This window comes from Pseudoxanthomonas mexicana (assembly GCF_010093385.1).
Lineage (GTDB): Bacteria > Pseudomonadota > Gammaproteobacteria > Xanthomonadales > Xanthomonadaceae > Pseudoxanthomonas_A > Pseudoxanthomonas_A mexicana.
Genome location: NZ_PDWV01000007.1, coordinates 1 through 56,547, shown reverse-complemented (window position 1 = coordinate 56,547; position 56,547 = coordinate 1). Strand labels below are relative to the sequence as shown.

Sequence of the window (56,547 nt, the reverse complement as noted above, 5' to 3'; positions counted from 1 at the left end):
AAGTGGTAGTCGAATGGTCATTGTATCCCCCGACACCATGACAAGACTTGTTGCGCGGCCACATAAGCAATGCTTGCAAACCTTGGCCGGATTTGTTTGCCCGCGCATGCACCACAGGATGCGCGCGCCTGCGGACACCATGCGGTGGCGCATGGCGGAAGCCGGTGTCGCCTTGATGCTTCGACGCGCGTGTGGCCCGCGCTGTACACGGAAATGGCGCGGAATCAAGGCTGTTAAATTTCTAAACTGGACGGTATAGTCCAATCCGCATGCGCCCTTCCTCCCCCCTCTCCGCGCTCGATCGACGTCGTAGCCGTGTCCACCAGGCCGTGCGCGAACTCATGGCCGAACAGGGCTTCCGCATCAGCATGGAGGCGGTCGCGGCGCGCGCCGGTTGCTCCAAGCAGACCCTGTATGCGCATTTCGGCAGCAAGCAGGAACTGTTGCGCAGCGTGATCGCCGAGCACCAGGAGCTGGCCACCGCACGGTTGTCCCCCACGCCCGAGGCGCCGCGCGAAGCCTTGCTGGCTTTCGCGGAAGAGCACCTGCGCCACCTGTCCGATCCTTCCGTGGTCGCCGCCAGTCAGCTGCTGGCCGCCGAAGCGCACCAATTTCCGCAGGAAGCGCGCGACCTGTACCGCGACGCCTGCGATACTCTCCTGCGGCGCCTGGCCACCTGGCTGCAGCACGCGATGGACCAGGGCCGGCTCAGGCATGACGATCCTCACTACGCCGCGGAGCTGCTGCTCAGCATGATCGTGGGAACGGATTTCGAGCGACAGCGCTTCGGCGTGCCCCATCGCGCCGGCCGCCTGGCGCGTCAACGGTGGTCCACGTTCGCGGTGGACACCTTCCTGCGTGCGTTCGCGCCGCGCGACGACGAGCACGCCAGCTCGCCAAGACCGGTGCCGGGTCGCCGGATCCACCCGCTGCACCCCCTCCCCATGTCTCCAAGAAAAAGAAACGGAGCTTCCCCATGACGTCCCCCATCCGTTCCCTCGCCCTGGCCAGCGCCCTGCTGGCGGTCCTGGCTGCCTGCAGCAAGCCCGAACAGCCGCAGATGCCGCCGCCGGAGGTCGTGGTGATGACCGCCACGCCAAAGGACGTGCCGCTGCAGCGTGACCTGGTAGGCCGCCTGTCGCCCTACCGCAGCTCCGACGTGCGCGCCCGGGTGGCCGGCGTGGTGCAGAAGCGCGTGTACCAGGAAGGCAGCGACGTGAAGGAAGGCCAGGTGCTGTTCCTGATCGACCCCGCGCCACTGCAGGCGTCGCTCAGCGCGGCGCAGGCGAACCTCGCCTCGGCGCAGGCCACCTATGCCAACGCTAAGGTCGCCGCGGACCGCGCACGGCAGCTGGCGCCGCAGAAGTTCGTTTCCCGGTCCGACCTCGACAACGCCGAGGCCGCCGAACGCAGCGCCGCCGCCGCCGTGCAGCAGGCGCGCGCCAACGTGGAGACCGCCCGCATCAACCTGGGCTATGCCAGCGTCACCGCGCCGATCGCCGGCCGCGCGGGCAAGCAGCAGGTCACCGAAGGCGCGCTGGTCGGCCAGGGCGACGCCACGCTGCTGACCACGATCGACCAGATCGATCCGCTGTACGCCAACTTCTCGATGAGCTCCAGCGAGCTGCAGGCGATCCAGCAAGCCCAGGGCGAAGGCAAGGTCGAACTGGCCAGCGCGGGCCAGCGCACGGTGCAGATCGTGCTGCCGAACGGGCGGGCGCTGGACCGGACCGGCACACTGGACTTCTCCGACACCGTCGTCGACCCCGCGACCGGCAGCGTCTCGCTGCGTGCCACCGTACCGAATGCCGACCGTACCCTGCTGCCGGGCACGTTCGTCACCCTGCGCGCCACGCTGGGCGAGCAGAAGGGCGCGTTCCTGATCCCGCAGGGTGCGATCCAGCGCGATACCGTCAGCGCCTACGCGATGGTGGTCGGCAAGGACGGCAACGTGGTGCGCAAGAACGTCATCACGCAGCAGGCAGTCGGCGCCGACTGGCTGGTCACCGAAGGCCTTGCCGCTGGCGACCAGGTCATCGTCGAGGGCCTGCAGAAGGTCAAGGAAGGCGCGCCGGCCAAGGGCGTGACCGCCGAGCAGGCCGCCGCCGCGAAGGCGGCCCAGGCCAAACCTGCGCCCACGCAAGGCAAGGCCGAGTAAGAAGGACCCTCCCCCATGCCCAAGTTCTTCATCAACCATCCGATCTTCGCCTGGGTCGTGTCGATCCTGATCTCGCTGGCCGGCGTGATCTCGATCCTCAACCTGGGCGTCGAATCCTATCCCTCGATCGCGCCGCCACAGGTCACGGTCAGCGCGACCTATCCCGGCGCCAGCGCCGAAACCACCGAGCGATCGGTCACCCAGGTCATCGAGCAGCAGCTCACCGGCATCGACAACCTGCTGTACTTCAGTTCCAGCTCCAGTTCGTCGGGCCAGGCCTCGATCACGCTGACCTTCCAGACCGGCACCGACGCGGATATCGCCCAGGTGCAGGTGCAGAACAAGGTGTCGCTGGCGACCCCGCGCCTTCCCAGCGAAGTCACCGCCCAGGGCGTGGTGGTGGCCAAGGCCAACGCCGGCTTCCTGATGGTGGTGGGCCTGCAGTCCGAGAACGCCAGCATCGACCGCAACCGCCTGAACGACATCGTCGCCTCGCGCGGGCTGGACCAGATCGCGCGCGTGCCGGGCGTCGGCAGCACCCAGCACTTCGGGTCCGAGTACGCCATGAACCTGTGGCTGGACCCGGGCAAGCTGCAGGGCTTCAACCTGTCGGCCACGGACGTGCTGACCGCCGTGCGCGCGCAGAACGTGCAGTTCGCCGCCGGTTCGATCGGTTCCGATCCCGCACCCGAAGGCCAGGCGTTCACGGCGACGGTGTCGGCCGAAGGCCGCTTCACCTCGCCGGAGCAGTTCGAGCAGATCATCCTGCGCGCCAACAACGACGGCTCCACGGTCCGCCTGAAGGATGTCGCCCGAGTCGAGTTCGGCGCGCAGAACTTCGGCTTCGACACCCAGTTCAACGGCAAGCCGGTCGGCGCGTTCGCCATCCAGCTGCTGCCGGGCGCCAACGCGCTGAACGTGGCCGAGGCCGTGCGCGCCAAGATGGACGAGCTGCAGCCCAGCTTCCCGCCGGGCGTCACCTGGTTCTCGCCGTACGACACCACCACCTTCGTCAAGATCTCGATCGAGGAAGTGGTCAAGACCCTGATCGAGGCGGTGATCCTGGTGTTCCTGGTGATGCTGGTGTTCCTGCAGAACTTCCGCGCCACCATCATCCCCACCCTCGTCATTCCGGTCGCCCTGCTGGGCACGTTCTGGGGCTTGAGTGTCATCGGTTTCACCATCAACCAGCTGACGATGTTCGCGCTGGTGCTGGCGATCGGCATCGTCGTCGACGACGCCATCGTGGTGATCGAGAACGTCGAACGCATCATGGCCGAGGAAAAGCTGCCGCCGCGCGAAGCGACCATCAAGGCGATGGGCCAGATCACCGGCGCCGTGATCGCGATCACCGTGGTGCTGGCGGCGGTGTTCATTCCGTCCGCCCTCCAGGGCGGTGCCTCGGGCGAGATCTACAAACAGTTCGCGCTGACCATCGCCATTTCGATGGCGTTCTCCGCGTTCCTGGCGCTGGGCTTCACCCCGGCGCTGTGCGCGACCTTTCTCAAGCAGCACGAGCATGACAGCCACGAGAAGAAGAACGTCATCTTCCGCACGTTCGAGAAGTACTACGGCAAGCTCGAGAAGACCTACGTGGGTCACATCGGCGCGGCGATCAAGCATGCTCCGCGCTGGATGATCGTCTTCGCACTGCTGACGGTGCTGGCGGGCTTCCTGTTCACCCGGTTGCCCAGCAGCTTCGTGCCCGAAGAGGACCAGGGCTACGCACTGGCCATCGTCCAGCTGCCACCCGGCAATTCGCTGCAGAAGACCAAGCAGGTGTTCAACCAGGTCCGCGGCACGCTGCAGCAGATGGACGGGTTCGACGGCGTCATGGAAGTGGCCGGCTTCAGCTTCCTCGGTCGCGGCGAGAACGTCGGCATGGCGTTCATCCGGCTCAAGCCCTGGGACGAGCGCGATATCACCGTGCCGGAGTTCATCCAGCAGGCCAACCAGCGCTTCTACGGCATCAAGGGCGCGCAGATCTTCGTGGTGAACCTGCCGACGATCCAGGGCCTGGGCCAGTTCGGCGGCTTCGACATGTGGCTGCAGGACCGTGCCGGACTGGGCGAGCAGGCCCTGATGGCGGCGCGCAACCAGTTGCTGGGCGCGGCCGCGCAGGACCCGAGCCTGATGGCGGTGCGCCCGAACACGCTGGAGAATGCCCCGCAGCTGCAACTGCACGTGGACCGCGTGCAGGCGCAGGCGATGGGCATGTCGTTGAGCGACATCTACAACGGCATCCAGCTGATGCTGGCGCCGGTATACGTCAACGACTTCTTCTACGAAGGCCGCATCAAGCGCGTGAACATGCGCGCCGACGCGCCGTACCGCACCGGTGCCGAATCGCTGGCGAGGATCTACTCGCCCAGCAGCCAGCAGACCGATGCCAGCGGTGGCCGCGCCATGATCCCGTTGTCCAACGTGGTGCAGTCGTCGTGGGCGTCGGTGCCGCCCTCGCTGTCCCGCTACAACGGCTACTCCGCGGTGAACATCAATGGTTCGGCGGCGCCGGGCAGTTCGTCCGGCCAGGCGATGACGACAATGGAGAACATCGTGACCGACCAGCTGCCGCAGGGCTTCGGCTACGACTGGAGCGGCATGTCGTACCAGGAGATCCTGGCCGGCAACAGCGCCACGCTGCTGATGGTGCTGTCGATCGTGGTTGTGTTCCTGTGCCTGGCGGCGCTGTACGAGAGCTGGTCCATCCCGGTGGCCGTATTGCTGGTGGTGCCGCTGGGCGCGTTGGGCGCGGTGCTGTTCACCATGCTGCGTGGCCTGTCGAACGACCTGTTCTTCAAGATCGGCCTGATCACCATCATCGGCCTGGCGGCCAAGAACGCCATCCTGATCGTGGAGTTCGCGGTCATGGAGCGCAAGCAGGGCAAGACGCTGCGCGAGGCGGTGATCTCGGCGTCGCACCTGCGCTTCCGTCCCATCCTGATGACCTCGTTCGCCTTCATCATGGGCGTGCTGCCGATGGCCATCTCGACCGGTGCGGGCGCCAACGCCCGCCATGCCATCGGCACCGGCGTCATCGGCGGCATGTTCTTCGCCACGTTCCTCGGCCTGCTGCTGATCCCGGTCTTCTTCGTATCGGTCCGGCGGATGCTGGGCGACCGGATGGACGAGCCGTCGAAGGAATACCTGGAGGAACAGGGCAAGCCGGCTTCCCGCTGATGCCGGCCTTGGCCCACGAGAGAGCCCCGGCGCTGCCGGGGCTTTTTTTGCATCCAGGACAGCCTAGCCTGACGTTTGACCGCGATGACCCGTTGTCCGCGTGTCGTACGGGGCGCCCTCGCCTTACATGAACTGCAGGCGGCGCGGGCCGGGTAAACCATCCGCACTTCTAGCCGGCGTCTCAAATCGTGATAATCCGGCGCTTCATGCTGTCGAACCGGCCCCCGCCCGTTCGTCGCCCCGACGACCTCCCCTGACTGCCGAAGACCTCCCCGATGACACGGAAAGACCCCAACGCACGGAAAACGCCCTCCACGACCAAGCGCATGATCCTGATGCTCGTGGGCGTGGTGGTGATCTTTGGCGGCGTATTCGCCGTAAAGGCCATCATGGGCAAGGGCATGAACGACTTCTTCGACAACATGCCCCAACCCGCCTCCACGGTGACCGACTGGACCGCGAAGGAAGAGGAATGGGTCGACGCGCAGCAGGCCGTGGGCACGTTCGTGGCCGTCAACGGCACCGACGTCACCACCGAAGCCGGGGGCGTGGTGCGCAGCCTGTCCATCGACGTGGGCAAGCCGGTCAAGGCCGGGACAGTGCTGGCCCAGCTCAACACCGCCAATGAACTGGCCGTGCTGAAGTCGCTGGAAGCCTCGGCCAGGCTGGCCGCGGTCCAGCGCGACCGCTGGCAGGCGCTCGCGCGCGACAAGCTGGTCTCGCAGGCCGAAGCCGAGGAGCGCGCCACGGTGGCGGCGACTTCGCTGGCCCAGGTGGAGGCGCAGCGTGCGCTGATCGCGCAGAAGACCATCCGCGCGCCGTTCGACGGCGTGCTCGGCATCCGCCAGGTCAACCTGGGCCAGTTCATCAACCCGGGCGATCCCATCGTGAGCCTGCAGGCGCTGGACCCGATCTACCTGGACTTCACCCTGCCCGAGCGCCAGGTCGGCCAGGTGTTGCCGGGTACCGTCATCCGCGCCACGGTCGATGCGCTGCCGGGCCAGGTCTTCGAAGGCAAGGTCACCGCGGTGGAGCCGCAGGTCGATGCCGCCACCCGCAACTTCAAGGTCCAGGCCACGCTCGACAACCCCGAGTACAACCTGCGCCCCGGCGCGTTCGCGCACGTCGGTTTCGACACCGGCGACAGCCGCAAGGTGGTGGTGGTGCCGCAGACCGCCATCAGCTTCAACCCCTACGGCAATGCGGTGTACGTGATCCAGGAAGTGCAGCGTGCCGAAGGCGAGAAGGACATGCAGGGCAAGCCCCTGACCGGCAAGAAGCTGGTGGTGCGCCAGCGCTTCGTGAAGACCGGCGCCACCCGTGGTGACCTGATCGCCGTCACCGAAGGCCTCAAGCCGGGCGAACGCGTCGCCACCAGCGGCCTGCTGAAGCTGCGCAACGATGCCGAGGTGGTGGTCAACAACAAGGTGCAGCCGGTCAGCGAGGCACAGCCGAAGCCCGAGAACCGCTGACGGAGCGCCGGCATGAAATTCACCGACATCTTCATCAACAAACCGGTACTGGCGATCGTCGTCAGCCTGTTCATCCTGCTGTTCGGCCTGCGCTCGTTCACCGAATTGAACGTGCGCCAGTACCCCGAACTGCGCAACGCCGTGGTCAACATCAGCACCGTGTACTACGGCGCCGACGCGGACCTGATCCAGGGCTTCATCACCACGCCGCTGGAACGGGAAGTCGCCAGCGCGGAAGGCATCGAGTACCTCAGTTCGACCAGCTCGGCCGGCGTCAGCCAGATCCAGGCCTACATCCGCCTGGACCAGGACCCGAACGAGGCGCTCACCCAGATCGCCGCGAAGGTCAACAAGATGCGCGGCCAGCTGCCGCCGGAGTCGGAAGACCCGGTGATCGACCTGCAGCAGGGCCAGCAGATCGCAGCCATGTACGTGTCCTTCGCCAGCGAGACGCTTGACAACAACCAGATCACCGACTACCTGACCCGCGTGGTCCAGCCCAAGCTGGTCACCGTGTCGGGCGTGCAGCGTGCCGACATCCTGGGCGCGGGCACGTTCGCCATGCGCATCTGGCTGAAGCCCGACCGCATGACCGCCCTGCAGGTGACGGCCAGCGATGTGTCCAACGCCCTGTCGTCGAACAACGTGCTGGCAGCGGTGGGTTCCACGAAAGGCCAGATGGTCGCCATCGACATGACGGCCCGTACCGACCTGCGCAACGCCGACGAGTTCCGCCAACTGATCATCCGAGAACAGAACGGGGCCATCGTGCGGCTCGGCGACGTGGCGGACGTGCAGCTGGGTTCCGAAAGCTACGGCACGTCGGTGCGCATCAACGGCGAGGCCGCGACCTTCATGGGCATCTTCGTGTCCCCGGACGCGAACTCGCTGGACGTCATCAAGAACGTGCGCACGCTGTGGGACAACGAGATCGTCCCGCAGCTGCCGGAAGGCATCAAGGCGACGATCCCCTACGACAGCACCGAGCAGATCCAGGACGCCATCGACGAAGTGGTCAGCACCATCGTGGAAGCGGTGGTCATCGTCATCGTGGTGATCTTCCTGTTCCTGGGATCGCTGCGCAGCGTGCTGATCCCGGCGGTGACCGTGCCGCTGTCGCTGGTCGGCTCGTTGTTCCTGATGCTGCTGATGGGCTTCACCATCAACCTGCTTACCCTGCTGGCGATGGTGCTGGCGATCGGCATCGTCGTGGACGACGCCATCATCGTGCTGGAGAACATCCACCGCCACATCGAGGAAGGCATGTCGCCCTACGATGCGGCGATCAAGGGCGCACGGGAACTGGCCTGGCCGGTCGTGGCGATGACCACCACGCTGGTCGCGGTGTACCTGCCGATCGGCTTCCAGGGCGGCCTGACCGGCGTGCTGTTCACCGAGTTCGCCTTCACCCTCGCCGGCTCGGTGCGGCTGTCCGGCGGGATCGCACTGACGCTCAGCCCGATGATGTGCGCCAAGATGCTCAAGCCCCACAGCGAGGGCGGCAAGGGCAAGCTGGAGAAGTGGCTGGACACGCGTTTCGACAAGCTCAACGCCAGCTACCAGCGGCGCCTGCACGGCACCCTGGAAACGAAGTCGGTGGTCGGCGTGTTCGGTCTGCTGGTACTGGTCTCGTGCGTGTTCCTGTACATCACCGCGCCGAAGGAGCCGGCACCGCTGGAAGACGAGGGCTTCATCTTCTCGGTCGCCAGCGCCGACCCCTACTCCACCCTGGACTACGTCGAGCGCTACACCGAGGAAGTCACCTCGATCGCCAAGGGCGTGCCGGAAGTGCAGGACTACTTCCTGTTCAACGGTGGCTTCGGCGGCAGCGGTGGTGGCGCCAGCCCGATGGCGATGGCCGGTTTCGTGCTGAAGCCGTGGAGCGAGCGCGATCGCTCGACCAATGCGGTGCTGCAGCAGGAACTGCAGCCGAAGATGAGCCAGGTCAGCGGTCTGAACATCTTCGCGCTGGTGCCCCCCTCGCTGCCGAGCGCAGGCGGCGACGGCGGTGGCGGTGAGTTCGTCATCGGCGGCGTCGGCGAATTGAGCCAGTTGGCCGAGCTGGCCGACCAGATCCTGATGAAGGCGATGGAGAGCAAGCGCTTCATCTTCCTCGACAAGGACCTGAAGATCGACAAGCCGCGCATCGAGGTCAACATCGACCGCGATAAGGCGGCCAGCCTGGGCATCGACATGCGTACGCTGGCGGCCGACATGGCGGCGATGCTGTCGGGCGGCTACACCAACCGCTTCGCGATGCAGAACCGCTCGTACCTGGTGATCCCGCAGGTGCAACGCAGCGACCGCCTCAATGCCAGCGACCTGGAGAACTACTACACCCGCACCCGCGACGGCGAGCTGATCCCGCTGTCGACCATCGTGACCCTGAAGGAAAGCGCGCAGCCGCAATCGCTCAAGCGCTTCCAGCAGCTGAACGCGGTGTCGATTACCTTCGCCCCGCGCCCCGGCGTGAGCAAGGGCGAGGCGCTGGCCATCCTCGACCAGGCGGCAAAGGAGGTATTGCCGCAGGGTTACTCGGTGGATTACGCCGGCGAGTCGCGCCAGTTCAAGCAGGAAGGCGCGGCGATGCTGGTGACGCTGGCATTGGCGCTGATCGTCATCTTCCTGGTGCTTTCAGCGCAGTTCGAGAGCTTCCGCGATGCGCTGATCATGCTGCTGACAGTGCCGATGGCCATCTGCGGCGCACTGCTGACGCTCAACGTGCTGGCGCTGCTCAGCGGCATCCTGGGATTCATGCAGATCGAAGCGTTCCCGGGCATGAGCATCAACATCTATACCCAGGTAGGCCTGGTGACGCTGGTCGGCGTGATCTCCAAGCACGGCATCCTGATCGTGGAGTTCGCCAACAAGCTGCAGGTCGAGCGTGGCCTGTCCAAGCGCGAGGCCATCGAGGAGGCGGCGGCCATCCGCCTGCGCCCGGTGCTGATGACCACCGCGGCGCTGGTGTTCGCGATGATCCCGCTGCTGATCGCCAGCGGCCCGGGTGCCGCCTCGCGCTTCTCGATGGGCGTGGTGATCGCCTCGGGCATGACCATCGGCACGATGTTCACCCTGTTCGTGCTGCCGGCGTTCTACCTGTACCTGGCGCGCGATCATGCGCACGACCGCCAGGATGCCGACGAGACGGCGCCGTCCGTGGAGGGCGAAACCGCGCCCGGACACTGACCCGTCGTGCGGTCGATGCAATGAGAAAGCCCCGGCATGCCGGGGCTTTTTTTGCGCCTACTTCGGCGCGTTCGCCACCGGCGCCACGTAGGCCTTGCGTGCGGCGCGGACCTCGTCGTGGTGATCGGCTGCCCACTGGGCCAGCATCTTCACGCGCTCGAAGAAGGACTCGCCCAGCGGTGTCAGCGCGTAGTCCACGCGTGGCGGTACCGTCGGGAACACTTCACGGCGGACCAGTCCGTCCTGCTCGAGGTGACGCAACGTCTGCGCGAGCATGCGTGGCGATATGTCCGCCACCCGCTTGCGGATCTCGGAGAAGCGCAGTGTTCCGGTCGCGAGTTCATGCAGCACCAGCACGGTCCAGCGGTCGCCGAGGCGGTCCAGCACGTCCCGGATCGGGCAGTTTTCGACGAAGATCAGCGATTGACGGTGCAGGGTCATGAAGGACTCCGGGGTCGGTTACCGCGCAGTAACCGGGTTACTTCGAACGCCCTGCTTGTGGGCGCACATGGCTTTACTACCATAGGATAACCAATGTCCTTTCCATTACCAAGCCAAGGAGTTTCCATGTCCGCCCCCACCCTGCTCGTCACCGGCGCCTCCGGCCAACTTGGCCGCGCCGTCGTGCGCCACCTGTTGGACACCCTGAATATCGACCCGGCCCGCGTCATCGCCACCAGCCGCAAGCCCGAGGCGCTGGCCGACCTCGCCGCCCAGGGCGTGACCGTGCGCGCCGCCGACTTCGACCGGCCCGACACGCTGGCCGAGGCGTTCCGCGGCGCCGACCGCCTGCTGCTGGTCAGCACCGACGCCCTGCTGGAGCCGGGCAAGCGCCTGATGCAGCATCGCGCCGCCGTGCAGGCGGCGGTGGAAGCCCGGGTGAAGCATGTCGTCTACACCTCGCTGCCCTCGCCGGACACCTCGCACGTGTCGTTTGCGCCCGATCATCTGGGCACCGAACAGGCACTGGCGGCGTCGGGCCTGGGGTGGACGCTCCTGCGCAACGCCTGGTATGCCGAGAACCTGGCCTACGCACTCCCGTCGGCGCTCGCGTCGGGCGAATGGGTCACCGCCGCCGGTGCGGGGGGCGTCGCCTACATCGCCCGCGAAGACCTGGCCCTTGCTGCCGCCGCCGCGCTTGCCTCCGACAGCAACGGGAACCGCACCTTCACGCTGACCGGCACCCAGGCGCTGAACGCACGCGAGATTGCCGCGAAAGTCAGTGCCGCCACGGACAGGCCGCTGACCGTCGTCGACGTCACCGCGGAGCAACTCGCAGAGGGACTGCGCGCGCATGGCTTCCCGCCCGTGTTGGCGGACGTCTTCACCTCGTTCGATGTGGCCACGGCCGCGGGCGATCTGGCCGAGGTGACGGATGATTTCGCCACGCTGACCGGCCGCGCGCCGTCGACTTTCGATGCATGGCTTCCTGCGAACCTCGCCCTCCTCACCAAGGCGCACTGACCGCTGAAACAGGAACCCCGGCCGAAGCCGGGGTTCGTGTCTCGCTGCACGGAAAACGGATCAGGCCTGCTTGGCCTTCTCCTTCGCGATCCACTGGTCCACGCGCCGCTCCAGCAGCGTCAGCGGCAGCGCGCCGCCGCTCAGCACGGTGTCGTGGAAGCCCTTGATGTCGAACTTCCCGCCCAGCTCGGCTTCCGCCTTCCGGCGCAGTTCCTGGATTTTGATCATGCCCACCTTGTAGCCGGTGGCCTGGCCAGGATTCGTCAGGTAACGCATCACCTCCGACTCGATCGCGGCACGCGGCACCGCGCTGTTGGCGTCGAAGTACTCCACCGCCTGCTGCTCGGTCCAGCCCTTGGCATGCAGGCCCGTATCCACTACCAGGCGGATGGCACGCCACATCTCCGAACTCAGGCGGCCGAATTCCGAATACGGATCCTGGTAGGTACTCGGCATTTCCTTGGCCAGCCATTCCGCGTACAGGCCCCAGCCCTCGGCGTAGGCCGTGGTGTTGTACTGGGTGCGGAACTTCGGCACGCCCGTCAGCTCCTGCGCGATGGAGATCTGCATGTGGTGGCCCGGCAGACCCTCGTGATAGGCGATGACTTCCAGCTCGGGCTTCGGCATCGCGTTCATGTCGGACAGGTGGGCGTAGTAGATGCCCGGGCGCGAACCGTCCGGCGTGCCGGGGTAATAGTGCTGCGCGGCGCCGTCCTGTTCGCGGAACGCCTCCACGCGCTTCACCACCAGGTCCGCCTTCGGCAGCAGCCCGAAGTACTCCGGCAGCACCTTCTTGATGTTGTCGATGGCGCGCGTGGCGTCGTCGATATAGGCCTGGCGGCCCGCATCGGTGTTGGGGTACTTGAACTGCTTGTCGCTGTCGATGAAGGCGAAGAAGGCATCCAGGTCGCCCTTGAAGCCCACCTTGTCCTTCAGTGCCGTCATCTCGCCCTTGATGCGCTCCACTTCCTTCAGGCCCAGCGCATGGATCTCCTCGGCCGTCATGCCGGTGGTGGTCATCTGGCGCAGCTGGTACTCGTAGTAGGCCTTGCCGTTCGGATGCGTGCTGCCCACGCCGCTTGCGTTGACCGCGGCCTTCGGCAGCTCCTCCTCGCTCCATGCGATCACGCGATCGTAGGCAGGCTTGAACTGCTCGAGCAGCGCCTTGCGCGCCTCATCCTTAAGCGCGGTGGCGCGGGCGGCGTCGATCTTGCCCGCCTTCACCAGCGCGTCCGCCTTGGCCTGGGCGTCGGCCCAGATCGCCGCGTCCTTGCCCGCAGAGAAGGGGGCGCCGGTGATGACCTTCTTCGCCTGATCGATGACGCCCTCGTAGGCGAACTTGGGCGGACGGATCCCCTGCGCGGCCGAGGCGCGCGCACGTTCCAGCAACTGGTCGAATGCGCGACTGGTGGCGTTCAGGCGTGCGATGTAGGCGGTGTAGTCGGATTCCTCCTCCACCTTGTGGAAGCTGATCAGGAACGTGGGCCAGAAGCCCTGCGCGCCGTTCATCTGGTCGAAGGCGTAGCCGTCCACCATGAACGGCAGGCCGTCGCGCGCGTTCTCGTACTGCAGCTTCCACAGGTCGTAGGACAGCTTGGCCTCGTCGTCGAGCTTGGCGTAATCGAAGGTCTTCTCCATCTCTTCGACGCTGGCCTTCTGCCAGGCGACCTGGTCGCGCTGGGCCTGTTCGGACATGTCGTCGACCTGGTCGTACAGGTCCTTGCGGCCCTGGAAGGTCAGCTGGATCGGGCTGAACTTCAACTGTTCCTCGTACTTCTTGTCGAACCACTCGTTCAGCCGCTTGCTCTCGGCGGCGATGTCGGCGGCGGACGCCGCCGGGGCCGCGGTGTCGGCAGCGCCGGCCGCCGGGGCATTGCCCTTGTCGCAGGCGGCGAGCGCCAGGGTGAGGGCACAGACGATCAGGGTTTTGCGCATCGGGGTCTCCAGGAGGAAAACGGGGGACGCACCCCCGCATCGTGCCACTCTAGCGGACGGTCGGCCCCGTGGTCCCATGACCAAAGACGGGGGGCGTGCGTACCCGTGCCCAGAACGAAGAACGCCGCCCTGCGGCGGCGTCCTTCTTCGGCGGATGCGGGCAGAACTCAGCGCAGGCCGGTCTCGTTGCGGGCGATCACCAGCCGCTGGATTTCGCTGGTGCCCTCGTAGATCTCGGTGATCTTGGCATCGCGGAAGTAGCGCTCGATCGGCATTTCCTTCGAGTAGCCCATGCCGCCATGGATCTGCAGCGCCTGATGGGTGATCCACATGGCCGCCTCGGAGGCGGTGAGCTTGGCGATGGCCGCTTCGTTGCTGAAGCGCTGGCCCTGGCCCTTCACCCACGCCGCACGCAGCGTCAGCAGGTTGGCGGCATCCAGCTTGCACTTCATGTCGGCGATCTTCGCCTGGGTCATCTGGAACGTGCCGATCGGCGCGCCGAACGCCTTGCGCTCCTTCACGTAGGCGATCGTGGCCTCGTAGGCGGCCCGCGCGATGCCGATGGCCTGGCTGGCGATGCCGATACGGCCGGCATCCAACACGCCCATGGCGATCTTGAAGCCCTCACCTTCCTTGCCCAGCACGTCTTCCGGGTCCACCACGTAGTCGGTGAACTCGATCTCGCACGTCGCCGATGCGCGGATGCCGAGCTTCGGCTCGGTCTTGCCGCGGTGGAAGCCGGCCTTCTCGGTATCGATCATGAACGCGGTGATGCCGCGCGCGCCCTTGTCGGGTTCGCTCATCGCGAACAGCACGATGTACCTGGCCACCGGGCCGGAGGTGATCCAGCTCTTCTTGCCGTTGACGACGAAGCTGCCGTCGGCCTGCTTAACGGCGCGGCAGCGCATCGCGGTGGCGTCGGAGCCGGACTGCGGTTCGGTCAGCGCGAACGCGCCGATTTCGCGGCCCTCGGCGATGGCGCGTACGTACTTCTGCTTCTGCTCCTCGGTACCGAAGGTCAGGATGCCATTGCAGAACAGCGAGTTGTTGACCGACATGATGGTCGAGTGCGCGGCATCGCCCGCCGCGATCTCGATCATGGCCAGCACGTAGGCGATCGGATCCATGCCCGCGCCACCGTATTCGGCGGGGACTTCGATGCCCATCAGGCCGTTTTCGCCCAGCAGGCGGATGTTCTCCAGCGGGAACTCGCCGGTCCTGTCGTGGTGCTCGGCGCTGGGACCGATCTTCTCCTGGGCGATCCGGCGCGCGACGTCCTGGATCATCAACTGCTCTTCGTTAAACGCGAAATCCACGGCTACCCCTCGACAGACAAACATTGAATACCAATTGTAACCCGCGACCATGCGTGGCCGTATGCCGTGGGTTGACCCGGCCGGGGGCAGACCGTCAAAATATCTCTATATCGCGATAGGAAGATATTTATGGATCTGGAAGCCTGGTCGACCCGGCTGAAGGTGTTCGCCGACGCCACCCGCGTCCGCCTGCTGGCCCTGCTGGCCCGCGAGGAGCTGACCGTGGCCGAACTGTCCGCCATCACCCAGCTGGCGCAGCCGCGCGTATCCACCCATCTGGCCAAGCTGAAGGAAGCCGGCCTGGTGCGCGATCGCCGCGCGGGGGTTTCGGCCTACTACCGCTTCGACGAGGACAACCTGGACACGGTCCAGCGCGAGCTCTGGCGCAGCCTGCGCGACGGCAGCGACGATCCGCTGCTGCGCCAGGACGCCGAACGCGTGGCCGGCGTGCTGGCCAATCGTGCCGCCGACCAGAACTGGGCCGACAGCGTGGCCGGCGACATGGAGCGCCACTACTCCCCCGGGCGTACCTGGGAAGCGCTGGCGCGCACCGCGCTGCCCTTGCTGGAAACGGGCGACGTGCTGGACATCGCCTCCGGCGACGGCGTGCTGGCCGAACTTCTGTCGCCGCACGCCAAGCGGTACATCTGCATCGACACCAGCGCCCGCGTCGTCGCGGCCGCCGGCGAGCGCCTGCGCCGTTTCCCCAACGTGGAAGTCCGCGAGGGGGACATGCATGCCTTGCCGTTCAAGGACGCCAGTTTCGATCTGGTGGTCCTGATGCATGCGCTCACCTATTCCACCAAGCCGGCACAGGCCGTGGCGGAAGCCGCGCGCGTGCTGCGCAGGGGTGGCCGCCTGCTGCTCAGCAGCTTGGCGAAGCACGAGCACCGCTCGGTCGTGGAAGCCTACGGCCACGTCAACCTGGGTTTCTCGGAGAAGGAACTGCGCAAGTTCGCCGAGAAGGCCGGGCTGGAGATCGCCAATGCCGAAACCGTCACCCGTGAGCGCCGTCCGCCCCATTTCGAAGTGCTTTCGTTGACCGCGGTGAAGCCATGAAGACCCTCCCCTGGCTGCACCCTGCCCGCGCCGGACTGCTGCTCCAGGCCCTGGAAGAACGCATCCTGGTCATCGACGGCGCCATGGGCACGATGATCCAGCGCCACGGCCTGCAGGAAGCCGACTACCGCGGCGAACGCTTCGCCACCGGCTGCGATGCGCAGCACGCGCATGAACACGGCGCCGGCTGCGACCACGACCTCAAGGGCAACAACGACCTGCTGCTGCTCACCAAGCCGGACGTCATCGCCGGCGTGCACACCGCCTACCTCGAGGCGGGCGCGGACCTGGTGGAGACCAACACGTTCAACGCGACGTCCATCAGCCAGGCCGACTACCACCTCGAACACCTGGTCTACGAGTTGAACAAGGCCGGCGCGCAGGTCGCACGGGCGTGCTGCGACGCCGTCGAAGCCACGACGCCCGACAAGCCGCGCTTCGTGATCGGCGTGCTGGGCCCGACCAGCCGCACCGCGTCGATCAGCCCGGATGTCAACGATCCGGGCTTCCGCAATACAAGCTTCGACGAACGGCGCGGCACCTACCGCGAGGCCATCGAAGGTCTGATCGACGGCGGCGCCGACACCCTGATGGTCGAGACGATCTTCGACACGCTCAACGCGAAAGCCGCGCTGTATGCCATCGAGGAAGTGTTCGAGGCGCGCGGTGGGCGCCTGCCGGTGATGATTTCCGGCACCATCACCGATGCGTCGGGACGCACGCTGTCGGGCCAGACCGCCGAGGCGTTCTACACGTCCGTGGCGCACGGCCGCCCCCTGTCGGTGGGGCTCAACTGCGCGCTGGGCGCCCGGGACCTGCGCGAGCACGTGGAGACGCTGGCTACGGTGGCCGATGCCTATGTCAGCGCGCATCCGAACGCCGGCCTGCCCAACGCTTTCGGCGAGTACGACGAGACGCCGGAGGAAATGGCGGCCACGCTGAAGGAGTTCGCACAGTCCGGCCTGCTCAACCTGGTCGGAGGCTGCTGCGGCACCACGCCCGCCCACATCCGGTCCATCGCCGAGGCCGTCGCCGGTCTGCCGCCGCGGCGACTGCCCGCCAGCCTGGAGCAGGCCGCATGAGCGCGGCCGCACGCCCTACGCGGCTGTCGGGCCTGGAACCGCTGGTCATCACCCCCGACCTGCTGTTCGTCAACGTGGGCGAGCGCACCAACGTCACCGGCAGTGCGCAGTTCCGCAAGCTGATCAAGGAGGAACGCTACGAGGAAGCCGTCGAGGTCGCGCGACAGCAGGTCGCCAACGGCGCCCAGATCCTCGACGTGAACATGGACGAGGGCCTGATCGATTCCGAGAAGGCGATGGTCCGCTTCCTCAACCTGATCGCCTCCGAGCCCGACATCGCGCGCATCCCGGTGATGGTGGACTCGTCCAAGTGGAGCGTGATCGAGGCCGGCCTGAAGTGCCTGCAGGGCAAGGGCGTGGTCAACTCGATCTCGCTGAAGGAAGGCGAAGAAGCCTTCATCGAGCATGCCCGCAAGGTGCTGCGCTACGGCGCGGCCGCCGTGGTCATGGCCTTCGACGAGACCGGCCAGGCGGACACCTGCGCGCGCAAGGTCGAGATCTGCACGCGCGCCTACCGCATCCTGACCGAAGAGGTGGGCTTCCCGCCGGAAGACATCATCTTCGATCCGAACATCTTCGCGGTCGCCACCGGCATCGAGGAGCACGACAACTACGCCGTGGACTTCATCGAAGCCACGCGCATCATCAAGCGGACGCTGCCGCACTGCCACGTGTCGGGCGGCGTCTCGAACGTGTCGTTCTCGTTCCGCGGCAACGAACCGGTCCGCGCGGCCATCCACTCGGTGTTCCTGTACCACGCCATCCAGGCCGGAATGGACATGGGCATCGTCAATGCCGGCGGCCTTCCCGTCTACGACGATCTGGACGCGGAGCTGCGCGAGCGGGTGGAGGATGTGATCCTCAACCGCCGCAAGGACGCGACCGAACGACTGCTGGAGATCGCCGACCGGTACAAGGGCAGGAAGGGCGAGGCGCCGGTCGAGAACCTGGCCTGGCGCGAGAAGCCGGTGCGCGAGCGCCTGGCGCACGCACTGGTACACGGCATCGACGCCTTCGTCGACGAGGACACCGAGGAAGCGCGCCGCCAGGCCGCGCGTCCGCTGGACGTCATCGAAGGTCCGCTGATGGACGGCATGAACGTGGTCGGCGACCTGTTCGGCGCCGGCAAGATGTTCCTGCCGCAGGTAGTGAAGTCCGCGCGCGTGATGAAGAAGGCCGTCGCCTACCTGCTGCCCTTCATCGAGGCCGAGAAGCTGCGCACCGGCGATGTCGGCAAGTCCAACGGCAAGATCGTCATGGCCACGGTCAAGGGCGACGTGCATGACATCGGCAAGAACATCGTCGGCGTGGTGCTGGCCTGCAACAACTTCGACGTCGTCGACCTGGGCGTCATGGTGCCCACGCAGAAGATCCTCGACACCGCGAAAGCCGAGAACGCCGACCTGATCGGCCTGTCCGGCCTGATCACGCCGTCGCTGGAGGAGATGACCCACGTGGCGCGCGAAATGCAGCGCCAGGGCTTCGACACGCCGCTGCTGATCGGCGGCGCGACCACGTCGCGTGCACACACGGCGCTGAAGATCGATCCGCATTACCAGGCCCCCACCGTCTGGGTGAAGGATGCCTCGCGCGCGGTCGGCGTGGCGCAGTCGCTGATCTCGCGCGACATGCGTGCCGCCTTCGTGGCCGCCAACGACGCCGACTACGCCGAGATCCGCGAACGCCACAAGAACCGCGGCGACGCCAAGCGTCTGGTGTCGCTGGAGAAGGCACGCGGACAGAAGTTCGATGGTGGCTGGGCCGACTACACGCCGCCCGCGCCCCGCCAGCCGGGGCTGCACGTGTTCGACGACTACCCGCTCGACGAACTGGTGGACTGCATCGACTGGACGCCGTTCTTCAATGCCTGGGAACTGTTCGGCAAGTATCCGGCGATCCTGACCGACGACGTGGTCGGCGCGCAGGCCAGCGAACTCTACCGGGATGCGAGGGCGATGCTGGCGAAGATCGTCGACGAGCGATGGCTGACGGCGAAGGCGGTGTTCGGCCTTTGGCCGGCCAACAGCGTCGGCGACGACGTCGAACTAGCGGTCGACGGACGCAGCGAGCGCCTGCATTTCCTGCGCCAGCAGGTCGACAAGCCGGTCGAACGCCCGGACTTCTGCCTGGCCGACTTCATTGCCCCGAAGGACTCCGGCCGGCAGGACTGGATCGGCATGTTCGCCGTCACCGCCGGCATCGGCATCGACGCGCACGTGGCCCGCTTCGAGGCCGATCACGACGACTACAACGCCATCCTGCTCAAGGCCCTGGCCGACCGCCTGGCCGAGGCGCTGGCCGAACGCCTGCACCAGCGCGTGCGCACCGAGTTCTGGGGCTACGTCGCCGACGAAACGCTCGACAACGAAGCACTGATCGCGGAGAAGTACGTCGGCATCCGGCCGGCGCCCGGCTATCCGGCCTGCCCGGAGCACAGCGAGAAGGCCACCCTGTTCCGCCTGCTGGATGCGGGCAGCCATGCCGGCATGTCGTTGACCGAGAGCTTCGCGATGCTGCCGACCGCGGCCGTGTCCGGCTATTACTTCAGCCATCCGCAGAGCCAGTATTTCGTGGTGGGGCGGGTGTCGAAGGAACAGGTGGCGGACTATGCCAGGCGCAAGGGCGTGGAGATCGCGCAGGTGGAGCGCTGGCTGGCTTCGAACCTGGACTACGATCCGGAATGAGGCGGCGCGCACCCGGCTAGAATGCGCCACCTTCTCCGTGATCGTCCCGCCATGCCGTCGCCCCTCCCCTGCTGCCCCATCCGGATGACGTCCGCAGCGGCGTCCGCGGACCGGGCACCATGAACGCGACGACCGGCTTGTCGGGCTATCCCGCCGCGCGGCTGTCCAGCTTCTATTTCTTCTACTACGCCGTGCTGGGCGCGTTCACGCCGTACTGGAGTCTGTACCTGGAATCGCGCGGGCTGGGCGTCACGGCCATCAGTGTGTTGATGAGCCTGTGGTACGCCACGCGAATCGTTTCGCCCTCGTTATGGACGACGCTGGCCGCACGCTCGCCGCAGCCGATCCGCTGGCTGCACCTGGGGTGCGCGCTGGCCGTGGGCAGCTTTGCGCTGTTCTTGCTGCCCTGGAACTACGTGGGCCTGTTCGTCGTGATGACGGCGTTCTGCTTCGCCTACAACGCCGTAATGCCGCAGTTCGAGTCGATCACCATGTCGCACCTGGCGGCGCGCAGCGATCGCTACGGCCTGATCCGCGTATGGGGCTCGATCGGCTTCATCGTGGTCGTGGCCTCGTTCGGCTGGCTGATCGATGCAAGGCGGCTCGGCATCGGCGCCCTGCCCTGGCTGATGCTGCCGGTGCTGGCGGCCGTGCTGGGGTCGGCGCTGATCAACCGGTACGCGCACGACCCGGACGCGTCGCGGACGGCAGCGGACGAAGGCTTCCGCGCACGCCTGCGCCAGCCCCACGTCATCGCGTTCTTCGTCGCCGCATTCCTGACCCAGGTGTCGTTCGGTCCGTTCTACACGTTCTTCTCGATCTACCTTGCCGAACACGGCTACAGCACCGGAACGCAGGGCGTGCTGTGGACCGTCGGCGTGCTGGCCGAGATCGCAGTGTTCTTCCTCTCCAGCCGCATCTTCCGTCGCTGGGACGCTTCGCGCGTGCTGATGTTCGCCCTGCTCAGCGCATCCGTCCGCTGGCTGATGACGGCGCTCTTTCCCGACAACACACCACTGATGGTGTTGGCCCAGCTGACCCATGCACTGAACTTCGGCGCGTTCTTCGCGGCTGCCATGCAGTTGCTGGTGCGGTTCTTCCCGGGTCGCCTCAACGGCCATGGCCAAGGCGTGTTCTATGGATTGTCGTCAGGCGTCGGCGGGGTGTGCGGCGCACTGCTGGCAGGGCAGCTGTGGCGCTTCGGCGGCGAGACCGCCTTCGTGGCGTCGTCAGCCACCGCCCTGCTTGCCGCAGTCATCGTGTGGCGGTGGCTGGTGCGTCCGGCGTCTTCTCGCATCGCCTGATGCAACTGGACCGGTCGATTCAGCGGATCTGACGGAGGAAGCGCCGGATCGCCGCTGCGGCTTCTACGGGAGCGAGTTGAAACAGGAAGTGGGGGGCCGGGATCGTCTCCCACCGTGCGTTGCGCGCCAGACGTGCGATGTCGCGTCCCGCACGGGCCCGGATCAACCGGTCGTGCCCGGCCTGCAGATAGAGCAGCGGCATGGTCAGGCCCGCGAGCTCATCACGTACGTCCACCCGCAGGGCAGCCAGCGCGCGACACCGCAGCACATCCACCGGTATCGCGTCGAGGATAAGGTCCAGTTCTTTCCGCAGGTCCGGCGGCATCCCCTCACCGGCCAGCAGTCGCTCAAGCGCGAATACCGGTGGCGCGATGGCCGGCATCCGCTGCAGCACGTTGGCCAACAGGGCGCTGACCGGAAGCGGGTTGTGCACGAAGCTGGCCGCCAGCACGACGGCCCTTACCCTCGCAGGGTGCCGGTGCGCGAGCATGACCGCCAGCGGTCCGGCGAAGGACTCGGCCACCAGCACGACATCCGCATGGCGCCGCATTGTGGACTCGAACGCATCGGCCAGCGCGGCATAGCTGTGGAAATGGCCGCTGTCGTACGTCCAGGGCTCGACCTCGACCGCATCGCCAAATGCCTGAATCAGCGGCGCATACAGACGACCGGTGCCATCCAGCCCCGGTAACAGGCACAGGCGCATGCCGTCGCCCGCCCGGGTCACCACACCAGGTCGTCGGGCACCTGGTACTTCGGATCCGCGTAGGGGTCTTCCTCGGCAGTCGCGTGCGGGTCGACCTTCAGCGCCACGGCCGCCGCGAAGATCGCTTCGGCTTCGGCCAGCACGGCGGACGTCACCAGCAGGTAGCGTCCATTCTGCTGCACCACGCCCAGCTCGCCGGCGTTGAGCGCCTTCAGCTGCTCGGCGTTGACGTAGATGCGCTTGATCTTGCCGCCGTAGGGGAAATGCCGAGCGATGTCGGCCTCGGCATCGTTCAGCGCCTTGTCCTTCAGGAAGGCCTCGAGCTTTGCCTTCGCCTCGCGACGCAGGCGGGCCTCTTCCTGCTTCACGCGCTCGGCTTCGATCCGCTCGTCCTTCTCGCGCTGGGCGCGGATGGCATATGCCTTCGCCAGATCGATCTCTTCCTGCGACCGCGGCTTGCGCGACTGTCCCTGCGACGGCCGCGGCTTGCCGCCCGGGCCGGTGCGCGGCGCCGACGCAGCGCCCTTGCCGGCTGGCCGCGGGCCGGGCCTGCGTGCGTCCGGCTTGCGTGCTTCCGGTTTGCGTTCGGGCTTGGGCGCCGGCTTGAAGCCCAGGCCCAGCAACTGGTCTCGAAGGGAATCGCTCATGAGTCGTTCGTGGGGACGTGCCGTGGCGGCAGCGTATCAATAATGGGGCGGCGGCGGCTCGCTGGCCGGGTCCTCGAACAGCGAGGTACGTACCTTGCCCAGCTCTTCCACCATGTGACGCAGGAGCAGCGCCGTACGCTGGTTCTCCGCGCGCGCGTCGGCCAGGGCCTCGCTGAGTTCATTCAGCGAGTGCTCCTGGAACGCAAGACGGGTTTCCAGTTCCACCAGTCGGCGTTCCAGTGCATCGCCCTGTCGTGTCGGCTCAGCCTGCATGCACGGACCTCCCGCGCCCGATCCCGTAATACGCGATGCCCGCGGCCTCCACCTCGACCGGGTCGTAGAGGTTGCGGCCATCGAAGATCACCGCGTCGCCCAGCGCCTCGCGCAGGCGGACGAAATCCGGGCTACGGAACTGTTTCCACTCGGTCACCACGAATAGCGCATCGGCGCCCTCCAGCGCGGCGTACGCATCCCGGCACAGCACCAGGTCGTCGCGTTCGCCGAAGATGCGCGACGCCTCCCCGTGGGCTTCGGGATCGTAGGCGCGGACACGCTCACCGGCCTCCCACAGCTCGGACAGCAGCCTACGGCTGCTGGCTTCGCGCATGTCGTCGGTATTGGGCTTGAACGCCAGCCCCCACACCGCGAAGGTCTTGCCGCGCACGCCTTCGTCCTCGCCACGGTCGTAGTGGCGTTGCAGCAGTTCGAAAAGATGGCCCTTCTGGCGATCATTGACGCCTTCCACCGCCTGCAGGAGCTCGGGCACATAGCCGTGCTGCTGCGCGGTGCGCGCCAGCGCCTGGACATCCTTCGGGAAGCAGGAGCCGCCGTATCCCGCACCCGGATAGATGAAGTGCCAGCCGATGCGCGGGTCGGAACCGATCCCCTGGCGCACGTGCTCCACATCCGCCCCCACGCGTTCGGCGATGTTGGCGATCTCGTTCATGAAACTGATCTTGGTGGCCAGCATCGCGTTGGCCGCGTACTTGGTCAGTTCGGCCGAACGCACGTCCATGACCACGATGCGTTCGTGGTTGCGGTTGAACGGCGCGTACAGGCGCCGCAGCCGCTCGACCGCCTGCGGGTGCGCTGCTCCGATCACGATACGATCCGGACGCATGCAGTCGTTGACCGCATCGCCTTCCTTCAGGAACTCGGGGTTGGACACCACGTCGAAGGCGACATCCGCGCCGCGCGCGGCCAGTTCGGCCTCGATCGCGGCACGCACCTTGTCGGCCGTCCCCACCGGGACGGTGGACTTGTTCACCACCGTGCACGGGCGCCCGATGTGGCGGCCGATCGTCCGTGCCACCGCCAGCACGTACTGCAGGTCGGCGCTTCCATCCTCATCGGGCGGCGTCCCCACCGCGATGAACACCACGTCGCCGTGGGCGATGGCCGACGCGGCATCGGTGGTGAAACGCAGGCGCCCCGCGGCGTGGTTGGCCTTGACCATGGGCGACAGGCCCGGTTCGTAGATCGGCACGATACCCTGGTTGAGCCCGTCCACCTTGGCCGGGTCGATATCGACGCAGATCACGTCGTGGCCGACCTCCGCCAGGCAGGTGCCCGTCACCAGACCCACGTACCCCGTGCCGAAAATTGCGACGCGCATCTGCTGACTTCCTGCCCTTGGGAACCGTGATTGGATCAGGCGCTTATTGCAGGATGCCCATCAGTTCCACGTCGAACGTCAGCGTGGCGTCCGGTCCGATCTTGCCGCCCGGCGCGCCGCCCTCGCCGTAGGCGAGGTTGGACGGGATCCAGAAACGGTACTTGGCCCCGACCGGCATCAGCGACACGCCTTCGGTCCAACCGGCGATCACGCCGTTGAGCGGGAATTCCGCCGGCTCGCCACGGGCGTAGGAACTGTCAAACACCTCGCCGTTCAACAGCTTTCCTTCGTAGTTGACGCGCACGCGGCTGGTCGGCATGGGCCGCTGGCCATTGCCCTGCCGCAGCACCATGTACTGCAGGCCGGACGGCGTGGTGATCACGCCCGGCTTGGTCTTGTTCCCGGCGAGGAACTTGGCGCCCTCTTCGCGGTTGCGCTGGGCAAGGCCGGCCTGGCGCTTGGTCATGTAGGCCTTCATCTCCGTCTGCGCCTGTTCCACGGTCAGCAGCGGCGTGCCGGTCTTGCCGGCCACGGCGCGCTCCGCCTGCGCAAGCACGGCCGGATCGATCTCGTCCTTGAACGGCATCAGCGAGGGGCCGACGACGTAGGTACCCAGGAACAGACCCACCTTGGTCTTGTCCACCGGCGGCGGGGTACTGCCCGGCGGCATGCCGGGGATAGGCTGGCCATCGGCCACCGCCAGGTTCACGCGCAGCAGCTGGTCGGTGGCCTGCGCTTCCTGTTCGGAAATCAGCGCCGGCTTGCCGGCGAACGTGTTGACGATCGCCCGCTCGAACGCCGCGGTGTCCATGAACGGACCCACCGGCTGCAGCGAATTGCCGCCGTCCACGCCGATGGCGTAGCTGACCTTGTCGCGCTCGGTCACCAGCGCGGTTTTTTCCTGTGCAGCCACGCTGCCTCCCAGCATAGAAAACGAGATTCCCAACAACGCGGCTACGCCGCGGACCGACCGCTTCATCCTTTCACTCCTGGAGCCCGCGCCGGGAAGATGGCGCCAAACGCCTATTGTGGCACGCCTGTCGCCCTGCACGGCAGCGTCAGCGCACTGCACGCGGAGCCGCAAGCTCGCGCTCGATCGCGGCCACCAGCGCCGGATCGTCCGGCTTGGTCTTGCTGGGGAACTGGGCGACCACGCGCCCGTCGCGCGAAATCAGGTACTTGTGGAAATTCCATCCCGGCGCCGTGCCGGTCGCCTGCGTCATTGCCTTGTACAGCGGCGTGGCGTTTTCGCCGACCACGGAGACCTTCTCGAACATGGGGAACTTCACGCCGTAGGTCAGCGTGCAGAATTCCTGGATCTCCTTTTCGGTGCCGGGTTCCTGGCCCCTGAAGTCATTGGAGGGAAAGCCGAGCACGGCGAATCCCTTGGGCGTGTACCGCTGGTGCAGGGCCTCCAGGCCCTCGTACTGCGGCGTGTAACCGCATTTGCTGGCGGTATTGACCACCAGCAGTACCTGGCCGGCATAGCGTTCCTTCAGGTTCACGGGCGTCTTGCCGGTCAGCGGCCGATAGCTGACATCCAGCAAACCCGCCGCCAAGGCCGCTGACGCGGCGCCCAGAAGCGCAACAAAAGCTATTGATTTCATCAACTTGGATGTCATGACCCACTCCACTAGTACGAACATGACAAGTATGCCTTCAGTTGGGTGACAAAACCCCGCAACCCTGTTGACGGCCTGTGTTTTGGTGTTATAGTTGAATACAACACCACTCACCCAACTCAGGGGGGGATGCCATGAACCAGAAACTGACCCACACACTGCCCAGCCTGGCCGTCGGCGGCCTGCTGCTGGCGATCGGCGTGCTGGCGACCGTCACCGGTGCACGCACGGCCGACGTGGATTCCACCGCGCTGGTCGGCGCGCTGGAATCCGATGCGGCCGAGGTCGCCGGCGATGACGGCAACCCGCAGGCACGGCAACACAAGCGTCGGGCCCGGGCCTCGCTGGCCATGCCCTACTTCTCCTTTGGCCAATCGCTGCGTCCGAGGAGCTGAGCCATGACATCCATCCAATGGAGCGACGGCGCTCCCATCTACCGCCAGCTGAAGGATCGCGTGATCGCCATGATGCTGGACGGGATCCTGAAGCCGGGTGACGCCCTGCCCTCCGTGCGCCAGGTGGCGGCGGAGTACCAGCTGAATCCGATCACCGTATCGCGCGCCTACCAGGAACTGGCCGACGAGGCCCTGGTGGAGAAGCGCCGCGGCCTGGGCATGTTCGTCACCGACGAAGCGTCCAAGAAGCTGCGCGGCAGCGAGCGCGAGCGGTTCCTGACCGAAGAATGGCCGGCCGTCGCCGAGCGCATCGAGCGCCTGGGCCTGTCCATCGAAGATCTGCTGCAATCCAAGGGGAACAAGTGATGAACGCCGCAATCGCCAATGCCGTGGTGTCGGCCCACGGCCTGCGCAAGGCCTACAAGAACAAGCTTGCGCTGAACGACACCAGCTTCCAGATCGAGGCCGGCAAGATCATAGGCCTGATCGGTCCCAACGGCGCGGGCAAGACCACCGCGCTGAAGGCCATCCTGGGCCTGATTCCGTTCGAAGGCCAGCTGAAGGTACTGGGCCTGGATCCGCGCAAGGATCGCGACGAGTTGATGAAGGATGTCTGCTTCATCGCCGACGTGGCCGTGCTGCCGCGCTGGATGAAGGTCAAGGAAGCCATCGACTTCGTGGACGGCGTGCACCCGCGCTTCGACCGCGCCAAGTGCGAGCGCTTCCTGGCCAATACCCAGCTCAAGCCCAATCTGCGCGTGCGCGAGATGTCCAAGGGCATGATCGTGCAGCTGCACCTGGCCCTGGTGATGGCCATCGACGCCAAGCTGCTGGTGCTGGACGAGCCCACGCTCGGCCTGGACATCCTGTACCGCAAGCAGTTCTACCAGCGCCTGCTGGAGGACTACTTCGACGAACAGAAGACCATCATCGTCACCACCCACCAGGTCGAGGAGATCGAACACATCCTCACCGACGTGATGTTCATCCGCGACGGCAGGATCGCGCTGACCGCGCAGATGGACGAAGTGGCTGAGCGTTACACCGAAGTGCTCGTCAGCGGCGAGGCGGTCGAGCAGGCCCGCGCCCTGAAACCCATCGACGAGCGCGCCCTGCCCTTCGGCAAGACCGTCCTGCTGTTCGACGGCGTGCCGCAGGCCCAACTCGCCCCGCTGGGCGAAACCCGTACCCCTGGCCTGGCCGACCTGTTCGTCGCCATCATGAAAGGAACCTACGCATGAACGCCGTGACTTCGACGTTGGGCAAGCCCTCCAAGCCGGGCGCGTTCAAATGGCTGATCAAGCGCGAGTTCTGGGAGAACCGCGGAGGCTTCTTCTGGGCGCCGGTGATCACCGGCGGCATCTTCCTGGTACTGAACCTGATCCTGGCCGTGATCGGCAGCATCGCCGCACGGCGGTCGATGGACGGTGGCGGTTTCGTCATCGACGATGCACCGGAGAAGGCGCACCAGATCGTCGGCGGCATCGGTGACGGCATGCTGCTGGGCGGTGTGATCCTGGCCTGCGTGGTACTGGCCTTCGTGGTGTTCTTCTACGCCCTGGGCACCCTCTACGACGACCGCCGCGACCGCAGCGTGCTGTTCTGGAAGTCGCTGCCGGTCTCCGACACCCACATGGTGCTGTCCAAGCTGGCCTGGGCGCTGGTCCTGGCGCCGCTGCTGGCCATCGGTATCGGCATCCTGATCGGCGTGGCGATGTGGCTGATCTCGGCGCTGACCATCACCGTCAACGGCCTGCCGGCCGGCGGCGCGATGTTCACCCACTCCCACCCGTTGCGTGTGATCGGCGGCGTGATCAGTTCGCTGCCCGTGTACATGATGTGGTCGCTGCCTGCGGTCGGCTGGTTGATGTTCTGCTCGGCCTGGGCGCGCAGCAAGCCGTTCCTGTGGGCGGTGCTGGTGCCGGTGCTGGCCTGCGTGATCGTCAGCATGACCGACATCCTGCCGGGCCTGGATATCCGTCACGACCTGGTCTGGTACACGGTGGTCTACCGCGGTCTGCTGAGCGTGGTGCCGGGCGCGTGGTTCCCGACGCTGGAAGGCGGCGCCGCCAACCCGCACACCGAGATCAACACGCCGGACGAACTGGCCAACGCCATCGACCTGACCCGCAGCTGGCACGCTTTCGCCACCGCGGATCTGTGGATCGGCGCCGCCATCGGCGTGGCCCTGATCGTCGGCGCGATCCATCTGCGTCGCTGGCGCGAAAGCGAATAATCGCCAGTCAGCCTTTCCAGGCGGGCCCACCCGGGCCCGCCCCTTTCAGGAACCGGACATGCACACCTCTCTTTCACGGATGCGCCCCCTCATCGTGCTCGGCATGATCGCCCTGGCGGCGTGCCAGCCGACCGACAAGAACCAGGCCCCCACGGGCGTGGTGGCCAAGGCGATGGACGAAGCAGCCACGGGACTGGGCGAGGCCAGCCAGGAAATGGACAAGGCCCGCGAGGAGATCGCCACCGCACGCGACCGGCTGGCCCGCGAGAACATTTCGCTCAACCGCAACGAGAAACAGCACCTGCCCAAGGCCGAGATCACGCCAGCCGGTGACCTGCTGATCGAAGGCAAGGCGGTCGCGACCACCCCGGAACAGAAGGCGCTGGTGCTGGCCTACCGCGGCGAACTGCTTGGCGTGGTTGGCGATGGCATGGCGATCGGGATGGAGGGAGCGCGCGTCGGCATCGACGCAGCCGCCTCCGCGCTGAAAGGAGTCCTGGCGGGCCAGGACGGCGACCAGATCGGCAAGCAGGTCGGCGAACAGGCCAAGACCAAGATCCAGCCCATGGTCGCGCAGCTGTGCACGCGCCTGCCCGGCCTGTTGTCGGCACAGCAGGCGCTTTCCGCCGCCCTGCCCGAGTTCGCGCCCTACGCCACGATGGACCAGGCCGATGTGGACGACTGCGGCGACGCCAATGGCGACGGCAACTGGACCTTCTGAGGTTCCCAACCCAACCCGCGCGTTAGCCCGCGTATCAACGCCCCCGACATCGATCCAGACGACGAAGAGGACACGCCATGCACTCCACGCGTAAACCACGCATGCTGATGACGATGTTCCTGGCCAGCCTTCTTCCGCTCGCGGTACAGACGGCGAACGCCGGGGATACCCGCATCAACGAGGTCAGCGCCGACCTCGCCGATGCTCGCAGTGAAGTCCGTACCGAGCTCGCCGCTGCCCGTCGCGAACTCGACACGGGCAACCTGCAACTGGGCGACAGTCTTCGCTTCGGCAAGTCGGATGCGCGCGCCTCCCATGCGGATCGCGCGTTGCCCCGCGCAGAGATCACCCCGCAGGGTGATTTCCTCATCGAAGGCAAGCCGGTCGCCATCGACCGCCACCAGCGCCAGGAACTGCTGCTCTACCGTGGCGAGGTCATCGCCATCGCCAAGGCCGGCATCGACATCGGCGAACGCAGTGCCCAGGCGGCACTGGATGCGGTGGACCGCGGCCTCTTCAGTCTGATGTTCGGCGCGATGACCGGCAGCCTGGAGCGGCGCATCGAGAAGACCGTCCGCGAGACCGTCGAACCCGGCGTGCGGCAGATCTGCCTGAGTCTGCCGGCGCTGCGGGACCGCCAGCAACGCCTGTCCGCCACGCTTCCCGCGTTCCGTCCTTACGCCACGCTGGAGGCGGACGATGTCGAGGACTGCGAGAACGAGATGCGCCGCGAGTTCGCGAGCCGATAGCGCGCGTTCGCCGGCAGTCGCGGCCCCATCCGACACGATCACTCCCGGAGACTCAGAATGCGCACCGTCCTGATCGCTTCTCCCCTGCTCCCCGCGCTGGCGCTGTCGGCGCCCGCGTCGGCCTCCGACCGGTACTGCAAGCACGAATCTCCCCGCCAGCTCGTGCTGGACACCGGCGATGCCAAGGCCGTGGTATTCGAGGTCGGGCCCCACGACTTGACAGTGGAATCGCGCGCAGGGGCCCCCGCCGCGATGAGCGGCCGCGCCTGCAGCAGCCATGCCGACCGATTGGCGCGGCTGAAGATCGAACAGCGCCGCGCTGGCGACAAACTGATCGTGCGCCTGTACCAGGAGGGCAGCTTCAGCGGCATCTCCTTCGGCAGCAACTACGCCTACATGAACCTGACGGCGACCCTGCCGGACCATCTGCCCGTGCAGGTGAAAGTCGGGTCAGGTGAGGCCAGGGTCATGGGCGCCCCCGTGTTCAGCGCCGACGTGGGATCGGGCCACGCCGTGGGCCGCGACATCCGCGGGCTGGCCGCCGTTTCGGTGGGCTCGGGCGACATCGACATCCATGTCGCCGGCAGCCTCAAGGTCGTCTCGATCGGTTCGGGCGACGTGGAGGCCGACAGCGTGCACGGTCGTACCCGCGTCGGCAGCATCGGCTCGGGCAGCTTCAGCCTGTCGCGCGGTGGCGGTGCCGAGATAGACTCGATCGGTTCCGGCGGCGCCGAGCTGCGCGACATCACCGGCGATGTGGTGGTCGGCTCGGTCGGATCCGGCGGCGTGGAAGTGCGCAATGTCGCTGGCGCACTGCCCGTCCGCTCGCTCGGCAGCGGCGATGTCGACCACGAAGGCGTCACCGGCACCATCGATATCCCGAAACATCACTGAAATTCCAGGAAAGACCATGACCCGATTCGCACCGCTCGCTCTCGCGCTGTCCCTCGTGCTGCTGTCCGCCTGCTCGGGCAAGGACAAGGCACCCGAGTCCGGGGAAGGGGACGGCGTCGCCGTCTCGCGTGCGCTGTGGGGCCAGAACCTCACCCTCAACGCGACCGGTCATCCACAGGCTGAAATTTCGGCAAAGGGCGACTTCATCGTCGGCGGCAAGAAGGTGGAAGTGAGCGATACGCAGCGGACACTGTTGGTCGCCTATCACCGCGAGCTGGGCGGCATCGCCGATGCGGGCATCGCCACCGGCAAGGAAGGCGCCAAGCTCGCCGGCAAGGCGGTGGGCGCTGCGGTGAAGGGCATCTTCAGCGGCAATCCGGACCAGATCGACAAGCAGATCGAAGCCGAGGCCAAGAAGGTGGAGGCTGAAGCGATGAAGATCTGCGACCGTCTGCCGGGGCTTTACAAGGCACAGCAGGACCTCGCTGCCGCGCTACCGGCCTTCCAGCCCTACGCGTCGATGGACGAAGGCGATGCGGAAGACTGCCGCACCAGCCACAACGAAAACCATGAAGCCGGCAAGGACATCGGCCGTGCGATCGGTCGCGCGGTCAAGGGCGACAACAGCGGTGCAACGAATGCGGCGGCGGAAGCCGACGCCGCCGCTGCCGAGCCCGCCAAGCCCTGATCAGGCCGACAGCGTCTGCCGCGGCATCGCGGCAGGCGGACTCTCAACCGCCCCCGCCTCCCGCCTTCCCGTGGATGCCGCCCTTGGCGAGCACGGCAGGATCCAGCAGCGGTTTGAGCGTCTTCTCCGGCAGCCCCGTGATCTCGCGCGCGACCTCCAGCACCGGCCGGTTCTGCCTGTAGGCCTGCTTGGCGATGGCGGCACCCTTTTCGTAACCGATCACCGGGTTGAGCGCGGTGACCAGGATCGGGTTGCGGTCCAGCGCTTCCTTCACCCGCGCTTCGCGCACCCTCAGGCCGGCGATGCAGTCGTCGGCCAGCAGCCGCGACACGTTCGACAGCAGCTGCATCGCGTCCAGCAGGTTGTGCGCGATCAGCGGCAGGGTGACGTTGAGCTGGAAATTGCCGGTCTGCCCCGCCACCGTCACCGCGGTGTGGTAGCCCATCACCTGCGCACAGACCATCACGGTGGCTTCGGGAATCACCGGGTTCACCTTGCCCGGCATGATCGAACTGCCGGGCTGCAACGCGGGCAGCTCGACCTCGCCCAGCCCCGCCAGCGGTCCGGAGTTCATCCAGCGCAGGTCGTTGGCGATCTTGGTCAGGGCGACGGCCAGCGCACTGAGCTGGCCGGACAGTTCCACGGCATCGTCCTGCGCGGCCAGCCCCTCGAACTTGTTGGCGGCGCTTTCGAAGCGCATGCCGGTGGCGGCAGACAGCGCCTTCGCGACGCGCGCGCCGAAGCGGGGATCGGCATTGATGCCGGTGCCGATGGCGGTGCCGCCCAGCGGCAGCCGACGCACCCGCTTGAGCGTATCCTCGATGCGCGCCTGTGCCGATGCCAGCTGCGCCGACCACGCCGAGAACTCCTGGCCGAAGGTCAGCGGCATGGCATCCATCAGATGGGTCCGGCCGGTCTTCACCACCTTGCCCAGCGCCCGGCCCCTCGCATCGACGGTCTTGCGCAGGTGCCTGATGGCCGGGAGCAGGTCTTCGACCGCGGCAAGTTGGGCCGCCACCCGGATCGCCGTGGGGATGACGTCGTTGGAACTCTGGCCCAGGTTGACGTGGTCGTTCGGGTGCACCAGCGCTTTTCCTGCGCGAGAAGCCAGGGTGGCGATGACCTCGTTGGCGTTCATGTTGGACGACGTGCCGGAGCCGGTCTGGTAGACATCGATCGGGAAATGCGCGTCGTGCTCACCGCGCGCGACCTCGTTCGCGGCCGTCTGCACGGCCTTGGCGACGCCCTTGGACAGCAGGCCCAGGCCTGCATTGACTTCGGCAGCCGCCGCTTTCACCAGACCCAGGGCGCGGATGAAGCCACGCGGCATCGGCCGTCCGGAGATCGGGAAGTTCTGCACGGCCCTCTGTGTCTGCGCGCCCCACAGGGCCTCCGCGGGCACCTGCAGTTCGCCCATGCTGTCGTGCTCGACGCGGGTGCGGCCCGCCATCTTCTTGCTGGTCATCACCGTCTCCTGGAAGGATTTCACGGCTTGCGCGCCGGCGAAGGCCGGTGGCTGGCGGAGCGACAGGATACGCCAGGCCGGTGGGGCGCCTTCCCGGGGTAAAATGGAACGCTCCCTTCCAGCCCCCTGCCCCGCCCATGTCGGATTCGTCCCTGCTCGCCCTCTCTCCGCTCGACGGCCGCTATGCCGGCAAGGTCGACGCGCTGCGCCCCATCTTCTCGGAGTACGGCCTGATCCGCGCCCGCGTGAAGGTGGAAGTCGAGTGGCTGCTGGCGCTGGCCGCTGAGCCGGGCATCACCGAACTGGCCGCCTTCTCCGCAGGGGCGAAGGCGCGCTTGCGGGCGCTGGCCGACGGCTTCAGCGTGGCCCCCGCCGCCCGCGTCAAGGAGATCGAGCGCACCACCAACCATGACGTCAAGGCAGTGGAGTACTTCATCAAGGAGCAGCTGAAGGACGACGCCGAGCTCGCGCCCGCGCTGGCGTTCGTCCATTTCGCCGGCACCAGCGAAGACATCAACAACCTGTCCTACGGCCTGATGCTGGAACAGGCGCGCCGCGAGGTGCTGCTGCCTTCGCTGGACGGCGTCGCATCCACTCTGCGCGCACTGGCCCACGCGCAGGCCGCGCAACCCATGCTGTCGCGCACGCATGGCCAGACCGCCTCGCCGACCACGCTGGGCAAGGAGATCGCCAACGTCGTGGCCCGCCTGGAGCGCCAGCGCGCTCAGATCGCCGCGGTGGAGCTGACCGGCAAGATCAATGGCGCGGTGGGCAACTACAACGCCCACGTGGCCAGCTACCCGGACGTCGACTGGCCGGCCTTCGCCCAGCGCTTCGTCGAAGGCCTGGGCCTGGTGTTCAACCCGTACACCACCCAGATCGAGCCGCACGACAACGTGGCCGAAATCGGCGACGCCGCGCGCCGCGCCAACACCATCCTGATCGACCTGGCCCGCGACATCTGGGGCTACATCTCGCTGGGCTACTTCAAGCAGAAGCTCAAGGAAGGCGAAGTCGGTTCCTCGACCATGCCGCACAAGGTCAACCCGATCGACTTCGAGAACGCGGAAGGCAACTTCGGCATCGCCAATGCGTTGTTCGAACACTTCAGCGCCAAGCTGCCGATCAGCCGGTGGCAGCGCGATCTCACAGACTCCACGGTGCTGCGTGCGCTGGGCACGGCGTTCGGCCACACCCAGGTGGCGCTCGACTCCCTGGCCAAGGGCCTGGGCAAGCTGGAAGTGAACCCGCAGCGCCTGGACGCCGACCTCGACGCCGCCTGGGAAGTACTGGCCGAGGCCGTGCAGACCGTGATGCGCCGTCACGGCCTGCCCAATCCGTACGAGCAGCTGAAGGCGCTGACGCGCGGCCAGGGCATCACGGCGGATTCGATGCGCGCCTTCATCGAATCGCTGGACCTGCCGGCGGACGCCAAGCAGCGACTGCGGGACATGACGCCGGGCAGCTATACCGGCCTGGCCGAGCGTCTCGCACGCGGCATCTGACCTCGGAGGCGGGTACGGCGATGCATCTGCTGATCAACATCGACGTACCCGACCTGCCGGCCGCCGAGGCGCTGTATACGCGTGCCTTCGGGCTGACCGCCGGGCGCCGTTTCGGTGACGGTGGCGTCGAACTGCTGGGGGCGCAGGCACCGATCTACCTGCTGCAGAACGCGGCCGGCTCCACCGCCGCCGCCGATGCGCGCCGCGATTACATCCGCCACTGGACGCCGGTGCACCTGGATGTGGTGGTGGATCACCTTGAACCTGCCCTTGACCGTGCCCTGCAGGCCGGCCTGGTGCAGGAAACCGACATTCGCGACACGGACTGGGGCCGCATCGTCCGCCTGGCCGATCCCTGGGGCCATGGCTGGTGCCTGCTGCAGTTCGTCAATCGCGGCTACGACGAGATCGCCACATGAAACGTCGCTTCACTCTGCTGGGCAGCGTAGTCGCCCTCGCCCTCTCATCCACCGCCCTCGCCTCCGATGCGCCCGCCTCCAGGGGCTGCGCCGACGATGCCGGCTGGAACGATCCGGCAACGCCCCTGAAGGTGTACGGCAACACCTGGTACGTCGGCACCTGCGGCATCAGTGCGCTGCTGGTCACTTCCGACGCGGGCCATATCCTGGTCGATGCCGCCACGCCACAGGCGGGCCCGCAGATCCTGGCCAACATCCGCGCGCTCGGCTTCAGGCCGGAGGACGTACGCGCCATCGTGTTCTCGCACGAGCATTTCGACCATGCCGGCAGCCTCGCCGAACTGCAGAAAGCCACGGGCGCACCGGTGTATGGGCGCGCGCCCGCGGTCGACACGTTGAAGCGCGGCCTGCCGGACCGCACCGACCCGCAGTTCGAGGTCGCCGAACCCATCGCGCCGGTCGCCAACATCGTCACCCTGGCCGACGACGGCGTGGTGAGCGTCGGTCCGCTGGCCCTGACGGCGGTCGCCTCGCCTGGCCACACCCCGGGAGGCACCAGTTGGACCTGGCGCTCCTGCGAAGGCGACGACTGTCGCCAGATGGTCTACGCCGACAGCCTGACGGCGATCTCGGACGACGTGTTCCGCTACAGCGACGACGCCGCGCATCCCGGCTACCTCGCGGCATTCCGCGACACCCTCGCACGGGTCGCAGGGCTCGACTGCGACATCCTGGTCACGCCGCATCCCTCGGCGAGCGGCCTGTGGAACCGGATCGGCCCGAGGGCCGCCGCACCGCTGATGGACACCACCGCCTGCCGCCGCTACGCGCAGGGCGCGATGCAGCGGCTGGAGAAGCGCCTGGCCGAGGAAGCCGCCACCTCCCCCTCCAGCGGCGCGCGGCCTTGATGCGCATCAATGCCCCGCGCGGCGTACCCCGCCACGCTGGCCTCCCTTTCCCATGCGCGGCGTGACGCTGCGCGGATCCCACACCATGAAGAAGAACCCGTCCCGCACCGCCGCCCTGCCCTTCGAGATCGTCGCCACGCGCGAACATCCGCTGGGCATGCCGGCCGAGCGCTTCCTGCGCGACTACTGGCACAAGCGGCCCCTGCTGATCAGGAACGCCTTTCCCGGCTTCGAAACGCCCGTGCAGCCGGAAGACCTGGCCGGCCTGGCCTGCGAAGAGGGCGCGCTGGCGCGGATGATCAGCCTGGACCGCGCCAGCGGGGCCTGGGACGTGCGCCCCGGCCCGTTCCAGGAAGAGGATTTCCCCGGCCTGCCCGACCACGACTGGACCCTGCTGGTGCAGGACGTGGACAAGTGGGATGCCGACGTACGCGAACTGCTGGCGCAGTTCCGCTTCCTGCCGCGCTGGCGGGTGGACGACATCATGATCAGCTTCGCGGCCACCGGCGGCCCGGTGGGCGCCCACGTGGACCACTACGACGTTTTCCTGCTGCAGGCACAGGGCGAGCGCCGCTGGATGATCGATGCCAGCGTGGCGCTGGGGAAGCCCGCACCTGACCTGGCCTTCCAGGAGGACGTGGCGATCAAGCTGCTGCAGCGGTTCGCCCCGACCCACGAATGGGTGCTGTCGCCCGGCGACATGCTGTACCTGCCGCCACTGGTCCCGCACCATGGCGTGGCGGAGAACCCGTGCCTGACCTTCTCGGTGGGCATGCGCGCACCATCGTCGGCGGAACTGATCGCCGACTACCTGGACACCCGGGTCGCCGACGCGGACGAGGCCGTGCGCTACCACGACGAGGACCTGACCGCGCCCCAGGACCCTTACGAGATCGACGCCCGCGCCATGGAGCGCGTGGTGGAGGCGCTGAATGCCCTGCGGATGAACGACCCGGACCGGCTGGGCGACTGGTTCGGCCGCTTCATCACCACCTACCGGGCCTCGGGCGAGGTGATGCCGGGCCCGGAGGCGCCATCGCGCATCGAACTGGAATGGGACCTGCAGCAGGGCGCCCGCCTGCTCCGCCATCCCTTTTCACGGTTCGCCTGGCGCCGCCGCCGCACGCAGGCCACGCTGTTCTGCAGTGGCGTGGACCATGTGATGCCGGTGAAGGATGCCCGCCTGCTCGCAGCCGCCGAGTCGATTGACGGCGAGGCCTACGCATCGCTCAGCGACGCCGGCCGCGATGCCGTCATGGCGCTCGCCGCGCAGGGCCACTACCAGCTCGCCCTCGACGATGACGAGCCAGGCGCCGGGGACACGCAGTCGTGAGCACGGCCGACTATCGCGTCGAGGCGGTCGACTACACCGCCGCACAGGACGATCTCCGCCGGGTCCGCGAAGCGGTGTTCGTGGAGGAACAGGGCGTTCCGCGCGACCTCGAACGGGATGCGCTGGACCCGCTGTGCCATCACGTGATCGCCCGCAACGCCGAAGGCCAGCCCATCGGCACCGCCCGGCTCACCCCCGACCACCGGATCGGCCGCATGGCCGTGCTGTCGGCCTGGCGCGGTCGGGGCGTGGGCGAGGCCTTGCTGCTCGCGCTGCTGGCCGAGGCCCGCCGACGCCAGTGGCCGGCGGTGTCCCTGCACGCCCAGGTGGGAGCCGAAGGGTTCTATGCCCGCCAAGGGTTCCTGCCCGAGGGCGAGCGTTTCTTCGAAGCCGGTATCGAGCACCAGGGCATGCGCCGGGTGCTGGGCGCCACGGCCACCATCGCCCACCGGGCCGAAGCCATCGCCATCACCACCGCCATCATCGTGCAGGCCCGCCGCTCGCTGGCGATCTACAGCCGCGCCCTCGATCCTGGCCTGTGGGACGCCCCGCCGGTGATGGAGGCGCTGCGCCGCTTCGCCACGCACCGGACCGGCGTGCAGGTCCAGATCCTGTTGCAGGACGCGGCCGCACCCCAGCACGCGTTGGCTCCGCTGATCGGTCTGGCCCAGCGCCTGCCCAGCATCTTCGGCTTCCGCGAAGTGCAGGACCCGGTGGACCTGCCCTATGCCGCTGCCTTCGTCGCCAACGACGACCATGGCTACTACTACCGGCCGCTGGGCCACCGCTTCGATGGCGAAGCCGGCCTGGAACATGCCGGGCGTGCACGGCAGCTGCGCGAAGAGTTCACCCAGATGTGGGAACGCGCGCGTCCGGTCTCCGAATACCGCGCGCTCGGCCTCTGATCGCGGGTCCCGCGGCGCGGGCAGCCTGCGCCTTTAGTCCAATCCGGTTACGCCCCCTTCCCGGCATGGGGGTATAATTTCCCGGTTTTCGTCCATGTCGCCGAGACATTGCGCGACATGGACCGCAAGCGCCCCTCGACTACCCCACAGCACGCCATCGCCATCGTGGACAATCTCCTGAAGCAGTTCGCGCAATCCTCGCAGCTCAATGGCGGCAACGCCTCCTACGTCGAAGACCTGTACGAGCAGTACCTCGTCGCCCCGGACAGCGTGGGGCCCAAGTGGAAGGCCTACTTCGACGGCTTCAAGGGTCGCGAGGCCGGGGACGTCCCCCACTCGGTGGTCATCCAGCAGATCACCGACGCCGCGCGCCAGGCCGCCAACAACGGCCATGTCGTGACCGGCGGCGGCGACGAACGCGAGCGCAACATCGGCCGCCTGATCACCGCCTACCGCTCACGTGGCCACCTGGGCGCACAGCTCGACCCGCTGGGCCTGACCCCGCCGGTCAATCCGCCCGACCTGGACCTGGCGTTCCACAACCTGTCCGAACGCGATCTCGACAGCGAGTTCAGCACCGGCAACGTCGGTGGTCATTCGCGCATGAAGCTGCGCGATCTGCTGGCCCGCCTGAAGGCCACCTACACCGGCCCGATCGGCGTGGAGTTCATGCACATCCCCGAGGTCGAGCAGCGCCAGTGGCTGTACCAGCGCCTTGAAACCGCGGGCGGCCAGTTCGGCCTGTCGGACGAAGCCAAGCGCCGCACCCTCGAGCGCCTGACGGCCGCCGAGGGCCTGGAGCGTTACCTGCACACCAAGTACGTGGGCCAGAAGCGCTTCTCGCTGGAGGGCGGCGACGCACTCATCCCGCTGCTTGACACGACCATCCGGCGCGCTGGCGAAGGCGGTGTGAAGGACATCGTGATCGGCATGGCCCACCGTGGCCGCCTGAACGTGCTGGTCAACACGCTGGGCAAGAACCCGCGCAAGCTGTTCGACGAGTTCGAGGGCAAGTTCGAGCACGACAACAGCCTGGCGCACGCCGGCGACGTGAAGTACCACATGGGCTTCTCGGCGGACATCGCCACCCCGGGCGGTCCGGTGCATCTGGCACTGGCCTTCAATCCGTCGCACCTGGAAATCGTCGACCCCGTCGTGGCCGGCAGCGCCCGCTCGCGCCAGGAGCGCCGCACGACGCCGCCCGCCCGGCCGTGCTGCCGGTCATCATGCACGGCGACGCCGCGTTCGCGGGCCAGGGCGTGGTGATGGAACTGTTCCAGATGTCGCAGGCGCGCGGTTTCGCCGTGGGCGGCACGCTGCACATCGTCATCAACAACCAGATCGGCTTCACCACCAGCAACAAGGAAGACGCGCGTTCCACGCTGTACTGCACCGACGTGGCCAAGATGGTCGGCGCACCGGTCTTCCACGTGAACGGCGACGATCCGGAAGCGGTGGTCTTCGTGGCGCAGCTGGCCTACGACTTCCGCCAGCAGTTCAAGAAGGATGTGGTGATCGACCTGGTGTGCTACCGCCGCCACGGCCACAACGAAGCCGACGAGCCGGCCGCGACCCAGCCGGTCATGTACCAGACCATCCGCAAGCACGCCACCGCGCGCGAGATGTACGCCGCCAGGCTGGAAGAGGCGGGCGTGATTCCCGCCGATGGCGGCAAGGCGCTGGCCGACGCATTCCGCAACAAGCTCGACTCGGGCGACTACACGACCGAACTGGCCAAGCAGAAGAGCGACGAGCTGGCGATCGACTGGTCGCGCTACGTGTCCGGCAAGCTCAGCGACCCCGTCGATACGAAGGTCAAGCGCAAGGCGCTGGATTCGCTGGCCAAGATCATCACCACCATCCCGGCCGGCGTCGCGTTGCACCCGCGCGTGGCCAAGATCTACGAAGACCGCGTGAAGATGGCCGCCGGCGAGCTGCCGGCCGACTGGGGCTTCGCCGAGAACCTGGCCTACGCCACCCTGCTGGCCGAAGGCCACGGCCTGCGCCTGGTAGGCCAGGACGCCGGCCGCGGCACGTTCTTCCACCGTCACGCGATCCTGCACGACCAGAAGACCGACAGCTACTACCTGCCGCTGCGCCAGTTGGTGGAGCAGCCCGAGCAGGCCACCGTCATCGACTCGCTGCTCAGCGAGGAGGCGGTGATGGCGTTCGAGTACGGCTTCTCCACGACCGATCCCAACCCCCTGTGCATCTGGGAAGCGCAGTTCGGCGATTTCGCCAATGGCGCGCAGGTGGTGATCGACCAGTTCATCGCCGCCGGCGAAGCCAAGTGGGGCCGCATCAGCGGCCTGACCCTGCTGCTGCCGCATGGCTACGAAGGCCAGGGTCCGGAGCACAGCTCGGCGCGCCTGGAGCGTTTCCTGCAGCTGTGCGCGCTGGAGAACATGCTGGTCTGCGTGCCGACCACACCGGCGCAGGCCTACCACATGCTCCGTCGCCAGATGCGCATGACCACCCGCAAGCCGCTGGTGGTGATGACGCCGAAGTCGCTGCTGCGCCACAAGCTGGCGGTGTCCACGCTGGACGAACTGGCCAATGGCGAGTTCCAGCATCTGATTCCCGACGCGACCGCCGATGCGAAGAAGGTCAAGCGCGTCGTCGCGTGCTCGGGCAAGGTCTACTACGACCTGCTGGAAGACGCGCAGAAGCGCGGCCAGGACGACGTGGCCCTCCTGCGCGTCGAGCAGCTCTACCCGTTCCCGCGCGAGCAGCTGACCGCCGAACTGAAGCGCTACGGCAAGGCCACCGAGGTCGTGTGGTGCCAGGAAGAGCCGCAGAACCAGGGCGCGTGGTACCAGATCAAGCATCACCTGCAGGCCTGCCTGGCCGACAAGCAGACGCTGCACTACGCGGGCCGTCCGCGCTCGCCCTCGCCCGCCGCCGGCCATTTCGCCGAGCACGTGGAGGAGCAGCTGAAACTGGTCGCCGACGCGCTGGTCAACAAGCTCGGCGCCGACCACGTCGCCGAATAAGCCCGCCCTTTTCCAACGAACAACAACAACACCAGGACGCCCCATCCCATGGCCACTGAAGTCAAAGTTCCGGTTCTTCCCGAGTCCGTCTCCGACGCCACCATCGCCGCCTGGCACAAGAAGGTGGGCGACGCGGTCAAGCGCGACGAGAACCTGATGGACCTGGAAACCGACAAGGTCGTGCTGGAAGTGCCCTCGCCCGTCGACGGCGTGCTGAAGGAGATCAAGTTCAAGGAAGGCGACACGGTGACCAGCCAGCAGCTGCTGGCGATCATCGAGGAAGGCGCGGCCGCCGCGGCACCCGCCCCCGCCGCAGAGGAAAAGAAGCCGGCCGCCGGCGCCCAGGAAGTGCAGCCGAAGGCCGACGCCGCCAAGGCCGACGCGGCCGCCCCGGCCAGCACCAAGCCCGCACCGGCCGGCGCCGACGCGCTGCCCCCGGGCGCCCGCTTCACTGCCATCACCCAGGGCATCGATCCGGCCGCCGTGGAAGGCACCGGTCGCCGCGGCGCCGTGACCAAGGAAGACCTGGTCAACTACGCCAGCGGCAAGACCGCCGGCGTGTCCGGCGGCGCGCGTCCGGAAGAGCGCGTGCCGATGACCCGCATCCGCACGCGCATCGCCGAGCGCCTGATGCAGTCCAAGAACTCCATCGCCATGCTGACCTCGTTCAACGAGGTCAACCTGGCCAAGGTCATGGAAATGCGCAAGGAGTTGCAGGACGACTTCGTGAAGGCCAACGGCATCAAGCTGGGCTTCATGAGCTTCTTCGCCAAGGCCGCCGCCAACGCGCTGCAGCGCCATCCGATCATCAACGCCTCGGTCGACGGCAACGACATCATCTATCACGGCTATGCCGACATCTCGATCGCCGTGTCCACGGACAAGGGCCTGGTGACGCCGGTGCTGCGCAACGTCGAGCGCATGGGTTTCGGCGACATCGAGAAGGGCATCGCCGAATACGCCAAGAAGGCGCGCGACGGCAAGCTGGGCCTGGAAGACCTGCAGGGCGGCACCTTCACCATCACCAACGGCGGCACCTTCGGTTCGCTGATGTCCACGCCCATCGTCAACCCGCCGCAGAGCGCCATCCTGGGCATGCACGCCATCAAGGAGCGCGCCATCGTCGAGAACGGCCAGGTCGTCGCCGCACCGATGATGTACATCGCGCTGTCCTACGACCACCGCATCATCGACGGCAAGGACGCGGTGCTGTTCCTGGTGGACATCAAGAACCAGCTGGAAAACCCGCACCGCATGCTGCTGGGCATGTAAGAGCGAGGAGCGAGTGATCAGGAGTGAGGAGTGAGAGCGATGGCTCTTGTTCTTCCTCACTCCTCACTTCTCTCCACTCACTTCTATTTTTGAGCGAATGAAATGACCGAACAATTCGACGTCGTCGTCATCGGTGCCGGTCCGGCCGGCTACCACGCCGCCATCCGCGCCGCGCAGTTGGGCATGAAGGTCGCGTGCATCGACGCCGCGCTGGGCAAGGATGGCAAGCCCGCGCTCGGCGGCACCTGCCTGCGCGTCGGCTGCATCCCGTCCAAGGCGCTGCTGGATTCCTCGCACCAGTACCACAACCTGACCCACCAGTTCGAACAGCACGGGATCAGCGTCAAGGACGCGAAGATCGATGTCGGCACCATGGTCGGCCGCAAGGACGCGATCGTGAAGCAGTTCACCGGCGGCATCGCGCAGCTGTTCAAGGCCAACAAGGTGACCGCGTACTACGGCTTCGGACAGTTGCAGCCGGGCAACCTCGTCAAGGTGAAGCAGCATGACGGCAGCGAAGTCGAGCTGAAGGGCACCAACGTCATCCTTGCCGCCGGTTCGGACTCCATCGAGCTGCCGTTCGCCAAGTTCGACAACGAGTACATCGTCGACAACGTGGGCGCACTGGACTTCACCGAGGTTCCCAAGCGCCTGGCGGTGATCGGCGCAGGCGTGATCGGGTTGGAGCTGGGCAGCGTATGGAAGCGCCTCGGCGCCGAGGTCACCATCCTCGAAGCCCTGCCCGATTTCCTTGCCGTCGCCGACAGTGAAGTGTCGAAGGTCGCCGCGCGCGAGTTCAAGAAGCAGGGCCTCGACATCCGTCTTGGCGCCAAGGTATCGAAGACCGAAGTCACGGGCAAGGGCAAGAAAAAGGAAGTCGTGGTCACCTACAGCGACGCCGAAGGCGAGAAGACGCTGACCGTGGACAAGCTGCTGGTCGCCGTGGGCCGCCGCGCCGCGAGCAAGGGCCTGCTGGCCGATGGCACCGGCGTCAAGCTCAACGAGCGTGGCCAGGTGGAAGTGGACGCGCACTGCCATACCGGCGTCGATGGCGTGTGGGCGATCGGCGACTGCGTGCGTGGGCCGATGCTGGCGCACAAGGGCTTCGAGGAAGGCATCGCGGTCGCCGAGCTGATCGCCGGCCTGCCGGGACACGTCAACTTCGACACCATTCCGTGGGTCATCTACACCTCGCCCGAGATCGCCTGGGTCGGCAAGACCGAGCAGCAGCTCAAGACCGAAGGCGTGGCCTACAAGGCGGGCTCCTTCCCGTTCGGCGCGGTAGGCCGTGCCGTGGCGATGGCCGAGCCCGCAGGCTTCGTGAAGGTCATCGCCGACGCCGAAACCGATCGCGTACTGGGCATGCACCTGGTCGGCGCCAACGTGTCGGAGCTGGTGCACGAGGGCGTGCTCCCCATGGAGTTCAAGGGCTCCGCTGACGACCTGGCCCGCATCTGCCATGCGCACCCGTCGCTGTCGGAAGCGGTGCACGACGCCGCGATGGCCGTGCACAAGCGCGCGATCCACAAGGCCAATTGAGGCCCGCACGGCGGCGAGGCCGCCGCCGTGATCCGCATGCGCCAGGCCAAGCCTGGCGTTTTGCGTTTCAGACAACAGGCAACACAGGACCCCGACCATGAAGAGCATCTGCGTCTACTGCGGCTCCAACGCCGGCAGCAAGCCCGCCTACACCGAACGCGCGATCGCCCTGGGCGACCGCATCGCGAAGGAAGGCCTGCAACTCGTCTATGGCGGCGGCAACGTCGGACTGATGGGCATCGTCGCCGATGCGGTGCTCGCCGCGGGCGGCGAGGTGGTCGGCGTGATTCCCGAGCAACTGGTCAATTGGGAAGTCGCGCACAAGGGCGTGACCAGGCTGGAAGTCGTCGCCAACATGCACGAGCGCAAGAAGCGCATGTTCGACCTGTCAGACGCCTTCGTCGCCCTGCCCGGCGGCTTCGGCACGCTGGACGAGATGTTCGAGATGCTGACCTGGCGCCAGCTCGGCATCGGCGACAAGCCCTGCGCCTTCCTCGACGTGGAAGGCTTCTACACGCCGCTAATGGGCATGATCGACCGCATGGTCGAAGAACGCTTCCTGCACCCGGAACAGCGCAACGACCTGTGGCATGGCGACGACCTTGATGCCATGGTCGCCTGGATGCGCGCCTACACCCCGGCCCAGGCGGACAAGTGGATGGATGAGAAGCGGCGGAAGTCGTTGCGGTGATGGCGCTCTCGTCCCGACGAGAGCCCGAAACCATTGTCCTCTTGCAGGTAGATCAAGGCATTCATGGCAATGAATTCCAGCATGCGCTGGAATGACGAGCCGGGGCACACCCCACCCGTGTAGCCATCACCGTCGTCCCAGCGAAAGCTGGGACCCATCTTGCTCTTGCCGGCAGATTGCGGCACTCAAAGGCAATGGATTCCAGCATGCGCCGGAATGACGAGCCAAGGCACACCCCACCCGTGTAGCCATCACCTTCGTCCCAGCGAAAGCTGGGACCCATCTTGCTCTTGCCGGCAGATTGCGGCACTCAAAGGCAATGGATTCCAGCATGCGCTGGAATGACGAGCCGAGGCACACCCCACCCGTGTAGCCATCACCGTCGTCCCAGCGAAAGCTGGGACGCAGCTTGCTCTTGCCGGCAGATTGCGGCACTCAAGGACCATGGATTCCAACATGCGCTGGAATGACGAGCCGGGTGGTGCCCAACAGAATCGGTTTATAGTGGCCGGCAGGAAACACGACGGGCCACGGAGAGCCTGCGATGCGTCGGGAAAGGATTTCCTGTGTCTACATGCTGGCGAGCCAGCCACGAGGCACCCTCTACATTGGCGTCACGTCTGATCTCCGGGGGCGGGTCTGGCAGCACAGGCAGGGCTATGTGGATGGCTTTACGCGGCGTTACCAAGTCCATACTTTGGTCTGGTATGAGGTCCACGCCGGGATGGATTCTGCGATCCTGCGCGAGAAGGCCCTGAAAGCGTGGAAACGGGTCTGGAAGATCCGACTCATCGAGGATGCGAACCCGATATGGCGCGATCTCTATCCCGACATCATCTGATTGAACGAGCCATTTCATGACCCTGTCCACCCCCTTCACCGCCTTCCGCATCCACAACGACGCCGCCGGCTACCGCAGCGGTATCGAGTCCATCGCCCTGGACGCATTGAACCCCGGCGAAGTCGTCATCAAGACCGCCTACTCGTCGGTCAACTACAAGGACGCGCTGGCCGGCACGGGCGAAGGCAAGATACTGCGTCGGTTCCCGCTGGTGGGTGGCATCGACGTCGCAGGGCATGTGGTGGCTTCCTCCGATTCCGCCTTCAAGGAAGGCGACGCCGTGCTCGTCACCGGCTGCGGCCTCAGCGAGACCCATGACGGCGGGTACGCGGAGTACGCGCGGCTGGAAGCCAGGTGGGTCATCCCGCTCCCTTCCGGCCTCACCCTGCGTGAGAGCATGATCCTGGGCACGGCCGGCTTCACCGCGGCGCTGGCCCTGTTCCGCATGTGCGAGAACCGGCAGACCCCGGACCTCGGACCACTGGCGGTCACCGGGGCGACCGGTGGCGTGGGGTCGCTGGCGGTGGACATCTTCAGCAGGGCCGGCTTCGAGGTGCATGCCATCAGCGGCAAACCGGAGAATGCCGGCTATCTGACCGCCATCGGCGCGCGCAAGGTCCTGCCGCGCGACGCGCTGGCCACCACCCGCCCGATGGAAACCGCCCGCTTCGGCGGCGGCCTGGACAACGTCGGCGGCCCCATGCTGGCCAGCCTGCTGGCGCAGACCGTCCCCTACGGCAACGTGGCCACCGCCGGACTGGCCGCCAGCGCGGACCTGGCGACCACGGTGATGCCCTTCATCATCCGTGGGGTCTCCCTGCTGGGCGTGGCATCGGCCGGCACCGCCCGCGACATCCGCGATACGGTGTGGCAACGGCTGGCCAGCGACTGGAAGCCCGCGCACCTGGACACCATCTGCACCCGGGAAACCACGTTGGACGGCCTGGCGGAGGTGTTCCGGACCATGCTGGCCGGCGGCTCCTTCGGTCGCACGCTCGTGCGAATGGGATGAACGGCAGTCGCGGCACGACGGGCGTCACCGCCTGACCGCCTTTGCCATTTGTCTTGTCCCGAACACGTTCTACAATCGACGCCGGGGACAACTGGGGAACTCCATGGCAAAGATTCTGATCGTCGACGATTCACCCTCGCAGTTGCTGGGCATCCAGCGCATCGTCGAGAAACTGGGGCATGAATCCATCACCGCCGAGGACGGCGCCGCGGGCGTGGAAGTCGCCAAGCGCGAGCTGCCGGACATGGTCCTGATGGACGTGGTGATGCCCAACCTCAACGGCTTCCAGGCCACCCGCACCTTGAGCCGCGAGGCCACCACCAAGCACATCCCGGTGATCCTGGTGACCACCAAGGACCAGGACACCGATCGCATGTGGGGCCTGCGCCAGGGCGCCAAGGCCTACCTGACCAAGCCGTTCTCGGAAGACGAGCTGGCCGAAGTCATCGAACGCATCTTCAACGCCCGCGAACTGCCCTCGCCGCCCGCAGCCTGACGGGAAGGCCGCGCAGTACGCACGAAGAGCAGGCCCTGGCCTGCTCTTTCCGTTTCCGGCCCATCTTCAGCGCGGCGCAACGTAGCCGCCCCGCCCGCCGCGCGGCGACAGCACCAATTGCCACAGCTGCGAACGACGGCTGCGGAACGTGGCCATCGATGCGCCAAGAAAGAACCGCCACATGCGGCGGAAGCGCGCGTCGTAGCGCGCATCCAGGCGGTCCCAGGCGGCCTCCACGTTGTGGCGCCAGGCCTGCAGCGTGCGGTCGTAGTCGGCACCGAAACCGTGCCAATCCTCCAGCACGAACCGCCCTTCCAGCGCATGGGCGATCTGCGCCGCAGACGGCAGCATCGAGTTGGGGAAGATGTAGCGCGCGATCCAGGGATCGGTCCGCTGCACCGAGCGGTTCGTGCCGATGGTGTGCAGCAGGAACAGGCCATCGGCCGGCAGGCAGCGGCGGACGACGTCGAAGAAGGTCGGGTAGTTCTTCACCCCGACGTGTTCGAACATGCCCAGCGAGAACGCGGCGTCGAACCGCTCGTCCAGGTCGCGGTAGTCCTGCAGGCGGATCTCGATGGGCAGCCCGGCGCACAGGCGGCGCGCGTACTCGGCCTGCTCGACCGAGATGGTCACACCGACCCCACTGATCCCGTAGCGTTCGGCGGCGAACTTCAGCGCTTCGCCCCAGCCGCATCCCACGTCGACCACCCGCATGCCCGGGGCCAGCCGCAGCTTCCTGCACACCAGGTCCAGCTTGGCTTCCTGTGCGGCATCCAGATCCTGCGCATTCCGCCAATAGGCGCAGCTGTACACCAGACGGCGACCCAGCATGGCCGCATACAGGTCGTTGCCCAGGTCGTAATGGCGCCGCCCCACCTCGCCACTGCGACGGCGCGACTGCAGATTGGTCAGGCGGGCGCGGAGCGCATCGAACAGTTCGCCGGCCCCATGCACCCGCTCGTCCAGATGCGCATCGAGCAGGCGGGTCAGCAGGCCGTCCAGCGCCTCGGCGTCCCACCATCCGTCCATGTAGCTCTCGCCCAGACCCAGCGAGCCCTGACCGAGCACGCGTGCGTACACGCGAGGATCGCGGACCTGGAAGTCCCACGGCCGGGCGCCACCGATCCGCACATCCGCTTCGGCCAACAGGGATCGCATCCTGTGCTCGAAGCGGACGTGCGGCATGGCGGACTCAGCGGGCGAACAGCCCCGCGTACTCCGGCGCGATGTGGGGCAGCAGGATGGCCGCTGGCACGTCGACGGTCTGCGTGCCATCCGCGTACGGGCCCACCTGGTAAGGCGGGAACACGAAGCGCAGCGCGCTGATGCGGCCTGCGGTGTCCAGCACGGGCACGAACTCGCTGAAGTTGCCCGCTTCAGGCTTGGTGCCCTCGTCGATCATCCGGAACGTGCTCTTGATCAGCGCCGCCCGATCGGCCGCGGGCAGTTCGTCCTCGTCCGCCCGCGTCACCACGGCCGTATGCAGCTGCTCGCGCACGTAATCGCTGATGGCCTGCCACCCCTTGGCGTCGGGCACCAGCGCAGCCGACGTCAGGCGTGCGTCCTGCTGCGGCAGCCACACGAACCTTGCGATCAGCGGTTGGCCATGCGCGCCCCCGGTGTAGCGGCTGCCATCGGCGGCGATGGCGACGCTCTGCGGCGTGTCCACCACCTGCTCGAAGGCCAGCGACAGCTCGTACGGTGCGCTGGGCTTGTCGTTGCCGAAGGCTTCGACCGCCTGCATCAACTCGGCCCGCTCGGCGGCGGCGTAGTCGGACAGCGCCTTCGCCAGGCCGGGGTAGCGATTGGCCGAAGCCGGAAAACTGATGCCCACCACGTAGCGGTCGGTCGTTTCGATGACGTCCTTCAGGGCTACCGGAGCGGCCGGCGCATCGGCCGCGGGTGACGATGCGGCGGGGGCCTGCGCCGGCGGCGCGCCGGGGACGGATTCGCGCTTGCATGCCGCCAGCGCGCTGGCGACCAGCAGGGCCAGGCAGGCGGTCCGCAGGATGGGGGGGGACTTGCTGGGGGACACTTCGGGCTCCTTCCGCGTGTGATGGCCGTCATTCTAGGGCGCGCCACCGGCGTCCTCCAGCGGGGTCAGCCCTCGATCAGATCGGCGTACTCCGGATTCCGCTGGACGTAGGCGGCGGAGTACGAGCACGCCGGCACCACCCGCCAGCCCCGCGCACGCGCCAGGTCCAGCGCGGCCTTCACCAGAATGCCGGCGATGCCCCGGCCGCCGATCGCATCGGGCACACCGGTGTGGTCGATGACCATCCGGCCGCCGCGCAGCGAATACCGCAGTTCGGCCTCATGCCCTTCCACCCGGGTGTGCAGGCGGCGGGCGTCAGGGTCGTGATGCACATCCGGGGTGAGCGCGTCGTGGGTCATGGGATCTCCGTGGCAGGGGGCTCATGGGCATTGTGACCCAATGCCCAGGGTGGACCGGGCAAAACTGACGCTGAGCGTCACATTCATGCTTGTGAAGCGATTCTTCGCGGACCTGAAACGTGATGGGTTTCGCGAAATACAGGTTGGCACGATTGCTGCGTCTGCAGGCTCATAGACTTCACTTGGGAGTTCCACCATGAGCCTGATCGAAGCACTGCCCGACGTCGCCAGCGCCAGCGATTTCACCCTGCTGGAAGGCCTGTACCAGCTCACCGTCACGGGCCATACCAGCGACTGGGAGTTCGAGCGCCTGAACAACGCCGTATACGAGCGCCTGATGTCCACCTACTCCAGCGCCGAAGTCGGCAGCGTGCACGCCGTGCACTCGCTGGTGGACTGAGCCGCTAGACACCGTCTTCATCGGGTGCTCCGGCGCGGCGCAGGGGTCCGCCTTCGGGCGCGACTGCCGCGCCGGAGTCCCGTCCCTCCCTGGCCACGCCGGAGGGTCCATGGGCGTCCTCCAACGTACGCCCCTCATTCGCCCCGATGATCGCGCTTGCCCTGGTTGCGCCGGTCCTGCGTTCCCAGGCTGCCCTGGATGGCCTTCATCCGGCTTTCGGCCGCGTGCAGTTCCAATGCCTTGCCTGCCGCTTCCGGTGATGCGAAGCCAGCGCCCTGCACAGCCCCATGGTCGTGGTCGTCGAGTTGCTGCCAGGGCGCGGGCTGCCGGTCATGCTCATGTTTCTGTTCCAGCAACGCGCGCGCAGTCGCCAGCGCCCGCGCAGGCGTGATCTTCTTCGTTGCGCGCTTGCGCGCTGCGGTCTTGCGGGCCGGGGACGAGGCTTTGCTCGCCGTTTTCTTCTTCGCTTTCGCGACTTGCGCCCGGGAGGCGCTGCCTGTCGCCTTCTTCACCGCCGTGCGGGCAGTCTTCCCGGCGCCCCGGGTGCCCGTGGCTTTCAGCGCGTCGCCTCGCGAGGCGGTGGTCTTCCTCGCCGTCGTCTTCGCAGCCGTTTTCTTCGTGGCCGTTTTCTTCGTAGCCGTTTTCTTCGTGGCTGTCTTCTTCGCGACCTTGCCGGCCGTCGCCTTCTTCACGGCTTTCCTGGCCGCGGCACCGGCCGCCTTCGGCGTGCCCTTGGAGGTCGGCGCCGCCGTCTTGCGGACGGCGTTCTTCGTGGTCTTCTTCACCGCCTTGCGGGCGGCCTTCTTGCCCTGGGGACTGCGGACCGCCTTGCGTGCCGTTGCCATGCGCTGCTCCTGGGACGGGACATGGCGTCGAAATAGCACGGCCCACCTTCAGCGCAGGTGAGCGAAACCACAAGGACCGCTTAACCGAATGAGGGGTGCGTCAGTTCTTCCAGGAAGTGGCCGATCACGCCGGCATCCATCACCACCAGGAACAGCACGCCGTAAGCCGCGCCGGCCAGGTGTGCGCCGTGGTTGATGTTGTCTCCGCCGCGCTTGTCCATCCAGATGCTGTAGGCGATGTACAGCACGGCGAACACGATGGCCGGCATCGGGATGAAGAACACGCCGATCGTGGCCCAGGGCGCGAGCAGGATGAAGGCGAACAGCACCGCGGACACGGCACCGGACGCGCCCAGGCTGCGGTAGTTGGGATCCTTCTGGTGCTTCAGATAAGTGGGCAGGATGGACACCACCAGCGCCGAGAAATAGAACAGCGGGAACACCCACGGCCCTTTCTGCGCCGCCATCCAACCCTCGATCTGGCGGCCGAAGAAGAACAGCGTGAACATGTTGAAGAACAGGTGCCAGAAATCGGCGTGGATGAAGCCGTACGTCACCAGCCGGTCGTACTGGCGGTGGCGGTCGATCGCCGGTGGCCACAGGATCAGCCGCATCAGCAGCGATGGCGTGCGGAAGGCGACCAGGCCGACCACGCAGGTGGCCGCGATCAGCAGCAGGGTGATGGGCGCGCTCATGCGTGTTCCTCAGGCCGCGGTGCGGTAGTTGTCCTGCATCGGGTACGTCCTGGCGTACAGCGCGAACGCCAGCGCCGCCACGAAAGCGAACCCCGCGAAGAAGAACATCAAGAACGCGTTCTCCGTCCATCCCTGCGCCTGGATCCAGCCGATCACGGCCGGGTCGCGGACGCTGGCATTGGTCAGCAGCACCCAAAGGCCGCCGAAGGTGCTGGTCAGGTACCAGAAAGCCATGATCACGCCCTTCATCGCCATCGGTGCCTGACTGTAGGCGAACTCAAGCGCCGTCGCCGACACCAGCACCTCACCGAAGGTCAGCAGCAGATAGGGCAGCGTCTGCCAGGCCAGCGACACCTGCTGGCCTTCGTCCATCTGCAGCTGCAGCACGCCGGCCACGATCCAGGAGAGCGCGGAGATGGCGATGCCCCAGCCCATCCGGCGCAGCGCCGTGACGTTGAAGCCCATCCTCCGCAGCACCGGGTACAGCACCAGGTTGTTGAAGGGAATCAGCAGCATGACCATCAGCGGGTTCAGCGCCTGCATCTGGGTGGCGTCCTTCACCAGCCAGCTGGGCCACCACCACAGGTCGTGGGGAATCACCATCGCCTTGCCCTGGATCACCCACGTGGATGCCTTCTGGTCGAACAGCGACCAGAACGGCGTGACCAGCGCGAACACGATCAGGATGCGCAGCACCGAACGCACGCCTTCGATGGCGACATCAGGATGCAGGCCACGCGCACGTTCCAGTTGCAGAGACGCACCGAAGCCCACGCCGGCGATGATCGCGCCCAAGGCAAGACAGGCGGTGATGACGAAGCCCCATGCCTCCGGCCAGATCGTCACCCCGGCGAACTTGAGGGCCCACAGCAGCAGCATCGCCACCGCGCCCACCATGCCCACGGCGGCGACCAGCGTGCCGGGCCCGAAACCCTTGCCCAGCAGCGCGCTGCGTACGATGTTGAGGAACGAATCCGGGTCGTTGCCGCGCGACGGCGGCACGTTGACGTACTTGTTGCGCCCCAGCCAGAAGATGAAGGTCGCGATGAACATGAGGATGCCCGGAATGCCGAACGCCCACGCCGGCCCCCAGCTCCGCAGCACCAGCGGCATCAGTAGCGAGGCGAAGAACGAGCCGAAATTGATGATCCAGTAGAACGCGTCGAAGACGACCTTCGCCTTGCTCTTGTTGCTCTGGTCGAACTGGTCGCCGCAGAAGGTCACCACCAGCGGCTTGATGCCGCCCGACCCCAGCGCGATCAGGAACAGGCCCGTGTAGAACCCTGTCGCGTTGCTCTCGAACAGCGCCAGACACGCATGGCCGGCGCAGTAGATCAGCGAGAACCACAGGACGGTGTTGTACTTGCCGAAGAAGCGGTCCGACAGCCAGCCACCCAGCAGCGGGAAGAAGTACACGCCGATGACGAAGCTGTGGAACAGGGCCTTGGCGGCACCCTCGCGCGCGGCCTGGTCCGGCAGATAGGCCAGCAGCACCGAACTGATCAGGAACGGCACCAGGATGTTGCGCATCCCGTAGAAGCTGAACCGCTCGCAGGCCTCATTGCCGATGATGTAGGGGATCTGGCGGGGCATGCGGCCCTGGCTGGCTTCTGCGGTCGTGCTCATCCGATCTTCCGGCGAAAAAGTCCCGGAAGGTTACCGTATCCGCCCGCGCAGGGTCGAACCGCCGGAACTCCTCGCGCAGGCGAACGGGGACTGGGACTGACCGCGATTGCCGGGCATCATGCGCCCCTGCCCTGTTCAGGAATTCCCCATGCTGCGTCCGCTCTGCGCCTCCTTCCTGCTGGCCCTGGCATCGGCGGCGAACGCCCAGTCTGCATTGACCACCGTGGCCGAACGATCCGGGTTCACCGAGACCGGACGCTACGAGGAAGTCACCGCGCTGTGCGACGCCTTCGCACGCCAGTATCCGAAAGCCGTGCGCTGCACCACGTTCGGGACCACGCCCGAAGGCCGCCCGATGAAGGCCCTAGTCGCCTCCACCAGCGGCGCTTTGACACCGGAGCAGGCGCAGCGGCGCGGCCTGCCGGTGGTGTTGATCCAGGGCGGCATCCACGCCGGTGAGATCGACGGAAAGGATGCCGGCTTCCTCGCGCTGCGCGAGGTACTGGAGGGTCGGGCGGCCAACGGTGCACTGGACAAGCTGGTCTGGGTGTTCGTGCCCGTCTTCAACGTGGACGGCCACGAGCGGTTCGGCGCCTGGAACCGTCCCAACCAGCGCGGGCCGAAGGAAATGGGCTGGCGCACCACCGCGCAGAACTACAACCTCAACCGCGACTACCTGAAGGCCGACACGCCCGAGATGCAGGCGATGCTGCAGCTGGTGCAGCGCTGGGACCCGCTGGTGACCGTGGACCTGCACGCCACCAACGGCGCGCAGTTCGAACACGACATCTCGATCCAGGTCGAGCCCGTGCATGCCGGCGATGCCGGGCTGCGCACGGCCGGCTTGGCCTTGCGCACGGGCGTCATCGACGATCTGGCGAAGCAGGGATCTCTGCCCCTGCCCTACTACCCCTCCTTCGTGGTCCAGGACGATCCCACCTCGGGCTTCGAGGACGGCGTGCCGCCACCGCGCTTCTCGCATGGCTACTTCCTGCTGCGCAACCGCATCGCGATGCTGGTGGAAACCCACTCCTGGAAGGAGTATCCGGTGCGCGTGCGCATCACCCGCAACACGGTAATGTCCGTTCTGGAGCACGTCGCCCGCGATGGGGCGTCATGGCTGACCACGGCGAAGCAGGCGGATATCGCCGCGGCCAGCCTGGGTGGCCGGCAGGAACCGCTGACCTACGTCGCGGCACCTGCCGCGCGTACCGTGGAGTTCCGTGGCTACGCCTACACGCGCACGACGTCGGACGTGTCCGGCGCCCTGATGACGCGTTACGACGAGACCACGCCGCAGGTATGGAAGGTGCCGCTGAAGGACGATATCCGTCCGGGCATCGTGGTCGAAGCGCCCGGCGCGGGCTACCTGGTGCCAGCCGCTGAAGCCTCCTGGGTGGCGGCCGTGCTGAAGACGCATGGCGTGGAATACCGCCTGCTGGGGAAACCCTGGCAGGACGACGCACAGGTGTTCCGTGCGACGAAAAGCAGCTTCGGGAGCGCGTCGGTGGAAACCCACCAGCGCCTCACGGTCGAGGGCGACTGGACGCGCGAATCCCGCGCCATGCCCGCGGGCGCACTGTTCGTCCCCATCGCCCAGCCCAGGGCGCGCCTGGTGATAGCCCTGCTGGAGCCCAAGGCGCCGGACTCGCTGTTGGCGTGGGGGCGGTTCAACAACGCCTTCGAACGCAAGGAATACATGGAGGACTACGTGGCTGAAGCCGTCGCACGCGAGATGCTGCGCGACCCCGCGGTGAAAGCCGAGTTCGAGCGCCGACTGCGCGAAGACACGGCGTTCGCGCAGAGTCCTGCCGCACGCCTGGAGTTCTTCTACCGTCGCCATCCCTCGTGGGACGAGCGCTACCAGCTGTACCCGGTGCTGCGAGTGGATGCTGCGCCGTAAAGGCCGACCTGCTTCATGCAGAACGGCAGGGACTGCTTCACCCCAACCGCATCACCCCGTAGCGCGGCGCCGCATCGCCGTACGTCGTTTCGGTCAGCGGCGCCCCCATCTGCGCAAGCACGGCACGCTGTTCCGGCAGCGGCGTGCGCAACGTGCGGTCCTCGAATGTCGCCAGCCTGGCGAAGGCAGGCAACGCCAGCGCACGCGCCACGAAGGCGGCCGTCCGCGGCCACCGCAGCGGATCGACCTGGTACCTCACGAACGCCGCGTTGCGGAAGAAGCTGGCGATACTGATGTCGGCGATGGACAGCTCGCCGAAGATCCAGCCGTCCCCGGGCAATCGCGGTTCCAGATAGTCCAGCGCGACCGGCAGCTCCTCCTCGCGCGCCCTGCGCACCACTTCTTCGTCCGTACCTTGGTTGAAAAGGAAGCGGCGCACGCCTTTCTGGAAGAACATCCGCCAGATCACCACGTCGCCGAGATAGGAATCCGCGTACTCTTCCAGCCAGCGCGCCTTCGCGCGGTCCACCGGATCCGCGGGGTACAGCGATGGCGCAGGGAAGCGGTCCTGCAGGTATTCGCAGATGACGGTGGAGTCGTTGAGCACCAGGTCGCCCTCGATCAGCACCGGGATGCGGCGGAGCGGACTGAGCCTGCTGAAGTCCTCGTTGCCCACGAACGGCGCGATGGGATCGATGCGGTAGGGAATGCCCTTCAGCTCAAGGCAGACCAGCACCTTGCGCACGTACGGCGAGAGGTAGTTGCCGATGACCGTCAGCGTCTCCGCCATGTCCCATGCTCCGTCGAAGTCGCATGCAGGGTGCGCAGTCCATGCGGCCTGGTCAACCCGGCACGCGCGATCGACTCACCGCCGGGCGCGTGTTGACGCTTCATTACAGGAAACGCCGTTAAGCTGGCCGCCTCCACCGCACCCCAGGAGCCTGCGCGATGCTACGTCCCCTGCTGACCTCGGCCTGCCTGCTCGGGCTGGCGGCATGCCAATCGCCGATCACCGCGCCACCGCCTGCCGACGGAACATCGACGCCGCGACCGGCCGCGCAGATCCAGGGCCGTGCTTCCTATCTCGAGCGCATCGCGCCCCCGCCTGGCGCGGTCCTGAGCGTACAACTGGTGGACCTGCAGTTGGCCGACACGCCTGCCGCCGTGATCGCCAATGCCGACTTCCGCGATCTCAAGGGGCCTCCTTTCGCCTTCGCCCTGCCCTACGATCCGTCGAAATTGCGACCGAACGGCATGTACGGACTGCACGCCGGTGTGCGCGACGCGCAAGGGCGGCTGTGGTTCGCCACCGATACGCAGGTGCCCGTGACACCCGGTGCGGATGCCCCCGTCGAATTCCGCATGATCCGTGTCACCGGTAAACCGGCCGCTGCCACGTCGACCCCGTGGCAATGCGGGGATCAGCGCGTCGGCGCACGCTTCGATACGCCGGCACGCGGCATGATGCTGGAGATCGACGGCAATACCCTGCACCTGGCGCAAGCACCTGCCGCCTCGGGCGCACGCTATGCCGACGCCGCCGGCAACGCGTTCTGGAGCAAAGGGGACGAAGCGACGCTGACCCTCGCCGGCCGAGCCGCCGTCACCTGCCGTCAGGCAAGCCAGGGCTCCCCTTGGGATGCAGCCAGGGCACGTGGCAGCGTGTTCCGAGGCCTGGGTACCGAGCCCGGCTGGACCGTGGAGATCGGGGGCGGCCCAACGCCGCGCCTGCTGGCCGAGCTGGACTATGGCGAACGCAGGATCGAAGTGGCACAAGCGAGCAGGACCGAAGAAGGTTACGTCGGCAGCACCGCCGAAGGCCTCGCCGTTTCGCTGACCACCAAGCGGGAAGCCTGCAACGACGGCATGAGCGACATCCGCTACCCGGCGTCGGCGACCCTGACCGTGGGTGGCCGGACCTACCGTGGCTGCGGCCGCTTCCTGACCGAATGAGGGCTGCATGAGCCGACGTTCCCGCCGCCGCCAGTCCGCTGGCCTGCGTCTCCCCCTGATCGCCTTCGTGGCGCTGCTGTTGGTCGGTGCCGGCGCCTGGTGGTGGTCGCAGCGCGATGATGCGCCCGATACGACGGAGACCGTCGCCACGCACGAAGGCGGTGATCCGCAGCGCATCAAGGAAACACTCTCGCTGCCGCCGGTCGAGGACACACGTCCCGGCGCTCTTGCCGGGGACG

The 56,547-nt window shown here is 66.9% G+C and carries 50 protein-coding genes and 1 pseudogene; 34 read left to right on the top strand and 17 right to left on the bottom strand.

Annotated elements, in window-relative coordinates; translation table 11 throughout:
- Positions 1-269: 269 nt before the first annotated feature.
- The 5 genes from CSC76_RS04435 (at position 270) to CSC76_RS04415 (ending at position 9,996) form a co-directional block, all read left to right on the top strand.
- Positions 270-980, top strand: coding sequence for a TetR/AcrR family transcriptional regulator (locus CSC76_RS04435; RefSeq protein WP_162108830.1), 711 nt, complete (start codon positions 270-272; stop codon positions 978-980).
- Entirely contained in the window at positions 977-2,158 is a 1,182-nt protein-coding gene (locus CSC76_RS04430; RefSeq protein WP_162108829.1) for an efflux RND transporter periplasmic adaptor subunit, read from the top strand. Before CSC76_RS04435 ends, CSC76_RS04430 begins: the two co-directional genes overlap by 4 nt.
- Positions 2,159-2,173: 15 nt before the next feature.
- A complete protein-coding gene (locus tag CSC76_RS04425) occupies positions 2,174-5,338 on the top strand; it encodes an efflux RND transporter permease subunit (protein WP_162108828.1) in 3,165 nt (1,054 codons plus the stop codon).
- 326 nt (positions 5,339-5,664) lie between these two features.
- Positions 5,665-6,810, top strand: a complete 1,146-nt coding sequence (locus CSC76_RS04420) for an efflux RND transporter periplasmic adaptor subunit (RefSeq protein ID WP_202923483.1) — start codon at positions 5,665-5,667, stop codon at positions 6,808-6,810.
- A 12-nt stretch (positions 6,811-6,822) separates the two neighbouring features.
- On the top strand, positions 6,823-9,996 hold the full coding sequence (locus CSC76_RS04415) for an efflux RND transporter permease subunit (protein ID WP_162108826.1): 3,174 nt from the start codon (positions 6,823-6,825) through the stop codon (positions 9,994-9,996).
- A 57-nt stretch (positions 9,997-10,053) separates the two neighbouring features.
- Here CSC76_RS04415 and CSC76_RS04410 read toward each other — a convergent pair whose 3' ends face one another.
- Complete coding sequence (locus CSC76_RS04410) at positions 10,054-10,437, bottom strand: winged helix-turn-helix transcriptional regulator (RefSeq protein ID WP_162108825.1); 384 nt, start codon at positions 10,435-10,437, stop codon at positions 10,054-10,056.
- Positions 10,438-10,563: 126 nt separating this feature from the next.
- On the opposite strand from CSC76_RS04410, the gene CSC76_RS04405 reads away from it, so the two are divergent.
- Positions 10,564-11,460: an SDR family oxidoreductase gene (locus tag CSC76_RS04405; RefSeq protein WP_162108824.1), complete on the top strand. Its 897-nt coding sequence runs from the start codon at positions 10,564-10,566 to the stop codon at positions 11,458-11,460.
- 60 nt (positions 11,461-11,520) lie between these two features.
- Here the strand turns inward: CSC76_RS04405 and CSC76_RS04400 are convergent, their stop codons facing one another.
- Both CSC76_RS04400 and CSC76_RS04395 read right to left on the bottom strand, forming a co-directional pair.
- Positions 11,521-13,395, bottom strand: a complete 1,875-nt coding sequence (locus tag CSC76_RS04400; RefSeq protein WP_162108823.1) for a DUF885 domain-containing protein — start codon at positions 13,393-13,395, stop codon at positions 11,521-11,523.
- Between the two features lie 167 nt (positions 13,396-13,562).
- Positions 13,563-14,711: an acyl-CoA dehydrogenase family protein gene (locus CSC76_RS04395; RefSeq protein ID WP_162108822.1), complete on the bottom strand. Its 1,149-nt coding sequence runs from the start codon at positions 14,709-14,711 to the stop codon at positions 13,563-13,565.
- 129 nt (positions 14,712-14,840) lie between these two features.
- Here CSC76_RS04395 and CSC76_RS04390 point away from each other — a divergent pair, with 129 nt between their 5' ends.
- From CSC76_RS04390 to CSC76_RS04375, 4 genes are all read left to right on the top strand, one after another.
- Complete coding sequence (locus tag CSC76_RS04390; RefSeq protein ID WP_162108821.1) at positions 14,841-15,770, top strand: ArsR/SmtB family transcription factor; 930 nt, start codon at positions 14,841-14,843, stop codon at positions 15,768-15,770.
- The gene (locus tag CSC76_RS04385) at positions 15,767-16,852 is read left to right on the top strand and encodes a homocysteine S-methyltransferase family protein (RefSeq protein WP_162108820.1); all 1,086 of its coding nucleotides are present in this window, start codon (positions 15,767-15,769) and stop codon (positions 16,850-16,852) included. The genes CSC76_RS04390 and CSC76_RS04385 overlap by 4 nt, the downstream gene beginning before the upstream one ends.
- Positions 16,849-19,536 carry a methionine synthase gene (gene metH, locus CSC76_RS04380; RefSeq protein ID WP_162108819.1) on the top strand — a complete coding sequence of 896 codons (2,688 nt, stop codon included), beginning with the start codon at positions 16,849-16,851 and terminating at the stop codon, positions 19,534-19,536. Before CSC76_RS04385 ends, metH begins: the two co-directional genes overlap by 4 nt.
- Positions 19,537-19,655: 119 nt before the next feature.
- On the top strand, positions 19,656-20,840 hold the full coding sequence (locus CSC76_RS04375; protein ID WP_162108818.1) for an MFS transporter: 1,185 nt from the start codon (positions 19,656-19,658) through the stop codon (positions 20,838-20,840).
- Between the two features lie 19 nt (positions 20,841-20,859).
- Here the strand turns inward: CSC76_RS04375 and CSC76_RS04370 are convergent, their stop codons facing one another.
- The 6 genes from CSC76_RS04370 to CSC76_RS04345 form a co-directional block, all read right to left on the bottom strand.
- Positions 20,860-21,546: an alpha/beta fold hydrolase gene (locus tag CSC76_RS04370; protein WP_162108817.1), complete on the bottom strand. Its 687-nt coding sequence runs from the start codon at positions 21,544-21,546 to the stop codon at positions 20,860-20,862.
- A 17-nt stretch (positions 21,547-21,563) separates the two neighbouring features.
- Positions 21,564-22,193: a DUF2058 domain-containing protein gene (locus CSC76_RS04365; RefSeq protein ID WP_162108816.1), complete on the bottom strand. Its 630-nt coding sequence runs from the start codon at positions 22,191-22,193 to the stop codon at positions 21,564-21,566.
- Between the two features lie 36 nt (positions 22,194-22,229).
- The gene (locus tag CSC76_RS04360; protein WP_162108815.1) at positions 22,230-22,466 is read right to left on the bottom strand and encodes a SlyX family protein; all 237 of its coding nucleotides are present in this window, start codon (positions 22,464-22,466) and stop codon (positions 22,230-22,232) included.
- On the bottom strand, positions 22,456-23,808 hold the full coding sequence (locus CSC76_RS04355; protein ID WP_162108814.1) for a UDP-glucose dehydrogenase family protein: 1,353 nt from the start codon (positions 23,806-23,808) through the stop codon (positions 22,456-22,458). Before CSC76_RS04355 ends, CSC76_RS04360 begins: the two co-directional genes overlap by 11 nt.
- Before the next feature lie 43 nt (positions 23,809-23,851).
- Positions 23,852-24,787 carry an FKBP-type peptidyl-prolyl cis-trans isomerase gene (locus tag CSC76_RS04350; RefSeq protein WP_162108813.1) on the bottom strand — a complete coding sequence of 312 codons (936 nt, stop codon included), beginning with the start codon at positions 24,785-24,787 and terminating at the stop codon, positions 23,852-23,854.
- Between the two features lie 79 nt (positions 24,788-24,866).
- A complete protein-coding gene (locus CSC76_RS04345) occupies positions 24,867-25,415 on the bottom strand; it encodes a glutathione peroxidase (RefSeq protein WP_202923485.1) in 549 nt (182 codons plus the stop codon).
- A 149-nt stretch (positions 25,416-25,564) separates the two neighbouring features.
- Between CSC76_RS04345 and CSC76_RS04340 the strand changes: the two genes are divergently transcribed.
- The 8 genes from CSC76_RS04340 (at position 25,565) to CSC76_RS04305 (ending at position 31,113) form a co-directional block, all read left to right on the top strand.
- Positions 25,565-25,825, top strand: coding sequence for a hypothetical protein (locus CSC76_RS04340; RefSeq protein WP_162108811.1), 261 nt, complete (start codon positions 25,565-25,567; stop codon positions 25,823-25,825).
- Positions 25,826-25,828: 3 nt separating this feature from the next.
- The gene (locus CSC76_RS04335; RefSeq protein WP_162108810.1) at positions 25,829-26,191 is read left to right on the top strand and encodes a GntR family transcriptional regulator; all 363 of its coding nucleotides are present in this window, start codon (positions 25,829-25,831) and stop codon (positions 26,189-26,191) included.
- Positions 26,191-27,066 (top strand): ABC transporter ATP-binding protein, encoded by an 876-nt coding sequence (locus CSC76_RS04330; protein WP_162108809.1) that lies wholly within the window; start codon positions 26,191-26,193, stop codon positions 27,064-27,066. The genes CSC76_RS04335 and CSC76_RS04330 overlap by 1 nt, the downstream gene beginning before the upstream one ends.
- Positions 27,063-28,061 (top strand): ABC transporter permease, encoded by a 999-nt coding sequence (locus tag CSC76_RS04325; RefSeq protein WP_162108808.1) that lies wholly within the window; start codon positions 27,063-27,065, stop codon positions 28,059-28,061. Before CSC76_RS04330 ends, CSC76_RS04325 begins: the two co-directional genes overlap by 4 nt.
- A gap of 58 nt (positions 28,062-28,119) precedes the next feature.
- The gene (locus tag CSC76_RS04320) at positions 28,120-28,782 is read left to right on the top strand and encodes a YggN family protein (RefSeq protein ID WP_162108807.1); all 663 of its coding nucleotides are present in this window, start codon (positions 28,120-28,122) and stop codon (positions 28,780-28,782) included.
- A 77-nt stretch (positions 28,783-28,859) separates the two neighbouring features.
- Positions 28,860-29,531, top strand: coding sequence for a YggN family protein (locus CSC76_RS04315; RefSeq protein WP_162108806.1), 672 nt, complete (start codon positions 28,860-28,862; stop codon positions 29,529-29,531).
- Positions 29,532-29,588: 57 nt separating this feature from the next.
- The gene (locus CSC76_RS04310; protein ID WP_162108805.1) at positions 29,589-30,425 is read left to right on the top strand and encodes a hypothetical protein; all 837 of its coding nucleotides are present in this window, start codon (positions 29,589-29,591) and stop codon (positions 30,423-30,425) included.
- A 16-nt stretch (positions 30,426-30,441) separates the two neighbouring features.
- On the top strand, positions 30,442-31,113 hold the full coding sequence (locus tag CSC76_RS04305; protein WP_162108804.1) for a YggN family protein: 672 nt from the start codon (positions 30,442-30,444) through the stop codon (positions 31,111-31,113).
- Positions 31,114-31,156: 43 nt separating this feature from the next.
- Here CSC76_RS04305 and CSC76_RS04300 read toward each other — a convergent pair whose 3' ends face one another.
- Positions 31,157-32,563, bottom strand: a complete 1,407-nt coding sequence (locus tag CSC76_RS04300; protein ID WP_162108880.1) for a class II fumarate hydratase — start codon at positions 32,561-32,563, stop codon at positions 31,157-31,159.
- Between the two features lie 152 nt (positions 32,564-32,715).
- Here CSC76_RS04300 and purB point away from each other — a divergent pair, with 152 nt between their 5' ends.
- From purB to pilH, 12 genes and pseudogenes are all read left to right on the top strand, one after another.
- Positions 32,716-34,083: an adenylosuccinate lyase gene (gene purB, locus CSC76_RS04295; RefSeq protein WP_162108803.1), complete on the top strand. Its 1,368-nt coding sequence runs from the start codon at positions 32,716-32,718 to the stop codon at positions 34,081-34,083.
- Positions 34,084-34,103: 20 nt separating this feature from the next.
- On the top strand, positions 34,104-34,502 hold the full coding sequence (locus tag CSC76_RS04290) for a VOC family protein (RefSeq protein ID WP_162108802.1): 399 nt from the start codon (positions 34,104-34,106) through the stop codon (positions 34,500-34,502).
- Positions 34,499-35,410 carry an AIM family subclass B3 metallo-beta-lactamase gene (gene blaAIM / locus CSC76_RS04285; RefSeq protein ID WP_162108801.1) on the top strand — a complete coding sequence of 304 codons (912 nt, stop codon included), beginning with the start codon at positions 34,499-34,501 and terminating at the stop codon, positions 35,408-35,410. Before CSC76_RS04290 ends, blaAIM begins: the two co-directional genes overlap by 4 nt.
- An 85-nt stretch (positions 35,411-35,495) precedes the next feature.
- Positions 35,496-36,743 carry a ribosomal protein uL16 3-hydroxylase gene (locus CSC76_RS04280; protein ID WP_162108800.1) on the top strand — a complete coding sequence of 416 codons (1,248 nt, stop codon included), beginning with the start codon at positions 35,496-35,498 and terminating at the stop codon, positions 36,741-36,743.
- Positions 36,740-37,648 carry a GNAT family N-acetyltransferase gene (locus CSC76_RS04275; RefSeq protein WP_162108799.1) on the top strand — a complete coding sequence of 303 codons (909 nt, stop codon included), beginning with the start codon at positions 36,740-36,742 and terminating at the stop codon, positions 37,646-37,648. The genes CSC76_RS04280 and CSC76_RS04275 overlap by 4 nt, the downstream gene beginning before the upstream one ends.
- A 165-nt stretch (positions 37,649-37,813) precedes the next feature.
- Positions 37,814-40,641: pseudogene (locus CSC76_RS04270) on the top strand (2-oxoglutarate dehydrogenase E1 component).
- Between the two features lie 48 nt (positions 40,642-40,689).
- Positions 40,690-41,913 (top strand): dihydrolipoyllysine-residue succinyltransferase, encoded by a 1,224-nt coding sequence (gene sucB, locus CSC76_RS04265; RefSeq protein ID WP_162108798.1) that lies wholly within the window; start codon positions 40,690-40,692, stop codon positions 41,911-41,913.
- A gap of 102 nt (positions 41,914-42,015) precedes the next feature.
- Positions 42,016-43,452 (top strand): dihydrolipoyl dehydrogenase, encoded by a 1,437-nt coding sequence (gene lpdA, locus CSC76_RS04260; RefSeq protein ID WP_162108797.1) that lies wholly within the window; start codon positions 42,016-42,018, stop codon positions 43,450-43,452.
- A 97-nt stretch (positions 43,453-43,549) separates the two neighbouring features.
- The gene (locus CSC76_RS04255) at positions 43,550-44,143 is read left to right on the top strand and encodes an LOG family protein (protein ID WP_162108796.1); all 594 of its coding nucleotides are present in this window, start codon (positions 43,550-43,552) and stop codon (positions 44,141-44,143) included.
- A gap of 574 nt (positions 44,144-44,717) precedes the next feature.
- Complete coding sequence (locus CSC76_RS04250) at positions 44,718-44,984, top strand: GIY-YIG nuclease family protein (protein ID WP_238394872.1); 267 nt, start codon at positions 44,718-44,720, stop codon at positions 44,982-44,984.
- A 16-nt stretch (positions 44,985-45,000) separates the two neighbouring features.
- Entirely contained in the window at positions 45,001-45,996 is a 996-nt protein-coding gene (locus tag CSC76_RS04245) for a YhdH/YhfP family quinone oxidoreductase (protein ID WP_162108794.1), read from the top strand.
- A gap of 103 nt (positions 45,997-46,099) precedes the next feature.
- A complete protein-coding gene (pilH, locus tag CSC76_RS04240) occupies positions 46,100-46,492 on the top strand; it encodes a twitching motility response regulator PilH (protein ID WP_162108793.1) in 393 nt (130 codons plus the stop codon).
- Positions 46,493-46,558: 66 nt separating this feature from the next.
- On the opposite strand, the gene cfa is transcribed toward pilH, so the two are convergent.
- The 3 genes from cfa to CSC76_RS04225 form a co-directional block, all read right to left on the bottom strand.
- Positions 46,559-47,677: a cyclopropane fatty acyl phospholipid synthase gene (gene cfa / locus CSC76_RS04235; protein WP_162108792.1), complete on the bottom strand. Its 1,119-nt coding sequence runs from the start codon at positions 47,675-47,677 to the stop codon at positions 46,559-46,561.
- Between the two features lie 7 nt (positions 47,678-47,684).
- Positions 47,685-48,527, bottom strand: coding sequence for a DUF3298 and DUF4163 domain-containing protein (locus tag CSC76_RS04230; protein ID WP_238394871.1), 843 nt, complete (start codon positions 48,525-48,527; stop codon positions 47,685-47,687).
- A 65-nt stretch (positions 48,528-48,592) separates the two neighbouring features.
- Positions 48,593-48,886: a GNAT family N-acetyltransferase gene (locus CSC76_RS04225; RefSeq protein ID WP_162108791.1), complete on the bottom strand. Its 294-nt coding sequence runs from the start codon at positions 48,884-48,886 to the stop codon at positions 48,593-48,595.
- Positions 48,887-49,082: 196 nt separating this feature from the next.
- Here CSC76_RS04225 and CSC76_RS04220 point away from each other — a divergent pair, with 196 nt between their 5' ends.
- Positions 49,083-49,286 carry a hypothetical protein gene (locus tag CSC76_RS04220; protein ID WP_162108790.1) on the top strand — a complete coding sequence of 68 codons (204 nt, stop codon included), beginning with the start codon at positions 49,083-49,085 and terminating at the stop codon, positions 49,284-49,286.
- A gap of 134 nt (positions 49,287-49,420) precedes the next feature.
- Here the strand turns inward: CSC76_RS04220 and CSC76_RS18980 are convergent, their stop codons facing one another.
- The 3 genes from CSC76_RS18980 to CSC76_RS04205 all read right to left on the bottom strand — a co-directional run bounded on the left by CSC76_RS18980 (position 49,421) and on the right by CSC76_RS04205 (position 52,452).
- Positions 49,421-50,131, bottom strand: coding sequence for a hypothetical protein (locus tag CSC76_RS18980; RefSeq protein WP_238394870.1), 711 nt, complete (start codon positions 50,129-50,131; stop codon positions 49,421-49,423).
- Between the two features lie 80 nt (positions 50,132-50,211).
- Positions 50,212-50,826: a rhomboid family intramembrane serine protease gene (locus CSC76_RS04210; RefSeq protein WP_162108789.1), complete on the bottom strand. Its 615-nt coding sequence runs from the start codon at positions 50,824-50,826 to the stop codon at positions 50,212-50,214.
- A 9-nt stretch (positions 50,827-50,835) separates the two neighbouring features.
- Entirely contained in the window at positions 50,836-52,452 is a 1,617-nt protein-coding gene (locus tag CSC76_RS04205) for a POT-type proton-dependent oligopeptide transporter (RefSeq protein ID WP_162108788.1), read from the bottom strand.
- A 148-nt stretch (positions 52,453-52,600) separates the two neighbouring features.
- Here CSC76_RS04205 and CSC76_RS04200 point away from each other — a divergent pair, with 148 nt between their 5' ends.
- A complete protein-coding gene (locus CSC76_RS04200; protein ID WP_162108787.1) occupies positions 52,601-54,355 on the top strand; it encodes a M14 family metallopeptidase in 1,755 nt (584 codons plus the stop codon).
- A gap of 37 nt (positions 54,356-54,392) precedes the next feature.
- Here CSC76_RS04200 and CSC76_RS04195 read toward each other — a convergent pair whose 3' ends face one another.
- A complete protein-coding gene (locus tag CSC76_RS04195; protein ID WP_162108786.1) occupies positions 54,393-55,145 on the bottom strand; it encodes a glutathione S-transferase family protein in 753 nt (250 codons plus the stop codon).
- 158 nt (positions 55,146-55,303) lie between these two features.
- On the opposite strand from CSC76_RS04195, the gene CSC76_RS04190 reads away from it, so the two are divergent.
- Entirely contained in the window at positions 55,304-56,308 is a 1,005-nt protein-coding gene (locus CSC76_RS04190; RefSeq protein WP_162108785.1) for a YbaY family lipoprotein, read from the top strand.
- A gap of 7 nt (positions 56,309-56,315) precedes the next feature.
- On the top strand, positions 56,316-56,547 hold a 232-nt coding region (locus CSC76_RS04185), incomplete at its 3' end, for a hypothetical protein (RefSeq protein WP_162108784.1).

Excerpts from the sequence above, each read along its gene's own strand:
- CSC76_RS04435 (WP_162108830.1), top strand. The coding sequence starts at position 270 with ATGCGCCCTTCCTCCCCCCTCTCCGCGCTCGATCGACGTCGTAGCCGT.
- CSC76_RS04430 (WP_162108829.1), top strand. The coding sequence starts at position 977 with ATGACGTCCCCCATCCGTTCCCTCGCCCTGGCCAGCGCCCTGCTGGCG.
- CSC76_RS04425 (WP_162108828.1), top strand. The coding sequence starts at position 2,174 with ATGCCCAAGTTCTTCATCAACCATCCGATCTTCGCCTGGGTCGTGTCG.
- CSC76_RS04420 (WP_202923483.1), top strand. The coding sequence starts at position 5,665 with ATGATCCTGATGCTCGTGGGCGTGGTGGTGATCTTTGGCGGCGTATTC.
- CSC76_RS04415 (WP_162108826.1), top strand. The coding sequence starts at position 6,823 with ATGAAATTCACCGACATCTTCATCAACAAACCGGTACTGGCGATCGTC.
- CSC76_RS04410 (WP_162108825.1), bottom strand. The coding sequence starts at position 10,437 with ATGACCCTGCACCGTCAATCGCTGATCTTCGTCGAAAACTGCCCGATC.
- CSC76_RS04405 (WP_162108824.1), top strand. The coding sequence starts at position 10,564 with ATGTCCGCCCCCACCCTGCTCGTCACCGGCGCCTCCGGCCAACTTGGC.
- CSC76_RS04400 (WP_162108823.1), bottom strand. The coding sequence starts at position 13,395 with ATGCGCAAAACCCTGATCGTCTGTGCCCTCACCCTGGCGCTCGCCGCC.
- CSC76_RS04390 (WP_162108821.1), top strand. The coding sequence starts at position 14,841 with ATGGATCTGGAAGCCTGGTCGACCCGGCTGAAGGTGTTCGCCGACGCC.
- CSC76_RS04385 (WP_162108820.1), top strand. The coding sequence starts at position 15,767 with ATGAAGACCCTCCCCTGGCTGCACCCTGCCCGCGCCGGACTGCTGCTC.
- metH (WP_162108819.1), top strand. The coding sequence starts at position 16,849 with ATGAGCGCGGCCGCACGCCCTACGCGGCTGTCGGGCCTGGAACCGCTG.
- CSC76_RS04375 (WP_162108818.1), top strand. The coding sequence starts at position 19,656 with ATGAACGCGACGACCGGCTTGTCGGGCTATCCCGCCGCGCGGCTGTCC.
- CSC76_RS04370 (WP_162108817.1), bottom strand. The coding sequence starts at position 21,546 with ATGCGCCTGTGCCTGTTACCGGGGCTGGATGGCACCGGTCGTCTGTAT.
- CSC76_RS04365 (WP_162108816.1), bottom strand. The coding sequence starts at position 22,193 with ATGAGCGATTCCCTTCGAGACCAGTTGCTGGGCCTGGGCTTCAAGCCG.
- CSC76_RS04360 (WP_162108815.1), bottom strand. The coding sequence starts at position 22,466 with ATGCAGGCTGAGCCGACACGACAGGGCGATGCACTGGAACGCCGACTG.
- CSC76_RS04355 (WP_162108814.1), bottom strand. The coding sequence starts at position 23,808 with ATGCGCGTCGCAATTTTCGGCACGGGGTACGTGGGTCTGGTGACGGGC.
- CSC76_RS04350 (WP_162108813.1), bottom strand. The coding sequence starts at position 24,787 with ATGAAGCGGTCGGTCCGCGGCGTAGCCGCGTTGTTGGGAATCTCGTTT.
- CSC76_RS04345 (WP_202923485.1), bottom strand. The coding sequence starts at position 25,415 with ATGAAATCAATAGCTTTTGTTGCGCTTCTGGGCGCCGCGTCAGCGGCC.
- CSC76_RS04340 (WP_162108811.1), top strand. The coding sequence starts at position 25,565 with ATGAACCAGAAACTGACCCACACACTGCCCAGCCTGGCCGTCGGCGGC.
- CSC76_RS04335 (WP_162108810.1), top strand. The coding sequence starts at position 25,829 with ATGACATCCATCCAATGGAGCGACGGCGCTCCCATCTACCGCCAGCTG.
- CSC76_RS04330 (WP_162108809.1), top strand. The coding sequence starts at position 26,191 with ATGAACGCCGCAATCGCCAATGCCGTGGTGTCGGCCCACGGCCTGCGC.
- CSC76_RS04325 (WP_162108808.1), top strand. The coding sequence starts at position 27,063 with ATGAACGCCGTGACTTCGACGTTGGGCAAGCCCTCCAAGCCGGGCGCG.
- CSC76_RS04320 (WP_162108807.1), top strand. The coding sequence starts at position 28,120 with ATGCACACCTCTCTTTCACGGATGCGCCCCCTCATCGTGCTCGGCATG.
- CSC76_RS04315 (WP_162108806.1), top strand. The coding sequence starts at position 28,860 with ATGCACTCCACGCGTAAACCACGCATGCTGATGACGATGTTCCTGGCC.
- CSC76_RS04310 (WP_162108805.1), top strand. The coding sequence starts at position 29,589 with ATGCGCACCGTCCTGATCGCTTCTCCCCTGCTCCCCGCGCTGGCGCTG.
- CSC76_RS04305 (WP_162108804.1), top strand. The coding sequence starts at position 30,442 with ATGACCCGATTCGCACCGCTCGCTCTCGCGCTGTCCCTCGTGCTGCTG.
- CSC76_RS04300 (WP_162108880.1), bottom strand. The coding sequence starts at position 32,563 with ATGGCGGGCCGCACCCGCGTCGAGCACGACAGCATGGGCGAACTGCAG.
- purB (WP_162108803.1), top strand. The coding sequence starts at position 32,716 with ATGTCGGATTCGTCCCTGCTCGCCCTCTCTCCGCTCGACGGCCGCTAT.
- CSC76_RS04290 (WP_162108802.1), top strand. The coding sequence starts at position 34,104 with ATGCATCTGCTGATCAACATCGACGTACCCGACCTGCCGGCCGCCGAG.
- blaAIM (WP_162108801.1), top strand. The coding sequence starts at position 34,499 with ATGAAACGTCGCTTCACTCTGCTGGGCAGCGTAGTCGCCCTCGCCCTC.
- CSC76_RS04280 (WP_162108800.1), top strand. The coding sequence starts at position 35,496 with ATGAAGAAGAACCCGTCCCGCACCGCCGCCCTGCCCTTCGAGATCGTC.
- sucB (WP_162108798.1), top strand. The coding sequence starts at position 40,690 with ATGGCCACTGAAGTCAAAGTTCCGGTTCTTCCCGAGTCCGTCTCCGAC.
- lpdA (WP_162108797.1), top strand. The coding sequence starts at position 42,016 with ATGACCGAACAATTCGACGTCGTCGTCATCGGTGCCGGTCCGGCCGGC.
- CSC76_RS04255 (WP_162108796.1), top strand. The coding sequence starts at position 43,550 with ATGAAGAGCATCTGCGTCTACTGCGGCTCCAACGCCGGCAGCAAGCCC.
- CSC76_RS04250 (WP_238394872.1), top strand. The coding sequence starts at position 44,718 with ATGCTGGCGAGCCAGCCACGAGGCACCCTCTACATTGGCGTCACGTCT.
- CSC76_RS04245 (WP_162108794.1), top strand. The coding sequence starts at position 45,001 with ATGACCCTGTCCACCCCCTTCACCGCCTTCCGCATCCACAACGACGCC.
- pilH (WP_162108793.1), top strand. The coding sequence starts at position 46,100 with ATGGCAAAGATTCTGATCGTCGACGATTCACCCTCGCAGTTGCTGGGC.
- cfa (WP_162108792.1), bottom strand. The coding sequence starts at position 47,677 with ATGCCGCACGTCCGCTTCGAGCACAGGATGCGATCCCTGTTGGCCGAA.
- CSC76_RS04225 (WP_162108791.1), bottom strand. The coding sequence starts at position 48,886 with ATGACCCACGACGCGCTCACCCCGGATGTGCATCACGACCCTGACGCC.
- CSC76_RS04220 (WP_162108790.1), top strand. The coding sequence starts at position 49,083 with ATGAGCCTGATCGAAGCACTGCCCGACGTCGCCAGCGCCAGCGATTTC.
- CSC76_RS18980 (WP_238394870.1), bottom strand. The coding sequence starts at position 50,131 with ATGGCAACGGCACGCAAGGCGGTCCGCAGTCCCCAGGGCAAGAAGGCC.
- CSC76_RS04210 (WP_162108789.1), bottom strand. The coding sequence starts at position 50,826 with ATGAGCGCGCCCATCACCCTGCTGCTGATCGCGGCCACCTGCGTGGTC.
- CSC76_RS04205 (WP_162108788.1), bottom strand. The coding sequence starts at position 52,452 with ATGAGCACGACCGCAGAAGCCAGCCAGGGCCGCATGCCCCGCCAGATC.
- CSC76_RS04200 (WP_162108787.1), top strand. The coding sequence starts at position 52,601 with ATGCTGCGTCCGCTCTGCGCCTCCTTCCTGCTGGCCCTGGCATCGGCG.
- CSC76_RS04195 (WP_162108786.1), bottom strand. The coding sequence starts at position 55,145 with ATGGCGGAGACGCTGACGGTCATCGGCAACTACCTCTCGCCGTACGTG.
- CSC76_RS04190 (WP_162108785.1), top strand. The coding sequence starts at position 55,304 with ATGCTACGTCCCCTGCTGACCTCGGCCTGCCTGCTCGGGCTGGCGGCA.